The 54954-nt window shown below is 61.4% G+C and carries 57 protein-coding genes, 1 pseudogene and 1 riboswitch (2 of these 59 only partly in view); of the genes and pseudogenes, 21 read left to right on the top strand and 37 right to left on the bottom strand.

The features are described from left to right. Both WLQ66_RS16365 and WLQ66_RS16360 read right to left on the bottom strand, forming a co-directional pair. Positions 1–141 carry the beginning of a DUF1365 domain-containing protein gene (locus WLQ66_RS16365; protein WP_340547401.1) on the bottom strand. The gene continues 612 nt to the left of window position 1, outside the view, so the window shows 141 of its 753 coding nt (coding positions 1–141); it begins with the start codon at positions 139–141; its stop codon lies beyond the left edge, outside the window. Further along, positions 138–1427 carry an NAD(P)/FAD-dependent oxidoreductase gene (locus WLQ66_RS16360; protein ID WP_340547400.1) on the bottom strand — a complete coding sequence of 430 codons (1290 nt, stop codon included), beginning with the start codon at positions 1425–1427 and terminating at the stop codon, positions 138–140. Before WLQ66_RS16360 ends, WLQ66_RS16365 begins: the two co-directional genes overlap by 4 nt. A gap of 159 nt (positions 1428–1586) precedes the next feature. Here WLQ66_RS16360 and WLQ66_RS16355 point away from each other — a divergent pair, with 159 nt between their 5' ends. Together WLQ66_RS16355 and WLQ66_RS16350 are read left to right on the top strand one after the other, a co-directional pair. Next, on the top strand, positions 1587–2237 hold the full coding sequence (locus WLQ66_RS16355) for a sigma-70 family RNA polymerase sigma factor (protein WP_340547532.1): 651 nt from the start codon (positions 1587–1589) through the stop codon (positions 2235–2237). Further along, positions 2234–2869: a ChrR family anti-sigma-E factor gene (locus WLQ66_RS16350; RefSeq protein ID WP_340547399.1), complete on the top strand. Its 636-nt coding sequence runs from the start codon at positions 2234–2236 to the stop codon at positions 2867–2869. The genes WLQ66_RS16355 and WLQ66_RS16350 overlap by 4 nt, the downstream gene beginning before the upstream one ends. 107 nt (positions 2870–2976) lie before the next feature. Here WLQ66_RS16350 and gap read toward each other — a convergent pair whose 3' ends face one another. Continuing rightward, positions 2977–3984 carry a type I glyceraldehyde-3-phosphate dehydrogenase gene (gene gap, locus WLQ66_RS16345; protein ID WP_340547398.1) on the bottom strand — a complete coding sequence of 336 codons (1008 nt, stop codon included), beginning with the start codon at positions 3982–3984 and terminating at the stop codon, positions 2977–2979. A 331-nt stretch (positions 3985–4315) separates the two neighbouring features. Between gap and WLQ66_RS16340 the strand changes: the two genes are divergently transcribed. Then, positions 4316–5374: a nitrate- and nitrite sensing domain-containing protein gene (locus WLQ66_RS16340; RefSeq protein WP_340547397.1), complete on the top strand. Its 1059-nt coding sequence runs from the start codon at positions 4316–4318 to the stop codon at positions 5372–5374. Between the two features lie 1043 nt (positions 5375–6417). Here WLQ66_RS16340 and WLQ66_RS16335 read toward each other — a convergent pair. Continuing rightward, on the bottom strand, positions 6418–6855 hold the full coding sequence (locus tag WLQ66_RS16335) for a response regulator (RefSeq protein ID WP_340547396.1): 438 nt from the start codon (positions 6853–6855) through the stop codon (positions 6418–6420). Next, entirely contained in the window at positions 6852–8723 is a 1872-nt protein-coding gene (locus WLQ66_RS16330; protein ID WP_340547395.1) for a sensor histidine kinase, read from the bottom strand. The genes WLQ66_RS16335 and WLQ66_RS16330 overlap by 4 nt, the downstream gene beginning before the upstream one ends. 110 nt (positions 8724–8833) lie before the next feature. Between WLQ66_RS16330 and WLQ66_RS16325 the strand changes: the two genes are divergently transcribed. Next, a complete protein-coding gene (locus WLQ66_RS16325; RefSeq protein ID WP_340547394.1) occupies positions 8834–10231 on the top strand; it encodes a sugar ABC transporter substrate-binding protein in 1398 nt (465 codons plus the stop codon). Beyond that, on the top strand, positions 10221–10940 hold the full coding sequence (locus WLQ66_RS16320) for a sensor histidine kinase (RefSeq protein ID WP_340547393.1): 720 nt from the start codon (positions 10221–10223) through the stop codon (positions 10938–10940). The genes WLQ66_RS16325 and WLQ66_RS16320 overlap by 11 nt, the downstream gene beginning before the upstream one ends. 20 nt (positions 10941–10960) lie before the next feature. Here the strand turns inward: WLQ66_RS16320 and WLQ66_RS16315 are convergent, their stop codons facing one another. The 3 genes from WLQ66_RS16315 to WLQ66_RS16305 form a co-directional block, all read right to left on the bottom strand. Beyond that, positions 10961–11653 (bottom strand): response regulator, encoded by a 693-nt coding sequence (locus tag WLQ66_RS16315; protein WP_340547392.1) that lies wholly within the window; start codon positions 11651–11653, stop codon positions 10961–10963. A gap of 329 nt (positions 11654–11982) precedes the next feature. Next, positions 11983–12354 (bottom strand): hypothetical protein, encoded by a 372-nt coding sequence (locus tag WLQ66_RS16310; RefSeq protein ID WP_340547391.1) that lies wholly within the window; start codon positions 12352–12354, stop codon positions 11983–11985. A 122-nt stretch (positions 12355–12476) separates the two neighbouring features. Beyond that, the gene (locus WLQ66_RS16305; protein WP_340547390.1) at positions 12477–13331 is read right to left on the bottom strand and encodes a LysR family transcriptional regulator; all 855 of its coding nucleotides are present in this window, start codon (positions 13329–13331) and stop codon (positions 12477–12479) included. Between the two features lie 112 nt (positions 13332–13443). On the opposite strand from WLQ66_RS16305, the gene tmpA reads away from it, so the two are divergent. Beyond that, positions 13444–14589, top strand: a complete 1146-nt coding sequence (gene tmpA, locus WLQ66_RS16300; RefSeq protein ID WP_340547389.1) for a 2-trimethylaminoethylphosphonate dioxygenase — start codon at positions 13444–13446, stop codon at positions 14587–14589. After that, positions 14586–15206 carry a (R)-1-hydroxy-2-trimethylaminoethylphosphonate oxygenase gene (gene tmpB, locus WLQ66_RS16295; RefSeq protein ID WP_340547388.1) on the top strand — a complete coding sequence of 207 codons (621 nt, stop codon included), beginning with the start codon at positions 14586–14588 and terminating at the stop codon, positions 15204–15206. Before tmpA ends, tmpB begins: the two co-directional genes overlap by 4 nt. A 131-nt stretch (positions 15207–15337) precedes the next feature. Here tmpB and WLQ66_RS16290 read toward each other — a convergent pair whose 3' ends face one another. From WLQ66_RS16290 to WLQ66_RS16260, 7 genes are all read right to left on the bottom strand, one after another. Then, a complete protein-coding gene (locus WLQ66_RS16290; RefSeq protein WP_340547387.1) occupies positions 15338–16483 on the bottom strand; it encodes an iron-containing alcohol dehydrogenase in 1146 nt (381 codons plus the stop codon). 94 nt (positions 16484–16577) lie between these two features. Continuing rightward, complete coding sequence (locus WLQ66_RS16285; protein WP_340547386.1) at positions 16578–17960, bottom strand: aldehyde dehydrogenase family protein; 1383 nt, start codon at positions 17958–17960, stop codon at positions 16578–16580. Between the two features lie 80 nt (positions 17961–18040). Continuing rightward, positions 18041–19393: a glutamine synthetase family protein gene (locus tag WLQ66_RS16280; protein WP_340547385.1), complete on the bottom strand. Its 1353-nt coding sequence runs from the start codon at positions 19391–19393 to the stop codon at positions 18041–18043. A 117-nt stretch (positions 19394–19510) separates the two neighbouring features. Beyond that, positions 19511–20545, bottom strand: coding sequence for a TRAP transporter substrate-binding protein (locus WLQ66_RS16275; RefSeq protein WP_340547384.1), 1035 nt, complete (start codon positions 20543–20545; stop codon positions 19511–19513). Positions 20546–20596: 51 nt separating this feature from the next. Beyond that, on the bottom strand, positions 20597–22099 hold the full coding sequence (locus tag WLQ66_RS16270; protein WP_340547383.1) for a TRAP transporter large permease: 1503 nt from the start codon (positions 22097–22099) through the stop codon (positions 20597–20599). Then, entirely contained in the window at positions 22099–22695 is a 597-nt protein-coding gene (locus WLQ66_RS16265; protein ID WP_340547382.1) for a TRAP transporter small permease subunit, read from the bottom strand. Before WLQ66_RS16265 ends, WLQ66_RS16270 begins: the two co-directional genes overlap by 1 nt. Further along, positions 22688–23497, bottom strand: a complete 810-nt coding sequence (locus tag WLQ66_RS16260) for an N-formylglutamate amidohydrolase (RefSeq protein WP_340547381.1) — start codon at positions 23495–23497, stop codon at positions 22688–22690. The genes WLQ66_RS16265 and WLQ66_RS16260 overlap by 8 nt, the downstream gene beginning before the upstream one ends. Before the next feature lie 150 nt (positions 23498–23647). Between WLQ66_RS16260 and WLQ66_RS16255 the strand changes: the two genes are divergently transcribed. After that, positions 23648–24520, top strand: coding sequence for a MurR/RpiR family transcriptional regulator (locus tag WLQ66_RS16255; RefSeq protein ID WP_340547380.1), 873 nt, complete (start codon positions 23648–23650; stop codon positions 24518–24520). A gap of 105 nt (positions 24521–24625) precedes the next feature. Here the strand turns inward: WLQ66_RS16255 and WLQ66_RS16250 are convergent, their stop codons facing one another. Then, the gene (locus WLQ66_RS16250; protein ID WP_340547379.1) at positions 24626–24940 is read right to left on the bottom strand and encodes a hypothetical protein; all 315 of its coding nucleotides are present in this window, start codon (positions 24938–24940) and stop codon (positions 24626–24628) included. A gap of 119 nt (positions 24941–25059) precedes the next feature. Between WLQ66_RS16250 and WLQ66_RS16245 the strand changes: the two genes are divergently transcribed. Together WLQ66_RS16245 and WLQ66_RS16240 are read left to right on the top strand one after the other, a co-directional pair. Further along, complete coding sequence (locus WLQ66_RS16245) at positions 25060–25224, top strand: DUF1328 domain-containing protein (RefSeq protein WP_340547378.1); 165 nt, start codon at positions 25060–25062, stop codon at positions 25222–25224. Positions 25225–25416: 192 nt separating this feature from the next. Continuing rightward, complete coding sequence (locus WLQ66_RS16240; protein ID WP_340547377.1) at positions 25417–25914, top strand: Dps family protein; 498 nt, start codon at positions 25417–25419, stop codon at positions 25912–25914. 185 nt (positions 25915–26099) lie between these two features. On the opposite strand, the gene WLQ66_RS16235 is transcribed toward WLQ66_RS16240, so the two are convergent. Further along, positions 26100–26915 carry a response regulator gene (locus WLQ66_RS16235; protein ID WP_340547376.1) on the bottom strand — a complete coding sequence of 272 codons (816 nt, stop codon included), beginning with the start codon at positions 26913–26915 and terminating at the stop codon, positions 26100–26102. Positions 26916–27011: 96 nt separating this feature from the next. Here WLQ66_RS16235 and WLQ66_RS16230 point away from each other — a divergent pair, with 96 nt between their 5' ends. The 4 genes from WLQ66_RS16230 to WLQ66_RS16215 are packed head-to-tail and all read left to right on the top strand — an operon-like array spanning position 27012 to position 31053. Continuing rightward, complete coding sequence (locus tag WLQ66_RS16230; protein WP_340547375.1) at positions 27012–27203, top strand: NepR family anti-sigma factor; 192 nt, start codon at positions 27012–27014, stop codon at positions 27201–27203. Next, positions 27203–27748, top strand: a complete 546-nt coding sequence (locus WLQ66_RS16225) for an RNA polymerase sigma factor (protein ID WP_340547374.1) — start codon at positions 27203–27205, stop codon at positions 27746–27748. Before WLQ66_RS16230 ends, WLQ66_RS16225 begins: the two co-directional genes overlap by 1 nt. A 55-nt stretch (positions 27749–27803) precedes the next feature. Then, entirely contained in the window at positions 27804–29528 is a 1725-nt protein-coding gene (locus tag WLQ66_RS16220; RefSeq protein ID WP_340547373.1) for a sensor histidine kinase, read from the top strand. Then, complete coding sequence (locus tag WLQ66_RS16215; RefSeq protein ID WP_340547372.1) at positions 29503–31053, top strand: phospholipase D family protein; 1551 nt, start codon at positions 29503–29505, stop codon at positions 31051–31053. Before WLQ66_RS16220 ends, WLQ66_RS16215 begins: the two co-directional genes overlap by 26 nt. Before the next feature lie 73 nt (positions 31054–31126). Here WLQ66_RS16215 and WLQ66_RS16210 read toward each other — a convergent pair whose 3' ends face one another. The 4 genes from WLQ66_RS16210 to WLQ66_RS16195 all read right to left on the bottom strand — a co-directional run bounded on the left by WLQ66_RS16210 (position 31127) and on the right by WLQ66_RS16195 (position 33897). After that, positions 31127–32149, bottom strand: a complete 1023-nt coding sequence (locus WLQ66_RS16210; RefSeq protein WP_340547371.1) for an AI-2E family transporter — start codon at positions 32147–32149, stop codon at positions 31127–31129. A 62-nt stretch (positions 32150–32211) separates the two neighbouring features. Then, positions 32212–32964, bottom strand: coding sequence for a hypothetical protein (locus tag WLQ66_RS16205; RefSeq protein WP_340547370.1), 753 nt, complete (start codon positions 32962–32964; stop codon positions 32212–32214). Further along, positions 32957–33367, bottom strand: a complete 411-nt coding sequence (locus WLQ66_RS16200) for a phage holin family protein (RefSeq protein ID WP_340547369.1) — start codon at positions 33365–33367, stop codon at positions 32957–32959. The genes WLQ66_RS16205 and WLQ66_RS16200 overlap by 8 nt, the downstream gene beginning before the upstream one ends. Next, entirely contained in the window at positions 33367–33897 is a 531-nt protein-coding gene (locus WLQ66_RS16195) for a hypothetical protein (protein ID WP_340547368.1), read from the bottom strand. Before WLQ66_RS16195 ends, WLQ66_RS16200 begins: the two co-directional genes overlap by 1 nt. A 263-nt stretch (positions 33898–34160) precedes the next feature. Between WLQ66_RS16195 and WLQ66_RS16190 the strand changes: the two genes are divergently transcribed. Together WLQ66_RS16190 and WLQ66_RS16185 are read left to right on the top strand one after the other, a co-directional pair. After that, a complete protein-coding gene (locus WLQ66_RS16190) occupies positions 34161–34358 on the top strand; it encodes a CsbD family protein (protein ID WP_340547367.1) in 198 nt (65 codons plus the stop codon). Between the two features lie 107 nt (positions 34359–34465). Further along, positions 34466–34975, top strand: a complete 510-nt coding sequence (locus tag WLQ66_RS16185; protein ID WP_340547366.1) for a pyridoxamine 5'-phosphate oxidase family protein — start codon at positions 34466–34468, stop codon at positions 34973–34975. Positions 34976–35066: 91 nt separating this feature from the next. On the opposite strand, the gene WLQ66_RS16180 is transcribed toward WLQ66_RS16185, so the two are convergent. The 4 genes from WLQ66_RS16180 to WLQ66_RS16165 all read right to left on the bottom strand — a co-directional run bounded on the left by WLQ66_RS16180 (position 35067) and on the right by WLQ66_RS16165 (position 37440). After that, positions 35067–35252 carry a PLD nuclease N-terminal domain-containing protein gene (locus WLQ66_RS16180; RefSeq protein WP_340547365.1) on the bottom strand — a complete coding sequence of 62 codons (186 nt, stop codon included), beginning with the start codon at positions 35250–35252 and terminating at the stop codon, positions 35067–35069. Between the two features lie 33 nt (positions 35253–35285). Then, positions 35286–35549 carry a DUF7218 family protein gene (locus WLQ66_RS16175; protein ID WP_340547364.1) on the bottom strand — a complete coding sequence of 88 codons (264 nt, stop codon included), beginning with the start codon at positions 35547–35549 and terminating at the stop codon, positions 35286–35288. Positions 35550–35647: 98 nt separating this feature from the next. After that, entirely contained in the window at positions 35648–37102 is a 1455-nt protein-coding gene (locus tag WLQ66_RS16170; protein WP_340547363.1) for a mechanosensitive ion channel family protein, read from the bottom strand. 212 nt (positions 37103–37314) lie between these two features. Then, a complete protein-coding gene (locus WLQ66_RS16165; RefSeq protein WP_072505423.1) occupies positions 37315–37440 on the bottom strand; it encodes an entericidin A/B family lipoprotein in 126 nt (41 codons plus the stop codon). Between the two features lie 415 nt (positions 37441–37855). Here WLQ66_RS16165 and WLQ66_RS16160 point away from each other — a divergent pair, with 415 nt between their 5' ends. Continuing rightward, the gene (locus WLQ66_RS16160; RefSeq protein ID WP_340547362.1) at positions 37856–38437 is read left to right on the top strand and encodes an exopolysaccharide biosynthesis protein; all 582 of its coding nucleotides are present in this window, start codon (positions 37856–37858) and stop codon (positions 38435–38437) included. 6 nt (positions 38438–38443) lie between these two features. On the opposite strand, the gene WLQ66_RS16155 is transcribed toward WLQ66_RS16160, so the two are convergent. From WLQ66_RS16155 to WLQ66_RS16130, 6 genes and pseudogenes are all read right to left on the bottom strand, one after another. After that, entirely contained in the window at positions 38444–39724 is a 1281-nt protein-coding gene (locus tag WLQ66_RS16155) for an amidohydrolase family protein (protein ID WP_340547361.1), read from the bottom strand. After that, the gene (locus WLQ66_RS16150) at positions 39724–40668 is read right to left on the bottom strand and encodes an ABC transporter permease (protein WP_340547360.1); all 945 of its coding nucleotides are present in this window, start codon (positions 40666–40668) and stop codon (positions 39724–39726) included. Before WLQ66_RS16150 ends, WLQ66_RS16155 begins: the two co-directional genes overlap by 1 nt. 1 nt (position 40669) lies before the next feature. Continuing rightward, the gene (locus tag WLQ66_RS16145) at positions 40670–41719 is read right to left on the bottom strand and encodes an ABC transporter permease (RefSeq protein ID WP_340547359.1); all 1050 of its coding nucleotides are present in this window, start codon (positions 41717–41719) and stop codon (positions 40670–40672) included. Then, positions 41709–43289: an ABC transporter ATP-binding protein gene (locus tag WLQ66_RS16140; protein ID WP_340547358.1), complete on the bottom strand. Its 1581-nt coding sequence runs from the start codon at positions 43287–43289 to the stop codon at positions 41709–41711. The genes WLQ66_RS16145 and WLQ66_RS16140 overlap by 11 nt, the downstream gene beginning before the upstream one ends. A gap of 10 nt (positions 43290–43299) precedes the next feature. Next, positions 43300–44331 carry a BMP family protein gene (locus WLQ66_RS16135; RefSeq protein WP_340547357.1) on the bottom strand — a complete coding sequence of 344 codons (1032 nt, stop codon included), beginning with the start codon at positions 44329–44331 and terminating at the stop codon, positions 43300–43302. Positions 44332–44566: 235 nt separating this feature from the next. Next, positions 44567–45770, bottom strand: a pseudogene (locus WLQ66_RS16130) (IS3 family transposase). Positions 45771–45950: 180 nt separating this feature from the next. Here WLQ66_RS16130 and WLQ66_RS16125 point away from each other — a divergent pair. Continuing rightward, positions 45951–46298 (top strand): RidA family protein, encoded by a 348-nt coding sequence (locus WLQ66_RS16125; RefSeq protein ID WP_340547356.1) that lies wholly within the window; start codon positions 45951–45953, stop codon positions 46296–46298. 60 nt (positions 46299–46358) lie between these two features. Here WLQ66_RS16125 and WLQ66_RS16120 read toward each other — a convergent pair whose 3' ends face one another. The 6 genes from WLQ66_RS16120 to paaZ form a co-directional block, all read right to left on the bottom strand. Beyond that, positions 46359–47438 carry a FecCD family ABC transporter permease gene (locus WLQ66_RS16120; RefSeq protein WP_340547355.1) on the bottom strand — a complete coding sequence of 360 codons (1080 nt, stop codon included), beginning with the start codon at positions 47436–47438 and terminating at the stop codon, positions 46359–46361. Position 47439: 1 nt separating this feature from the next. Continuing rightward, complete coding sequence (locus WLQ66_RS16115) at positions 47440–48420, bottom strand: ABC transporter substrate-binding protein (protein ID WP_340547354.1); 981 nt, start codon at positions 48418–48420, stop codon at positions 47440–47442. A gap of 15 nt (positions 48421–48435) precedes the next feature. Continuing rightward, on the bottom strand, positions 48436–49221 hold the full coding sequence (locus tag WLQ66_RS16110) for an ABC transporter ATP-binding protein (protein WP_340547353.1): 786 nt from the start codon (positions 49219–49221) through the stop codon (positions 48436–48438). Then, positions 49218–49661 (bottom strand): DUF1636 family protein, encoded by a 444-nt coding sequence (locus WLQ66_RS16105; protein ID WP_340547352.1) that lies wholly within the window; start codon positions 49659–49661, stop codon positions 49218–49220. Before WLQ66_RS16105 ends, WLQ66_RS16110 begins: the two co-directional genes overlap by 4 nt. A gap of 104 nt (positions 49662–49765) precedes the next feature. Further along, positions 49766–49979: riboswitch (cobalamin riboswitch) on the bottom strand. Between the two features lie 80 nt (positions 49980–50059). Beyond that, complete coding sequence (locus WLQ66_RS16100; RefSeq protein ID WP_340547351.1) at positions 50060–50881, bottom strand: PaaX family transcriptional regulator C-terminal domain-containing protein; 822 nt, start codon at positions 50879–50881, stop codon at positions 50060–50062. Positions 50882–50947: 66 nt separating this feature from the next. Continuing rightward, complete coding sequence (paaZ, locus tag WLQ66_RS16095) at positions 50948–52978, bottom strand: phenylacetic acid degradation bifunctional protein PaaZ (RefSeq protein ID WP_340547350.1); 2031 nt, start codon at positions 52976–52978, stop codon at positions 50948–50950. 123 nt (positions 52979–53101) lie between these two features. On the opposite strand from paaZ, the gene paaG reads away from it, so the two are divergent. The 3 genes in view from paaG to paaK are tightly spaced (at most 33 nt apart) and all read left to right on the top strand, a layout consistent with a single transcriptional unit that may run on beyond the window. After that, the gene (gene paaG / locus WLQ66_RS16090) at positions 53102–53887 is read left to right on the top strand and encodes a 2-(1,2-epoxy-1,2-dihydrophenyl)acetyl-CoA isomerase PaaG (protein ID WP_340547349.1); all 786 of its coding nucleotides are present in this window, start codon (positions 53102–53104) and stop codon (positions 53885–53887) included. Positions 53888–53889: 2 nt separating this feature from the next. Next, on the top strand, positions 53890–54315 hold the full coding sequence (paaI, locus tag WLQ66_RS16085) for a hydroxyphenylacetyl-CoA thioesterase PaaI (RefSeq protein WP_340547348.1): 426 nt from the start codon (positions 53890–53892) through the stop codon (positions 54313–54315). 33 nt (positions 54316–54348) lie between these two features. After that, positions 54349–54954: the beginning of a phenylacetate--CoA ligase PaaK gene (gene paaK / locus WLQ66_RS16080; RefSeq protein WP_340547347.1), read on the top strand. 705 nt of this gene lie beyond the right edge of the window; 606 of the gene's 1311 nt are visible here — the first part of the coding sequence; its start codon is at positions 54349–54351; its stop codon lies off the right edge, out of view.

The following is a 54954-nucleotide window of genomic DNA, read 5'->3' as shown; positions in this document are numbered from 1 at the left end:
ATTGCGCGAAAACAGCAGCGGGCCGCTCTCGGAGCGCGGGTCAATCAGCACATAGTCCACGCCGTAGCGAAAGCTGTTGGAGATGGCGCCATGGCGGGCATGGGTGGTCTGTCCGGCGATATGCTCGGGCCACAGGGTCATCCGATCACCCGTTCCCGCGCGCTGATGCCACGTGTGACGCGCACCGCGCTGGCAAAGCCGTCTTCGTGAAACCCATGCCGCAGATAGGCACCGGCAAACCAGGTGTTGTTCTGCCCCTGGATATCGGCAATCCGGCTTTGTGCACGCAGCGCGGCGGTGTCAAACACCGGATGGCGGAAAGTTTTTTGATCGTAGATCAGATCCGACCGCACATCCTTTACCGGGTTCAGCGAAACGAACAGAGGATCGTTTTCGTCGATATTCTGGAGCCGGTTCATCCAGTAGGTGACGCCGATGGCGGCCCGGTTGTCGCGGGTGTCGGCCTTGTAGACCCAGGACGACCAGCAGGCACGGCGGCGCGGCATCTGGTCGGTGTCGCGGTGCAGGATCATCTCGTTATCCTGATAGCGCATGACCCCCAGCGTTGCCTGCTCTGCCGCTGTCGGCTGCGCCAGCAATCGCAGGCTGTCATCGGAATGGCAGGCCATCACCACCTGATCAAAGTTTTCGGAGGTGCCATCGGGGAGCTGGATGCGTACCCCCTCGGATGTCCGTTCGACGCTGCGCACCGGGGTGCCCGGACGCAATTGGCAGCCCATCTGGTCCAATCGGGCGGTCAGACGTCGGACATATTCGATGCTGCCGCCTTTGACCGTCCACCATTGATGCTGTCCAGAAGCGCTGAGCAATGCGTGATTGCGAAAGAAGCGGACCAGCGACTGCGCCGGAAAACCGCGAATTTCATCCGGCGGCGTCGACCAGATCGCGCCACAAATGGGCATCAGGTAATAGCGCTGGAACCAGTCGCCGAGCTTCAGATCATTGACCAGTTCGCCGATGGTGACGCTGTCACTCTTGGCGACCTCTTCGGCGTTGGCGTTGAAGCGCAGGATATCACGTACCATGCGGAAAAAGGCGGGCCGCGCGATGTTGCGACGCTGCCCGAGCAGCGCCCCAAGATCTCGCAGACCGTATTCGACGCGGCCATCCCCGATGCTGGCACCGAAACTCATGTCGCTTTTGACCACGGGCACATCCAGATCGCGGAACATCGACGTCAGATGCGGATAGTTCACGTAGTTGAAGACGATGAAGCCGGTATCCACGGGCTGGTCGCCATTACGACCGGCGACGACGGTCCGCGCGTGCCCACCCAGTCGCGGCGCGGCTTCATAAAGCGTGACGTTGTGGCTTTTTGCGAGCAGCCAGGCGGTGGCAAGCCCGGAGATGCCACCACCGACAACGGCGATACGCTGGCGAGCGGATGATAATGCGTCGAAGGACATGCTGTCTCCATCTGTGATTTCAACTTGTTACGGGCCGCTCGCCCGGGCGGATCAAAAAAGATGGTGATTAAGATGACGGGCCTCTCCGGACGAATGGAAAAAACTGAAATTAATTGCGCTCAGAGTGATCCAGCACCGTGAAAGATGCGTAATCAGTACATGTTGACCATGCTGAGCCATCCAACTCTTGCAGCGCCTGCGCCGCCCGTTACGGTAGACCGTGACACAAGTGTAATGCGCGAAAGGAAAAAAGTGGAACGGGAAAGCCTGTCGGATCAGACAGTCTGGATGCTGGCCGTGCGCGACAACCGCTGCAAGGTGGCGTTTGGTCGTCTGTTCGACTATTTCGCGCCGCGTCTGAAGGGGGTGATCTGCCGATCCGGTATGCCACCCAGCCAGGCCGAAGAGGTCGTTCAGGAGGTGATGCTGACCGTATGGCGCAAGGCGGCCATGTTCGATCCTGAACGTGCTCAGGTCTCGGCGTGGATCTACCAGATCGCCCGCAACAGGCAGATCGACGTGATCCGCAAGGAACGGCGGCCAATACCGGAGGAGCTGAAGCTTCCCGAGGAAACACAAGAGGATGCAGCCCAGATTCTGGCGCTGGATCAGGAAACAACAAAGCTGCGCGCAGCCCTGGCCCGGTTGAAACCGGCACAGCGAGAGATGGTTGAAAAGGCCTATCTGGGCGAGCTGACCCATGCGGACATCCGGGAACAGACCGGATTGCCCCTGGGGACAATCAAATCCCGCATCCGCCTCGGACTTGAGCGGTTGCGTCATGAGTTGAAGGAACAAGGACTATCATGACCGGCGTACGCCATCATATCCCTGACCCGTTGCTGGTGGCCTATGCCTCTGGCAATTTGCCCTATGCCTACTCTCTGGTTGTGGCGACCCATCTGTCGATGTGTGACGACTGCCGCGCCCGGTTGAATGCGCATCAGGCGGTCGGCGGGTCGGTACTGGAAACCTGTGGAACCCGGGATGTCTCGGATGATCTGCGGGAGCGCGTGTTTGCCGAGTTGGATTCACCCTTTGAGGACGCACCGAAGTTCAACCGCTCGGGCATCTTTCCGGCGCCGGTAATGCAGGCGCTGGGTGGGCTGCCGCCAAAGTGGAAGTCGCTCGGCATGGGGGTGCGTCAGTCAATCCTCAGCCATGACGAGGAGGGCAGCGTGCGGCTGCTCTATATTCCTGCGGGACAGGCGGTTCCCGACCATGGCCACAACGGGCTGGAGCTGACGCTGGTTTTGCAGGGCGCGTTTCGCGATGAAACCGGGCGCTTCGGTGTCGGGGATCTGGAAGTTGCGGACGATCACCTGGAACATACGCCGATTGCCGAGGACGGTGAGACCTGCATCTGCCTTGCCGCGACTGATGCTGCACTGCGGTTCCGGTCCTTTGTCCCGCGCCTGCTGCAACCGATTTTCCGCATCTAGCGGCATAAGGGCCTTCCCGCGAGGGGTGGGCAAGGCCTGAGAGTTCAACGCAAAAAGGGCTGCCAGTGGCAGCCCTTTCCTGTTCTGTCAGCGCATCTTCCGCGCGCTTAGCCGTTCATCACCTTGCCCATGTGGCGGCCGGTGTCGACCATCCGGTTGGAGAAGCCCCATTCGTTGTCATACCAGCTGACAACGCGGACCAGCCCCTCGGCGGTAACCGCGGTCTGTGGTGCCGCAAAACAGGAGGAATGCGGGTCGTGGTTGAAGTCGATGGAGACCAGCGGGTCCGTCTCATAGGACAGGATCCCTGCCAGATCGCCCGCCGCGGCAGCCTTCATCGCCTCGTTGATTGTCTCAACAGTGGCAGGTTTTTCAGGAATGAAGCTGAGATCAACCACCGAAACATTCGGGGTCGGCACGCGGATTGCTGAACCCTCCAGGCGGCCTTTCAGATGCGGCAGGACCTCCGAAATCGCGCGGGCTGCGCCTGTTGAGGTCGGGATCATCGACAGCGCCGCGGCACGGGCGCGGTAAAGATCCTTGTGGCTGGTGTCATGGGTCGGCTGATCACCGGTATAGGCATGGATCGTGGTCATATACCCGGTCTTAATGCCGAATGTATCGTCCAGAACCTTTGCCACCGGGGCCAGACAATTGGTGGTGCAGGAGGCGTTGGAGACAATGACGTCGTCCTTGGTCAGATCCTTGTGATTGACCCCGAACACCACGGTGCGATCGACCTCCTTGCCGGGGGCGGAGATCAGGACACGTTTGGAGCCGTTTTGCAGATGCTTGGCAGCAGTCTCGCGGCTGGTGAACAGGCCGGTGCATTCATAGGCGATATCAACGTCCTGCCAGGGCAGATCCTCGGGATTACGGATCGCCGTCAGGCGGATGCTGTGATTGCCGACAGTCATCGTATCGCCGTCGACGGTCACCTCGTTCCGCAGGCGGCCATGGACACTATCGTATTTCAACAGATGCGCCAGGGTTTCCGCAGGCGACAGATCGTTGATCGCCACAACCGAGATATCGTCGGCGTTGCTCTCCAGCAAGGCGCGCAAAACGCCACGGCCAATTCGTCCAAATCCATTGATCGCAATTTTCAAGGTCATCTGTGCAACTCCGATGGTGATAGGGGTTCAGCCTTCGACGGGCGCGCCCGGTGGCCTGACAATTGCCGCATCGTTATCGCTAACAGTTGCAAAAATCAAGCCCGTTCGCCGGTCAGCGGATTGGCGCGTAATGCCGCTGCCCGAAGCATCAGTGTAGCACATCACAGCAGGAGGGGATGCGTTTACACGGCAAGCCAGAAAGGGGGCCTGCGCAGGTGCCGCTGTGCGCGATCTGTCTGCGCCTCTCACGCCGCTGCTGCCGGTCCTGAACGACAGCCGATCCGGCGGGGCTGGAAGCCGCGGCTCTAGACCCTGCGCTGAGGAAACTGAAATGATACACGTTTTGGTAGTGTATGGTAAACGAATTATCCCTATAATTGTTCCAACGGTGTCTCATCGGATTGGGGAAATCATGCCGCTCAGGCTTGCCATATTGCTGGTTGTTGCGCCGCTTTTCCTGCTGGCAGGGTATCTCGCTGCGAGCGCGCTTGTGGCGCAGCGCGCTCGCCACCTCCTTGCGGAATACGCCGCGCAGACCGCGAAGGAGGAAAGCGCGATCAGCGATATGATCCACGAGCTGCAGCGCGAGCGCGGGTATTCCGTCGGATATGTCTCCTCAGATGGGCGGGTTTTTCCAGATGCGTTGATACGTCAGCGCGGCCAGACTGATGCGGTGGTCGCCTCGGCACTTTCGCGCATCACCCTGATGGCCGACGATCATAGCCTGGCCTTTGATCGCGTTGTTCACGGGGTGGAACGGCTGGCGGAACTGCGCCAGCATGTCGATGGCTTCGGCTTTGATAGGCCGGTCATGGTTTCGGATGTCGCTGGGCCCTACACGGAACTCATCAGCACCATCATGGCTCTTACTCGACAAAGCGTCGGGCTGGACAGTTCCACCGAATACCAAGCGCTGCGACAGGCGCGTTTCCTGATCGGCGAAGCCAAGGAAAAGGCCGGACTTGAGCGGGCAACTGGCGCGGCGGTCATCGAAACGGGAAATTCTTCTGCGCTGCGGGAGCATTTTGCCGCCCTCGGCGGCGCGCAGATCATCCTGTTGACCGAAGCAGCGGTCGTCAAGGGAAGTGGAAGCTGGCTGCCATCGCTGCAAAGGACGGACCAATATCTCACCTTAAGCGACCTGCGTGATACCATCAGGTCAGCAAAAGCGGCCTCCGGGCCGGCGGCTCTCAACAGCGAGCGCTGGGTCGCGGCGTCGACGGAATGGATCGACTTTCTGCGCAGGGAAGAGAGGAATGTCACCGCTGAAATCATCTCGCTGGCCAACCAGCTTGAAGCGGAAAGCACGACCGAGCTGGTGGGGCTCATTTGGCTCACCATCTTTGCAGGGATTGCGGGGACGCTGTTTGTTGTGCTGACGCTGAAATGATGCCCGCGTCTGGGCAGGCGTGGTTCTGGGGCGTCCCGGATGGCCGGTCATGCCCTTGGCGCCGTCCATGGCGCGCACGCGGGGTTTTGCTGGCCCATGGCGGGGAGGCAAATGTAGGGTTAGGCTGGGTCACGTCACCCCAGTTAAGAGGTTGATCCTGCTGGAAAAGAGGGCTGACCAGACTGGTTCTGCGCTGAACTTGCTGCGCGGGATCTGATGGTTGGTGCGAACTGGGGCAAACCGTCGAAGACTGATATCCCGCGCCAGCTGGCGCGGGTCGGTTTCACCGGTATGATTGCATTGGAATAGGTTGAGTGACTGGTTGAGTGGCTGACGGTGATGTAGGGGCTGCGGTCCGCAGACTTGTGCGACAACCGTGGGGCGGGCAACCGGCTGCACGCGCAGAGCAGCGCTGTTGACCGGCGCGCAGGTTGGTTCAGAGTTGACCGGAAGACCACGCATGCGTTGGGGCTGAGGGTGCAGCGGGCGATCCCGCTCTGCCATGCGGCCAATCTGTATGGTCGCAATCTAGAACGATTGCAGGTTTGAGCACAGGGCCCGACCCGTTTTCCAATCTTGCGCGTCTTTCGAATGCGCGCGTTCCAACATGGGATGTGTCGCGCAGATTTGAGCGTCTCTGGATCGGAAAATCTTCCCGATCACCGATGTCAGGCCGCAAGCTGTCGATCCGTGGTCAGAATTCGGACTGGAATGCGCGGCCTCCGAACGGATTGAGCCCGCATCCCGGAGACCATTCAGGTGCATCTGGTCCAGCGACAGCTTGGTATTGCCATATGCCTTGAGGGGCGGGGGCCACCACGGGGGCGTCGGGGCTAGATATCGCCATGAAGAAACAGCGCCGCCGCCAGAGTAGCTACGCCATTAGAGTTCAGTCGCGCCGGGGCATCGGCCATACGAATGCTGCCATCGATGGCGCCGGGAATATCAGTCTTCTCCCGCCGTTGCGTTCATGGACCGCACAGATTGTAAGGGCCCGCCTTTTCGGCAAGCTGGCGCCAACAGCATTGATCCGCTGACCGGTGTCATCTCAGCTTGTTTTCAAGCGACACAATCTCGACATAGGCGCCCAGCATTTCAACGGCCGATTTGACGGCGTCATAGGCGTTTTCTTTCACGATATAGCCTGCGATTTTGTGCTCATAAGCGACCGCGATATCGGAAGGCGCATCGGAGGTTGTCAGAACAAAGATCACGGAATTTGCCAGTTCCTTGTCTTCCCGGACCTCTGCCAGGAATTCCAGGCCACCCATGCGCGGCATATTCAGATCAAGCAGGATGATATAGGGGCGCTCCAGCGCGGCAGCGTTCACGCCGCGCAACAGGTCCAGTGCTTCCTGCCCGTCGCCCACGACCTCTACCGGGTTCACGAGACGCAGCTTTTTCAAGGCGCGTTTGATGGCCATGACAGCCACTTCATCGTCATCGACAATCAGGAATGTAACGGATTCTTTATTGGTCATGCGGCCAATCCTTGGATGTCATTCAGCGGTTTCTTTGATTTGGAGTTGAGCGGGATCCGGACCGTGAACACGGTGCCGCGCGCCACCTCCGGATTGGAAACTACAGAAACGCTGCCACCCAGTGATCTGGCAAGTTTTTGCACAAGAGCCAGACCCAGGCCGGACCCTTCGACTTCATCACGGGATTTCAGCGTTTGAAACAGCACGAAAATCTGCTCCTGGTATTGTTTCGGGATGCCCGGACCATCGTCGGCAACGGTGATTTCCACGTAGTTCGGGTAGAGTTCGCTGCTGATGCGGATGGTGCCCGATGATCTGTCGTGATGCTTGCTGGCATTGCTGACAAGATTGATCAGGATGGTTTTCAACGGTGTCAGATATGCACCGAAGGGACCGCAATCCTGCTCGACCTTGATTTCGAATTCTGGGTTGGAATTGAAATAGAGCCGCAGCTCATCTGCAAAATGCGTCAGGCTGAATGCGCCGTGTTCGCCCTCGATCTGTCCTGCACGTGCATAATCCAGCAGCGCCGACAGATGGCTGGATAGTCTGTCCGTGCGATTGCGGATCAATCCGATATTCTTTTGCGCATCGGCCGGCATCTCATCGGCAAAGTCTTCTTCGGTCCATTCGATCAGATTTGAAATCGCCCGCAATGGCGCACGCAGGTCATGTGCGGCCACATAGGCAAATCTCTCCAGCTCCTCGTTCGAGCGCTTCAGCGCAGCGGCGGTGAGGCGTGATTTCTCGACAGCCTTTGCGATCTCCGAGATTTCGTCCGAGCCGCTGGTGTTGATCGGGTCGTCGAGCTCGCCGCGGGACATGCGCTGGATATGGCGGGTCAGGCGATGGATGCGCGAGATCATGCGAACCTCGATCATGAACCACAAAAGCGCCAGAGAAATCAACAGCATACACATGTTGAAAGCGACATCGACAAAGCGAATGCGTTCCACGATGCGCGTGGTTTCTGCCGCGCTTTGTCGAAACTCCATCGCCGCACGCTGCGTGTTCGACCTGCTCCAGGTGCCGATGCGGTTCAGGACGGCTTCAGCCTCTTTGTAAAGACGATCCTGTTGCGCTTCGCTGATCTGTAACTGCGACAATCCTTCGACGACGCCATCCGGGCCAAGCATTATCTTGCGATAGTCGACCAGCACACCGGCAATCTCGTGACGCGCATCGATGTTTTTGAGCCGGGCAAGGCGGGAGGCAAGAGTATTGATCTGGGCGACGAGGCGCTGACTCTCCGCGCTGTGTTTTTCGCCGGTATCAATGGAGAAATCCTTGGTCAGGATGGCAAGCGATGCAACGCTGCCGGAGACCTCCCCAAGGGTTTTGGCGGTGTCGATTGCCCAGGAATACGACTGGCTCGAACTCTCGGTGCCACGCTGTTGATTGCCGAACTCGATCTGCGCGACAATGATGGATTTCTCCAGGGCCAGGATCTTGGAGGCCGCCTGTGAGATAAGCGCCTCCAGCCGGTCATACTGGGCGACGAGGTCTTGCCGACCTTTGACAACCTTTTGGAAGACATCGGCATCTGCAGGGGACGGACCGTTGGTGACTGTATCTGTCTGATCGCTGAAATTGTCGCGAAAGAGCTGTGCAAGCGTGTCGAGCCGCTGTCCGAGCGCCTTTAGCCCATCCGGTTCGTCGACGAGCCGGATCCTCGCCAATGTCACCTCCAGCCCATGTTGCAGGTCGCCAAGATCGGCGATCCTGTCCAGTAGGGGGATGGTGCGGTCCGACAGGTTTTCCGTCTTGCGCTCAATACGGCTAAGGTCGTTCCACTCCGTATACATCGCGACACAGATCGACGCGAGGCAGATGACGACACAGGATCTTAGGCGTGCGGTTAGCGACACTGCGGGTCCCTTTTGCTGTTTGCGAGACTCAACATAAGGTTGAGAGGTTTACCAGCCGTTAACTGGGCGACGATAGGTTTGACGACATATAGCCAACCGCGAGGATCCCCATGTTCACAAGACGCGCCTTTACCACGCATGCGCTGGCGTTGGGGGTGGGCGGTGGCCTGCCTGCAGCCGGACGTGCTGCGACTGATCCCCAGTCTCCCAACCTGTTGCGTATTCTGACCCCTCATGGGGCAGAGGCGAATCTGGCCCCGGTTGCCAAGAGTTTCGAAGCGTTATGTGGCTGCCGTACGGAATTGGTCGTTGTCGGTGTGGGAGAGATTAATGCGGTGTTGACGCTGGAGGCAATGCTCAATGACGTCGGTGTCGATGTGGCGCTGCCTGCAACGTTTGGAATCCCCGATCTTGTCGAGGCGGAGGCGATCCTGCCCCTGGACGGGCTGGCGCAGCAATATGCGCCGCAGGATCTGACCGACGCGATGATGTATACCAGCGGTGATGTTTTCGATGACCGGCTCTGGGGGTATCAAACCGACGGTGACGTGTTTTTAATGTTTTATAACAAAAGGTTTATGGAGAACCCTGAGTTAAGACAGAAATATGCGGATCAGACCGGGACAGACCTGACAACACCGGCGACTTGGGAAGAGCTGGACCGCCAGATGGCGTTCTTTCACGACCCGGATGCGGGACGCTATGGCGGCTGCCTGTTCCGCGCTGCCGACAAGGTGGCCTGGGAATGGTGGGCCCGGTTCCACGCCAAGGGGGCCTGGCCGTTTTCACCGACGATGGAGCCGCAGATTGCCGGTGCCCAGGGCGTCGCCGCATTGGAAGAGATGATCGCCTCGAGCGCCCATCTGGTTGGGGCCGACCTGGGCCTCTTTGCCAATTGGGCACGGTACCGGGAGGGTGACATCTACGCCAATATCGGTTGGGGCGGGACACAGAAAAGCCTCTATGCGCCGGACTCGGCGATGCGCGATAATCTGGTCAACGCCTCGCTGCCCGGTGGGCGCATCAATGGGGCGTTGGTGCCCATGTCGTATTTCAACTGGGGGTGGAGTTACGTCGTCGCCAAAAATTCAAGGCAGCCCGAGCTCGCATATCAGTTTTGCGTGAATGCCGTTTCGCAGAAAGTCGGTGCCGAGGCGATCGCGCAGACGGGCGGTTTTTTTGACCCTTTCCGGACCGATCAATATCAGGATCCCGCAATCGTCGATGCCTATGGCGCACAGTTCCTGAGTGTGCATGAACAGGCAATGCGCTCGTCGATGCCCGATCTCTATCTGGCGCGGCGGGGGGAGTATTTCGACGCTTTGTCCTATTGGCTTCAGCTTGCGCTGGCGGGTGACGCCACGCCGGAGGTCGCGCTCAACAATGTGGCCCAGTCCTGGCGTGCGACAACGGATCGTGCGGGTGCCACGTTGCAGGCGCGCCGCTGGATGGCCCTGCGTGACACCTATCCTGCCGAACTTCGAAAGGCGCTCCGCGATGAAACATGATACCCCCGACCAGGCGGCTGGCCAGACCACGCGCGATCAGGCGATGATGGAAGTAGTCTACAAAATCGTGCATGATCTGCGGGGGTCGGTGAGGGCGCTTGCCGAACTGCCGAACTGGATTGGGGAGGATTTGGAGGACGCAGGCCTGACCCTGCCGGAAGCCCCGGCGCAATCCCTTGATCTGATGCGGCAGCACGCCGAGAAGCTCAATATGATGCTTGACCAGCTGTCGCGATATTCCAAGACCGGATACCGGGAGACGGAGAACGTGTCGGTTCAAGCTTGCCTTGATCGTGCGATTGCGGCGCTGAATCTGCCAGATGGCCTGCGGGTGCGGGCGCGGTTCGATCCGCCTGAGATTGACATGAACCCCGATGCCCTGATGTCGATGTTCCTGATCCTGCTGGGAAATGCGGCCGGTCATAACCCGGGGCCGGTGCGCATTGCCGTGGTTGGCCGCTGCCACGACGGCATGTGGGAGATGCTGGTGCGAGACGATGGTGTCGGAATTCCAGCAGGCAAGCTGGAACGGATTTTTGATCCGATGAGCAAATTCTCGATCGCCGACACCGGAGGGGCAGGCATGGGGTTGGCGATCCTGCGGCGCCTTGCCGATAGCTATGGCGGTCTTGTAGACGCGTTGTCGCCCCGGACCAATCGGCACGGGGCGACTATTCGGGTGCGTCTGAAGCAACCTCACCGTGGCTGAGCCGCGGTGAGGTGATCCACCTAGTGGCGAACTTCGTTGAAGCTATTGCTGTAGTGTTCGATCTCGTCGAAGAACCGCCAGATGTTCAGGCAATGGGTTTCGATCTCATCCAGCGCCTCAGGGGAGGGGGTCAGGCCCTGATTGTGGCAGCCGCGAATAAAGGAGATCTGACGGTACATGCGCCGCAGTTTGGGTTGCAGCTCGCTGATGCAGCCTTCAGCCATGCCACGGATCACATTACGGGTTGCTTCCTGCACCTCGGCTTTCATGGCCGGGTTGGAGAAGGTTTCAGCGATGGAATTGTAGATCACACCATGAAGTTTTTCAGCCGTCAGATTGCCCTTTCCGATGTAGTCGACACAGCCGGCGCGGATCGAACTGACAACCGCTTCTGTATCTTCACGACCGGAGATCATGACCACCGGGACCTCCGCGGTCTCCAGTTGCTGTTTGACCACGGCGACGGCATCCAGCCCCGAGGCGTCGCGCAGCTGATGGTCAATCAGGCAGAGGTCGACGTTATTCTCGTCCAGTGCTCTTTCAAAGTCCTTGATATCCGAACAGGTGATCACATTCACAGATCTGTCCGCTTGGGCAATCAGCCTTCGCATCCGTGTTCTGTCAAATTCACTGTCATCCAGCACCAGGACACATAGGTTGCCGGAGGGCAGTGTCGCGTGGTTGGTTTGTGTCGTAACCTCAGTACCATTCATGATAACGCCCTTTCCAAAGACTGGCCTGAGACTGTCATTTTGCCGCTAACAAATGATTAATATGCCCGCCTAGTGTCGTTAAGACTTTAACCAGACAGCTATGAGTTGAGCGCGCGCCTGCCCTGAATGCGGCCGATTCATGAGCTGTTAAGGGTGTTTTTGGTGGTTTCCTATGAGGAACAGGCTCCATGCCCACAAGATGTCGGGCAATCAACAGAAGATATTTTATCTATGAAATACTATTGGCCAACTGTCTGACCTCGTCTCAGGTTGGGCCGCCATCTCGCGGCCCATACCGATACTTGCGTGGTTATCGTGCCTGACAGGTGTCAGATCATCAGGCCGACGAGACCGGACAGGGTGACGGGGACAAACAGGAACCCCTGGGGAATATCCTTGTAGCGCTGGCCGTTCAGAACCGGCAAGGCCAGCCCCCAGAGGGCATATGAGGCGGCCAGAGCGGTGGCGATGATCGCGGCGACGACTGGCCCGTTCAGCAGCGCAGGCCATAAAAAGAGCGCAGCCACCGCAGCGAGGTTAATGCTCACCAGGTGCCAACAGTAGTAGTTTACATATCGTACCTCGGCAGACAGCTCGCGCGCGTTCAGCAGGGGGCGTGCAACGCTCTTACCGCCGGCGAAGATGTGCAACAGCGTGTTCGCGACCATCAGGCCTCCTGCTGCCAGTAACCACATGTTCATGGGCGTCAATGCTCCTAATTGGGTTTGCATGAATGGATACAGCTATGCACCGGCCCCCATGAATGGCCCATAAGACAGATTGCCATCGCGACAATTCGCGTGGCCCAATCGTTTGCAGCGGCTCACTGCATGATGCGTGTCAGCTCGCTCCATTGCGTGTGGGTTACCGCATCTTTTCCGGCGATCATCCAATAGGTGGCATGGTGTTTCAGCCGGTTCCGATCAAGGCGAACCAGCCGCCCCTCGGCCAGGGGCACGCGGCACAGAGGAAGCGAACCTAGCAGAACGCCGGCCCCGGCCTGTGCCGCGCCAAGTGCCGACAGGAATGTGTCAAAACGCAGATGCGGTACTGGCGTTGTCCCGCCGCCGTGGCGGGCAACCCAATCGGGCCAGCCCGGGCGTGGACCGGAACAGGCAATGCGGGGCCAGTCGGTCCAGTCCTGCGCAGCCTTGATCAGAGCGGGCGCCGCCATCGGCGCGATTTCCTCGGAATAGAGCGGCAGCTTATAGGGGTGGGGCCAGTCCCCGGCGCCGTAGCGAATGCGCAGCACATCATCCTCGGGCGCGTCATGGGCGCCCAGCACCATGGTCTGGATCGCAAGCTGACCACCCGAAATCTCGCTCAGGGCTGCCAGCCTTGGCGTGAGCCACAGATCAATGACCGACTGGCTGGCGGAGATCGTCAGCTGGCGCCGCCCGGTGCCGAACAGCGCCTCTGAGCTGTCGCGCATCGTGTCCAGCGCCGACTGGATATGGGGCAACCAGGCCTCGCCCTCCACAGTCAGGGAAATGGCACGAGGGTGACGGTGGAACAGCGCCACCCCCAGCCGTTTCTCCAGCTGGGCGATGCGCTGCGAGATGGCGGATTGGGTGATCCCAGTTTCGTCTGCGGCTGCGGTAAAGCTGCCGCAGCGCGCCGCCGCTTCAAAGGCGCGGATCCATTCCAGCGGGGGCAGGGTTGAGCGCTGTTTTTGCATTAGCTGACCTTGGCCTAAGTGCAGAAATTCCTAATTTGAGGTTATCCAGGACCGGTGGCAACATACAGGCAAAAGTCATCTTCCGCATTGCGGACCCTTTCTTGAGGACATCATGCCGTCAGTTACCGTTGCCCCAGCGGGCGATTATCTCACCCTGTCTCTCGGGACGTCTGAACTGCGGTTCCACGCGATCTGGCTGCGCGACAATGCGGGCGATCCCGAGACCCGTGCGACGGCCAATGGCCAGCGTCTGATCGCCCTGCGCGATATCCCGGCCGACACGGCAATTGCGGAGGCGACGCTTGATGGCGGCCACCTCCGGGTGCGGTTCGTCCCGGAAGAGAAGACCGTGGATTACGATCTGTCCTGGCTTGGGGATCATGCCTATGACCGGGCGCGTCAGGACGCGCGCGGCTGGCTCGCGGAGGGGGTCGAGCCCTGGGACGCGGGGTTGATGGCGGCCGTGCCCACCGGGGATTTTGCCGCGCTGCAAGCCGGTGGTGCGGCGTTGGGCGACTGGCTTGGCGCGGTGACACGCTACGGGTTTGGCAAAATCGTCAACGGTCCGGTTGAGGACGGTGCACTGTTCCGGGTTGTGGATCTTTTTGGTCATGTCCGGGAGACCAACTATGGGCGTCACTTTGAGGTCCGTACCGAGGTGAATCCGACCAATCTGGCCTTTACCGGGCTTGGCTTGCAGGCCCATACCGACAACCCCTATCGCGATCCCGTGCCGACGATCCAGGTGCTCTACTGTCTCGAAAGCTCGGCTGCCGGCGGCGAGAACATGGTGGTTGACGGCTTTGCCGCGGCGCTGCGGCTCAAGGCGGAAAACGAAGCCTATTTCAACGTTCTGGCCGAGCATTGCGCGCGCTTTGAATATGCTGGCGAAGCCGCGGTCTGCCTGACCTCGCGCCGTCCGATGATCGAGCTGGCGCCGGGTGGCGAGCTGATTGCTGTGCGTTTCAACAATCGCTCCCTTGCGGCGGTTCAGGATGTCCCCTTCGACAAAATGGCGCTCTATTATGCGGCCTATCGCCGGTTCGGCGAGATTATCGACGACACGGCAATGGAGGTGACCTTTCGCCTGAACCCCGGTGAGGCATTTGTGGTCGACAACACCCGTGTCCTTCATGCGCGCAAGGGCTATTCCGGCGAAGGAACGCGGTGGTTACAGGGCTGCTATGCCGACAAGGACGGGCTACGCTCTGCCTATGAGGCCCGGCGGCGTCAGGCCCTGGGGGAGGCGGCGGAATGACCAGCCGCAAACCGCAGCCAGCGCCGCATCGCCCGCCTGAGACACTCGACCGCGACACAATCGTTGCGTTCCTCGGCTCCATCTTCGATCGCCGCGGCGGTGAGGAATATCTGGGCGAGCCGGTGACCATGGGAGAGCATATGCTGCAGGGTGCCACAATCGCCGAAGAGAATGGCCAGCCGGAGGAAATCATCGTCGGCGCCCTCCTGCATGATATCGGTCATTTCACATCGGAGTTTGGCACCTATCACCCCGATGATACCGAAGACCGCCACCATGAGGACGCCGGTGCCGAGGTGCTGGAGCGCTTCTTTCCCAGCGTGATCACCGATTGCTGTCGCTACCACGTTGCTGCGAAACGCTATCTCTGTGCGACCAAGCCCGAGTATTTTAAACGCCTTTCGCCTGCCTCGGTCCATACGCTGGAGCTGCAGGGGGGACCGATGACCGCGCAGGAAGTGGTGGAGTTCGAGGCCAATCCGAACCTCAAGGAGATCATCGCGGTGCGCTATCTGGACGAGGCGGGCAAGCGTGAGGGGATGAAGACGCCCGATTTCTGGCACTTTGCCCCGATGGTGCAGCGCATGGTCGATCAACACTGCGGCGCGGCGAAATAGGGACAGACCCGGATCATTGCGAATAGAAATGCGGCCCCTCTCAAGCCAGAGAGGGGCCGCAATCACGACACCTGAGCCAGACGTCAGACAGCTCGGTCCGGGCTCAGTATTCTGTGGCCCTCAACCGGAGATCACATCGCGTCCTTGAACAGCTGCGTAAGATTGGCTTCATCCAGAACGACAGGGTTGCCGCCGCAGGAGGGGTCGATCAGGGCGCCTCGGACCAGCTCGGGGATGGCGTCTTCGGTGACGCCGAGGTCCGCGAGGCCACGTGGGATACCGAGACTGTCGTTCAGCTCCTGCACATAGGCGCAGAAACCGTCAAAGCCGCAGTCGATGCCCAGATAGGCAGCTGCGGTGTTGAACCGCTCGCGGATTTCCGGCGCGTTGAAGGCCAGAACCGCAGGCATGCAGACCGCATTGGTGGTGCCGTGGTGGGTGTTGAACACTGCGCCGATCGGATGGCTCATGGCGTGGATCGCGCCGAGGCCTTTCTGGAAGGCGGTGGCACCCATGGCCGCAGCCGACATCATCTGCGCGCGCGCCTCGATATCGGTACCATCGGCATAGGCGCGCGGCAGGAAATCCTTTACCAGGCGCATGCCTTCCAGCGCGATGCCCTGCGACATCGGGTGGTAATGCGGGCTGGAGAACGCCTCGACGCAATGGGCAAAGGCATCCAGCCCGGTGCCTGCGGTGATGAACTTCGGCATGCCCACGGTCAGCTCGGGATCACAGATCACCACGGTCGGCAGCACCTTGGGGTGGAAGATGATCTTTTTCTGATGGGTCACACTGTCGGTGATCACAGAGGCGCGGCCGACCTCGGAGCCGGTGCCTGCGGTGGTCGGCACGGCGATGATTGGCGCGATTGCATCGGCATCGGCGCGGGTCCACCAGTCGCCGATGTCTTCAAAATCCCAAACCGGTCGGGTCTGGCCGCACATGAAGGCGACCATCTTGCCCAGATCGAGGCCAGAGCCGCCGCCAAAAGCGATAACCCCGTCATGGCCGCCCGCCTTGTAGGCGGCAACACCGGCTTCGAGGTTCTTCTCGTTCGGGTTCGGGTCAACCTCGCAGAACATCGCCCGGCCAAGGCCCGCAGCATCCAGGATGCCGAGGGTGGCTTGGGTGACGGGCAGTTCGGCCAGGCCTTTGTCGGTGACCAGCAGAGGTTTCTTCATGCCGACAGCAGCGCAGGCGTCCGCCAGTTCCTTGATCCGGCCTGCGCCGAATTTGATTGCGGTCGGGTAGGACCAGTTTCCAACAAGAGTCATAGGTGGGTTCCTGTGATGAAGCCGGGGAGGGGGCGCTGCCCCCGCTTGCCCTGCGGCAAGCCCCCCGGAGTATTTTTTGGAAAGATGACGGGGCTCAGCCCGTGACTTTTTTCAGGTGATAGGATTTCGGGCGGGTGAGGTTATGGAAGCCGATGATCGACAGACCCCCACCGCGGCCGGTGTTCTTGCAGCCGGTCCAGCACAGGCCCGGATCCAGATAATCGGCGCGGTTCATAAACACGGTGCCGGTTTCGATCTGATCGCCAACACGCGCGGCGCGCTCGACATCGCGGGTCCATAGCGACGCGGTGAGGCCAAATTCGCTGTCATTCATCAGCGCAATCGCCTCTTCGTCAGAGGTGACTTTCATGATGCCCACGACAGGGCCAAAGCTCTCGTCGCGCATCACCCGCATGTCATGAGTCACAATGGTCAGGATCTGCGGTGTGAGATAGGCACCGCCGTCATCCTCGGCGAAGGGCGCGATATGGGCGACAGCACCCGCCGCTACCGCCTCGGCGATCTGGTCGCGCACCTCCTGTGCAAAGCGCACATTGGCCATCGGGCCAATGGTGGTTTCGGCCTCCAGCGGATTGCCCAGCTTGTAGCCTTTCACGATGGCCACTGCCTTCTCGACAAAGGCGTCGTAAAGGCTCTCATGGACATAGATCCGCTCGATGCCGCAGCAGCACTGGCCTGCGTTGAACATGGCGCCGTCAATCAGCGTGTCCACCGCCGCATCAAGATCGGCGTCTTCCATCACATAACCCGGATCCTTGCCGCCCAGCTCGGAGCCGACGCCGGTAAAGGTGCCGGCCGCTGCGCGCTCCATCGCCTGGCCGCCACCGACGGAGCCTGTGAAGTTCACGAAGTCAAACGCGCGGTCTGCGATCAGCGCGGAGGTGGTGTCATGATCCAGAAAGACATTCTGGAACACATCTGCCGGAACGCCCGCCGACTGGAAGGCCTGCGCCATGCGCTCGCCCACCAGAAGCGTCTGGGTGGCATGTTTCAACACCACGGTATTGCCCGCAATCAGCGCAGGCGCCACGGTGTTGATTGCGGTCATATAGGGGTAGTTCCAGGGCGCGACCACCAACACAACCCCATGGGGCACGCGCTTGATGTAGCGTTTGAAGGTGGCGTCCTCTCCAACCTCGATATCCGCAAGCGACTCTGCCGCAATCGCGGCCATGTGGCTGGCACGTTCGTTGAAGCCGCCAAACTCGCCGCCATAGCGCACCGGGCGCCCCATCATCTGGGCCAGCTCCGGCACGATCTCGTCATTCATGGCCCCCACGGCGGCGACGCCGGCCATCACCAGGTCAATCCGCTCCTGCAGGGGGCGGGCGGCCCAGGCCGCCTGGGCCACACGTGCTGCCTTGGCACGCTCTGCTGCGGCCTCCGGTGACAGCGTCTCGCGCTCGGCATAGACCGATCCGTCGATCGGTGAGATACATTTCAGGGTCTGGCCCATGGTCTTCCTCATGTGGTTTGACGGGGGCCACGCCCCCATCGTCATCTTTCCAAAAATACTCTCGCCGAAGGCTGCGCGTCTCAGACGCGCTCAAACCCGCGGGCAATCTCGTAGTCGGTCACGATCCGCTCGAAATCCTCGATCTCAACTTCCGCCGCACGGACATAGTGGTCAACCACCGCATCGCCCATGGTGGCCCGCAACATGGCCGAGCTTTTGAGTGCCGCCGCCGCCTCACGCAGCGTGCCGGGGATCATGCCGGTGTCGCCCTGATAGACATCGCCCTTGGTGGGGGCCTGCAGCTCAAGCCCTTCCTCGATGCCTGCAATACCCGCCGCCAGCATACCGGCGATCGCGAGATAGGGGTTCATGTCCGAGCCGGGTATCCGGCATTCCACGCGGATTGCCTTGCTGCCGACACCGCAGAGGCGATAGCCTGCGGTGCGGTTGTCCACCGACCAGATGATACGGGTCGGGGCAAAGGTGCCCTTCATGAAGCGTTTGTAGCTGTTGATATAGGGCGCCATGAAGGCGGTGTAATCCGGCGCGTATTTCAGCAGACCCGCCATGTAGGCCTTCATCAGCGATGACATGCCCAGCGCGTCGCTCTCGTCATAGAAGGCAGGTTTGCCGTCCTGCCACAGCGACTGGTGGACATGGGAGGAGGAGCCGACCTTCTCGTGATGCCATTTCGGCAGGAAGGTGACGGCATGGCCCTGCTGCTGGGCGATCTCTTTCACCGCATGTTTGGCAATGGTGTGATATTCAGCCGTATCCATCGCGGCGGCATATTTGATGTTCAGCTCTTCCTGACCGGTCTCGGCCTCGCCCTTGGAATTCTCGATCGGCAGCCCTGCATCCCACAGGTGGTTGCGGATCGGGCGCAGGATATGTTCCTCACGCGAGGTCTGCAGGATGCTGTAGTCCTCATTGTAGCCCGAGATCGGCTGCAGATCGCGGAAACCGGATTTGCGGATTTCGTCAAAGCTCTTCTCGAACAGGAAGAATTCCAGCTCAGTGGCGCACATCGCGTCAAAACCCATCTCTTTGAGACGGTTCACCTGACGTTTCAGGATGGCGCGGGGAGAATGGGGGACTTCCTCATGGCTGTGGTGATCCAGCACATCACAGAGCACCATCACCGTGCCAGCCAGCCAGGGCACCGGGCGCAGCGTGGCCAGATCCGGCTTCATGACATAATCGCCATAGCCGTTTTCCCAGCTGGTCGAGGCATAGCCTTCCGGCGTCGCCATCGCCAGATCGGTGGCGAGGAGATAGTTGCAGCAATGGGTCTCTTCCCAGGCGCCGTTCACAAAATGCTTGGCGTGAAAGCGTTTGCCCATCAGCCGACCCTGCATGTCCACAAGGCACACAAGAACTGTATCAACGGTACCGTCGGCAACCTGGTCTTTGAGCGTATCGAAGGAGAGCATGAGCAGCCCTTTGTGTTCTGAGGCCACAACTTTCTGACTAAAAAAGTTGAGCAAATTCCTTGGGAAGGAATTTGGCCCACCGCACGCGGGCCAAATTCGGTTTTCTGTGGCAGCCTTTTAGCCGTAGCGATAGGGGCGGCCGGCCTTCTGCATGTCGGCGTTGTACTTCTTGATGATCTCGACAACGCGCGCTTTGGTCGGGCTTTCGGCGGCGATCTCGTCCCAGAATTTGACGGCGGCGTCTTCGACCTGCTGCCATTCATTGTCCGGAATCGTAGTCAGTTTCATCTTGTCGCCGTTCACGCGCAAGGAGGCTTCGCCACCCCAGTACCACCACTGGCGATAATAATGCGACTGATCACAGCAGACACGGAACAGGGTCTGCAGGTCCTCGGGCAGCTCGTTCCAGCGGCCCTGGTTGGCAAAGAAGGAGCCAGCCCAGGCGCCGGAGATGTTGTTGGTCAGGAAGTAGTTGGTCACATCCGCCCAGCCGACGGTGTAATCCTCGGTGATGCCGGACCAGGCGATGCCGTCCAGCTCGCCAGTCTGCATGGCAACTTCGATGTCTTCCCACGGCAGGGTGACCGGCACCACGCCGAACTGGCTCAGGAAACGGCCGGCGGTCGGGAAGGTGAAGACGCGTTTCCCATTGAGGTCGGCCAGCGAGTTGATCGGATCCTTGGTGGCGAAATGGCAGGGGTCCCAGGCGCCTGCCGAGATATGCTTGACGCCGACCTTGGAGTATTCCTCGTCCCAGATCTCGTTCAGACCATATTGGTTGAACAGCACAGGCACATCGAGCGAGTAGCGCGAGGCGAAGGGGAAATAGCCGCCAAAGACAGTGACTTCGGTGGGCGAGGCCATCGAGTCGTCATCCGACTGCACCGCGTCGATCGTGCCGCGCTGCATGGCGCGGAACAGCTCGCCGGTGGGGACCAGCTGGTCGGCATAGTAGAGCTCGATCTGCATGCGGTCGCCTGCGATCTTGTTGAACATGTCGATGGCGGGTTTCACCACATGCTCGGCCAGTGCCGCACCGGCATAGGTCTGCATACGCCAGGTGATTTTCGACTGAGCCAGCGCAGGTGTGGCCAGCGGTGCGGCCAGGGCGCCGACACCGGCGGTCTGTATAAACTTACGTCTTGTCGTCATGTCTCTTCTCCATGTTGAATGTCCGGCCCCCTTGCGGAGCTCTTCTGAGGGTTATTTTCCGTAAACATAGTCCGGCAGCCACAGGGCAATCTGCGGGAACATCATGACCAGGGCGAGTGCGACCACCATGACAGCGGCAAAGGGGATGATTGAGACGTAGATGTCTTTCAGCCCGATTTCCGGTGGCGCCATCGCCCGCATCAGGAACAGGTTGTAGCCAAAGGGCGGCGTCATATAGGCGATCTGGGTGGTGATGGTATAAAGCACACCGTACCAGATCAGATCGAACCCCAGCGCCCCCACAAGCGGCACATAAAGCGGCGCCACGATCACCAGCATCGCGGTGTCATCAAGGAACGTGCCCATCACGATAAAGCTCAGCTGCATCAGGATCAGGATCATCCAGGGGCTGAGACCCAGCTGCGTGGTGAACAGATCCTCGATCGCCTTCACCGCGCCCAGACCATCAAAAATTGCGCCAAAGCCAAGCGCGGCGAGGATGATCCACATGAACATGCAGGAAATCCCCAGGGTGGAGCGCACCGAAGTTTCAAACACCTCCTTGTTCATCCGACCTTTGAGAATGGCCGCGACAAAGGCGGTCATCGCACCAATGGCGGAGCTTTCCACCAGCGAGGTCCAGCCATTCACAAAGGGAACCATCATCGCGGCAAAGATCGCCAAGGGCAGCACGCCGGAGAACAGCAGGCGGTATTTTTCCTTCATGAAGACATCATGATAGAAGATCGGAACGCCTCTGGTGACAAAGGCCAGAACAGCACCGGCAAGAGCCACGCCCATTGCGGGTTTTGCCTCGATGATGCCCATCTTGACCACCAGCGGCACCAGCACCAGAAGGGCCAGAACGATGTAGTTCAGGCGCAGCGGATGATCGCTGATGCGCTCATATTCGGCGAGATCCTCGGGGCTCATGGCGGGGCCGAGTTCGGGCTGCATCCGGGCGCGCAGATAGATGTAGATGATGAACATGGCCGCCATCAACAGACCCGGAACAACACCGGCGAGCCAGAGCTGACCAACCGGCTGGCGCGCGATCATCGCATAGAGCACCAGCACGACGGAGGGCGGCACCAGAATGCCGAGGGAGGAACCGGCCTGAATGGTGCCGGTGACCAGCGTCTTGTCATAGCCACGGCGCAAAAGCTCGGGCAGGGCGATGGTGGCGCCGATGGCCATACCAGCCACTGACAGACCGTTCATCGCCGAGATCAGGACCATCAGACCAATGGTACCAATCGCCAGCCCGCCTTTGACCGGACCCATCCACACGTGAAACATCCGGTAGAGATCATCTGCGATCTTCGATTCCGACAGCACGTACCCCATGAAGATGAACATTGGCAGCGTGAGCAGAGGATACCATTTCATCAGCTTCATGGCCGCGGAGAAGGGGATTTCACTGCCGCCAGTGCCCCAGAGCAGCAGACCGGCCACAGCGCCGACGAAACCGATTGCGCCAAACACACGCTGACCGGTCATCAGCATCAGCATCATGCCGGCAAACATCATAATGGCGATGAGTTCATAGGACATTAGAAGTCGTCTCCGCGAAGGCGTCCGAGATCACGGAACAATTCAGCAAGGCATTGCAGCAGCATCAGAAAGACGCCGAAACAGAGGATGGTTTTGATCGGCCACATGAAGGGGCGCCAGGCGGTGGAGCTGCGTTCCAGATAGCCGAGTTTGGCGCTGGCGGCATCGACGCCTTCGCTCACAAGGATTGTCAGCAGCTCTCCGAAGAACTGAAACGGCTCCAGCCCGAAATACCCCAGCGAATAGGCGGTGGAGCTGACGGCGCCATAAAACAGGATCCCAAGGTAGAACATCAGGAACAGCACGGTGACGGCATCGACCATGGCCTTGGTCTTGAGCGACCATGCGCCATAGAACAGATCCATCCGTACATTGCTGCCCATCTGGATCGAGTAGGGACCGCCCAGAATATAGTAGGCGACCATGACAAACTGCGCGGTCTCCAGCGTCCAGAGTGACGGGTTGAAAAAGGTCTTTGACACCGAGGACCACAGAAGCACCCCAACCAGCACAAAGATCAGATACATGGCGAAACGGCCAATCACGCGGTTCATCGCGTCGATGGCGCGTACATAGCTCTTGATGGCACTAGGCATTGGCTGCCTCCTTACTGGTCAGCGCGCTCAGGGCCGGGCGCAGCAGACACAGCAATTCGTCTGTCATGGCGGCTTCCTGTTCCGGGGTCTGCAACAGATCGTTACGCACTTCGATCATCACATTGGCCAAACCATTGTTCTGACCATGCAGCACCAGCGAATGTGTGACACCGTCCTGCGGGCCATAGGGCGCGTTGCGCTCGATCTGGCGGTCGGGCAGGGCCGGGGCGGCCTCCAGCATCGCATCGGCCAAGCGGCTGTCCGCATCGTGCAGGATGCCGATTTCGACGCTGCGCGGGGTGCCGTAAAAGATCGGGGTAAAGCTGTGGACCGTCACCAGCATCGTCTCGCGACCTGCGGCCCTGCGATCAGCGATCACCTGCGCCACGGCCGCGCAGAAAGGGGTGTAGACGCTGTCGACCCGTTCGGCCCGCGCCGCCGCATCCAGATCACGGTTGCCGGGGACTTCGATCAGTTCCGATTTCGCGGGCATGGCACTGGCAGCTTCGGGCGGGCGGTTGCAGTCATAGACCAGCCGCGACACCCGGCTTGCGACCAGCGGCGCGTCCAGAGCCACCGATAGACCCTTGGCCACCGCCAATGCGCCGGGATCCCAGGCGGCATGGCTGGCGCGGTCATCCTCCGACAGGCCAAGCCCCTCATACCGCGCCGGAATGTGGTTGCTGGCATGTTCGCACAGCACCAGCACATCGCCGGTGCCCGCTGCATTCCAGATCTCTACTGCCTCGTTGGGCAGTTCCGGTGCGGCGGCAGATGGAGCGTTGGAATCGCTCAGTGACATTGGGCACTCCCTGATTTTGGAAAAATGTTTTCACGTACGACTTTTTGTGTCAATATATTTTCAGCATCAGTTTGATCCCCTCGTGTCGGGGATGGCCCTGTCTTTGGGGCGGTGCATAAATTGTAGGCAAACCAGAGGGATAGCCGGACAGTGACAAAACCGCCCGCCACCGTGCGCGAACTCATCCGGGAGCAATATGCAACCCTGACCCAGGCAGAGCGCAAATTCGCAAATGCCCTGCTGGCCAATTATCCGGCGGCTGGTCTGGCCTCTATCACCATTGTTGCCGCCAATGCCGATGTGTCGACACCCACCGTGGCGCGCATGGTGCAGAAGCTTGGTTTCAAAGGATATCCGCAGTTCCATCAGGCCCTGCTGAAAGAGCTGGAGGCAAAGGGATCCGGCCCGACCCAGCGCCGGGCCAACTGGGCGTCGGAGGCGCCGGAGGGGCATCTTCTGAACAGATTTGCACAGGCGGTGACCGACAACCTCAGTCAGACCTTTTCCAACGTCGATTCAGAGCAGTTCGATGCGGCGGTCCGGCAGCTGGCCGATACTGAGGGTCGGCTCTATGTGGTTGGCGGGCGCATCACCCGTGCGCTTGCGGATTATGCCTTCACGCATTTTCAGGCCATTCGCCAGCGGGTCACACATATGACCTCCTCCTCGGCGACCTGGCCGCATTACGTGCTGGATATGGTGGAAGGCGACACGCTGCTGATGTTCGACGTACGCCGCTATGAGACCAACCTGCAACGGCTGGCCGAACTGGCCTCGGAACGGGGGGTGCGGGTGATCCTGATCACCGACCAATGGTCCAGCCCCATCGGATCTGTGGCGGCGCATACCTTCAATTGCTGGGTGGAAATCCCCTCGGCCTGGGACTCGAACATCTCAACCATGATGCTGCTGGAGGCGATGATCTCGGCCGCACAGGAGGAGCGCTGGGACGAGACGCGCGCGCGCTACGAGAAACTCGATACAATCTTCGACACCACGCGGCTGTTTCGCAAATTCACCTGAATCCCCTCGCAGCCGTGGTTGTTCATAGTCAGAGAAACGTGTCCAACAGATACAAAAAAGGGAGGCCGCTGGCCTCCCTTTTTTGTATCTCGGAATTTAAGTGTTTCAGTAGCGGTTGCGGACCGCAAGGCCGATCAGAACGCCCAGCCCCAGCGCGCCAGCTACGGCAAGCGCCGGATTCTTCTTCACGAATTCCTCACTCTGGGAGGCAAGCTCATTAACGGTCTGGGACGCGGTTTTTGCACCCTCGGTCGCCATCTCACGGACCGCCTGAGCATTGCGTACCGCCATATCCTCCAGCTGTTCGCCAACTTCTTTGGCTTTTGCCGCAATCGGCTGGGACGCCTCTGTCAGGGTGTCCTGCTTGCGTCGCGCAGCGGTCGATTTCTTCGGTTCAGTCTGTGTCTGAGTTGCAGCCATGATGAAGTCTCCTTTCCACCACTCAACGTGCGCCGAGCCGCGAAAGTTCCATGGAACCATCGCCGCGCGGTCTGAGTTGGGACGGTATCACAGCACGACATGATATGAAGGAGAGGACCATGCTCTACTGGGCTTTGCTATTCTTTGTTGTCGCAGTCATCGCTGGCCTCTTCGGCTTTGGCGGTGTGGCGTCTGCCTCTGCCGGGATCGCGCAGATTTTGTTCTTCGTGTTCCTTGTACTCTTTGCCATCGCCATGGTGGTTCGGGTGGTAAAGGGCAGATAGCGTGGAGACGACAATGCGAAAGCGATGAGGGGCGGATGCTGTGGCGTCCGCCCATTTTCGTTGCTCATCTGTCCCCGGCGCCTGCGCGTCTGACATCGGTGAGAAGGTCTGACACCGGCGAGAAATATGGGAACCTCTGTCAGGAGCACACGTTGGGGTGGTGAGACCGACATAGACAAAGGAGATGATAAGATGAGCGAAGCGCTTTCAGTTGTGCCCAGCCGTGATGACGTTAGCACCGGTGTCCGTGACACCTCGGTGATCGCCAGCGGGCTGGCCGATGTGCTGGCCGATACCTATCGCCTCGTGTTCAAGACCCATGCCTATCACTGGAACGTCGAAGGGCCGGCCTTCTACTCGGTCCATAAGCTGACCGAAGAGCAGTATGAGAATATGTTTGCAGCGACCGACGAGCTGGCGGAACGGATCCGCGCGCTGGGGCATCTGGCGCCGTCGAGCCTTGCCGATATCGTCAGCCGTTCGAAGCTTGAAGACAAAACCGGCTCGCTGACGGCTGCGGATATGGTTGAGGATCTCGCTCATTGTCATGAACGCGTCGCGCACCGCCTTCATGCGCTGGCCGAGTTGGCGGGCGATCGCAAGGATATCGTTACCGAGGATCTGGCGACGGCGCGCTCCGCCTTTCACGAGCAGGCCGCCTGGATGCTGCGCGCCATCGCCAAGGGCTGAGGCCTGACGAAAGCTTGGGCACCGCCTGACAGGGTGATCCGGCACGAGAGACGCGCGCGGCGGTGATCCCGGCGCGGCGGCGATCTCAAGCGAAAGAGCGGAAAACATCCGCAACTGCCGTCCAGACACAAAAATAGCCGCCTGATCACAGGCGGCTATTTGATCAAAACAGGTTTGCGCCTGGTTTAGGCCTTCAACGTCTCGGTCGAGGAGAAGAACATCGCCTGGCTGACCGCCGAGCGAACCTGATCCTCGGTATAGGGCTTCGAGATCAGGAAGGCAGGTTCCGGCCCTTCGCCGGTCAGCAGCCTTTCGGGGAAGGCAGTGATAAAGATCACGGGGCAGTCAAAATGATTTTCAAGGATCTTGTTCACCGCATCAATGCCGCTGGAGTTATCCGCAAGCTGGATATCCGACAGGATCAGATCCGGTGTCTCTTCCCTCGCGAGTTTCAGCGCGGCATCTTCAGTCCGGGCAATGCCGGTCACCCGATGTCCCATTTCGCTGACGATCCCTTCAAGATCCATCGAAATGATCGCCTCATCCTCGATGATCATGATGCGACCCGATGTGGATTTCGACATCTCCTGATAGGCGATCTTCACCAGTTCACTTGCTTCATCGGCGCCGATTTCCATTATCTGCGCCACCTCTGCGGTGCTGAAATCCTCAATCGTGTGAAGCAGAAGCGCCTCGCGGGTATTTGGGGTAAGCGCACGCAGATGCTTCTGCGCCTGGGTCTCCAGCCCGCTGTCGGGCATATCCAGCTCAACCGGGGCACCGCTGGAACTCCAGATAACATGGAAAGCGCGGAACAAAGCCACCTTTGCTTTCAGCTCAGCCTCATAGCGGTCCGGCTCGGCCAGGATCGCCTCCAGAGTTGCAAGGGCATAGGTGTCACCGCTGGTCTGGCTACCTGTCAGCGCCCGCGCATAACGGCGCAGGAACGGCAGGTTAGACCCGATCTGATTAGCAAGAATTTCTCCTGTCGGGGCGGTCATTTGATATGTCCCTTTTTTTCTGAATACATATGGAACCATACGTCTGGTCACTGCGTTTGGTTCCAGAGTGTGCGTAAAAAAATATAGTTGGATCGTATGGAAAAGCACAAGGCAACAGAAAAACGCGGTGACGCGATCGAGCGAGAGATCGACAGCAACCTGAAAAAGGCGTTTGATACGCTTGCGTCGGAGCCTATCCCCGACCGGTTCGCAAATCTTCTCGACCAGTTGAAAGCCAAGGGCGCGGCGCCGATCGAAAGCGCCAATCGTGATGAGGATGACTCCTGATGGGCGATCCCAGAGACGAGCTGGTGGACCACCTTGGTGCCATGCGTGCGTTTGCCATCAGTCTGACCCGGAATACGGCCATGGCCGATGATCTGGTGCAGGATACCTTGGTTAAAGCCTGGACCAATATCGACAAATTCGAGGAAGGCTCCAATATGCGGGCCTGGCTCTTTACGATCCTGCGCAACACGTATTACTCTCTACGCCGTAAACGCCGCCGCGAGGTGGAGGACGGCGATGGCGTCCTGTCCGAGCAGCTTTCGCAGAAACCTGATCATGACGGGCGCCTGAACATGCGCGATTTCAACAAAGCTTTCGAACAGCTGAACGATGAACAGCGCGAGGCGCTGATCCTGGTTGGCGCCGGCGGGTTCTCTTATGAGGAGGCCGCAGAAACCTGCGGCGTCAAGGTCGGCACGATCAAGAGCCGGGTGAACAGAGGCCGGGCGCGGTTGGCCGAGCTGATGAATCTGAGCGAAAACGAGCCGCTGGAGCTGACCGACACCGTAACTGCAGGCATCGTGTCGCAGCAAAGCGTGGCCTGATATGAAACTGGGGCGGGCACTGGCTGGCGGGCTGTTTTTTCGGCTCGCCGCTCTCATGACCTTGGCATTGCTGCCATTGGGCATGATTGCCATCTATCAGACCTACACGGTGATAGATGAGGCCGCGCGCCTGTCCCGGATGGCCATTCTTGCCCGCACCGAACGGGCCGCTATGGGAGAGCGGGAGCTGTTGCAACGCACCGGCGGCGCCGCTGACGCCCTGGCGGCGGCCACCCTGCCGCTGCGCAATCAGCCAGCGGCCTGCAATCTCGCCCTGGCCACCTTTGTCAAAGCGCAGCCGACCTATTCCTTTGCGGGCCTTGTCACGCCCGAGGGGCAGCCGGTCTGCAGTTCCAAGGATGTGGGCGCCGCGATCGCCGAAACAGCATTTTTTGCAAAAGCGGTCGCGCGCGGCGCGCTGACCTATGGGGTGGGGCGCAGCCTTGATGGAAATGGGGATTTCGAACTCTCATTGACAACGCCGGTTCGCGAAGGTGGCGAAATCGTCGGCTATCTGACCCTCGCCATTCCGAAAAGATTGACCAGCGCGTTTTTCACCGAGAGCTGGCAGCTGGAAGGCATCCGTTTTGCCACAATTGATCGGGACGGCGATATCCTGTCCTCTTCGGAGCCGCTGCCTCAGGCCGGGTTGATGCTGCCCCAGACACCCGCGCAGTCGGATCTGATCAGGCGGTCTGGCGACACGTTCTTTGCAATGTCAAAATCCCAGGAAGAACGGTTCTTCGCGGTGAGCGACATCGTTCCGGGCGAGGTCGCCGTTGTGGGAAGCTGGCCAGCTGCACAGGCGCAGATGGCAACAGGCATGGGCGGCTGGGCCTTCACCCTGGCCTTTCCGGTGTTGATGTGGCTCGCAGGCATGGTCGTCGGCGTATTTGGCCTGCATCGTCTTGTTATCCGCCATCTCAGTGACCTGCGCGCAGCCATGAGGCGCTATGCACTAGGCGAGCGGAAACAGGCCCAGCTGGATCTGCTGAACCCGCCGCGCGAATTTGCCGAGGCCCAGCAGTCCTTCAACCGCATGGTGATGATCCTCAGCAAGGCCGAAGAACGCCGGGAGATCGACCTGCGCGAGAAAACCGTGCTCCTGCGCGAGGTGCATCACCGGGTAAAGAACAACCTCCAGCTCATCGCCTCGATCATGAACATGCAGGCAAGATCGGCGCGCTCGGACGAGGCGCGCAACGTGCTTGCCCAGCTTCAGCGCCGGGTGCGTGGGCTGGCGGCGATTCACCGGTCCCTGAACACCAATCCAGATGTCACCACCGTGGATGCGGCCGAGCTTATTACGGCTCTGGCCAAGGAGATTGCCTCCCTGTCGCATGGGCGCGATGGCGCTGTCGCCATCGAAACAGATCTGGCCTCGGTCCAGCTTAATCAGGACGATGCGGTGAATCTGTCGATGCTGGTGGCCGAAACGCTCACCAATGCTGTCAGATTTGCGGGTGTAGACGGCGACGGGCGACGCGTTGTTGGTGTCTCCTTTGCCGAACAGGAAGGCGGCTACTGTCGTCTTACCATCCGCAACGCGCTGGGCCCGCAGAACGGGGCCGAAAGCGAAGAGCGCCAGTTCACCAGCGGGCTCGGCGCACGGCTTATCAAGGCCTTCGTCGCACAGCTCGAGGGTGAGGCCAAGACGACGGAAACAGAAACAGAATTTACCTATGAGGTCGTCTTTCCGCATAGCGACGACACGGCGGCACAGGGGCTTGCGGAAAAAAGGGGTGCGAACGACAATGCCGACCTGCGAAACACAGGATGACGCGGCGACGGATCCAGAGGTCTTTGAGGTTCTGGTGACCGCTGCCGAGGCATGGCCTGCGTTTGAGCGGGCGGTGCTCAGCGCCAAAACAGAGGTGCGTGCCAGTTTCCGTATCTTCGACTTCTCTACCGCATTGCTGAGCGACGAGGCGCGCGCCATCGGCGACACATGGGCGGATCTGGTCGAACATGTGGTTGCCCGAGGTGTCCATTTTCATCTGGTTGTCAGCGATTTCGACCCGGTGATGGGCCAGGAGCTGCATCAGAAAACCAAAAGCACCGTGGCGCAGGCGCAGGAAATCGCCGTGCGCCTTGCGCGCCGCGCGACCGATGATCCGGTCGGTGACCTTCATGTCGAGGGCGCGCTGCATCCGGCGCGGGCAGGTTTGTTGCCACGGTTGGCCTTTGGCCCGTTCATCAAGATGAAGAAGAACAAGATCTCGGACCGCAGGCCAACCGGACCAGCAGGCGCCACCGGGTTCCCCAGTCGTGGCCTGTCCGATACCCCCGACGATGGTCTTCTTCCCGAAGTGCGCCCGGTCACCCACCATCAGAAGCTGGCGGTGATTGACGAAACCCTACTCTATGTCGGCGGGCTGGATCTCAACGAGCGCCGCCGCGATACGCTGGAGCATGATGAGCCGTCACAGCAGACCTGGGCAGATGTCCAGGTGCTGGTCAGCGGCCCCGAGGCCCGCGAGGCCGCGCAGCATTTGCGGCATTTTCAACGCTATGTCGCGGGCAAGGAACACCCGCCTGAAGGCAAATTGATCCGCCGGACGATTTCCGCGCCGCGTCGTTTCGGATTCTGGGCGCTGTCCCCCCGCACGGTATTGCGCGAGATCGAAGAGGATTATCTCGCCGCCTTCGAACGCGCCGAACATCTGATCTATCTCGAAACCCAGTTTCTGCGCTCCAGCGTACTGGCCGACGGGCTTGCCGCTGCCGCCAGACGTAACCCGGACCTCTCTCTTATTCTGGTGCTGCCCGCGCTGCCCGATGATGTGGCTTTTGAGGGCAACCGGGATCTGGATGCGCGCTATGGTATGGCCTTGCAGGGGCAGGCGCTGGACACATTGCAAGCAGCTTTTGGCAGCCGCGCGACCATCGCCAGCCCGGTACAGCCGATCCTGGCCGATCGCGAGGCGCCCTCAGTGCTGGCAGGCTCACCTGTGATCTATGTCCACAGCAAGGTGCTGATTGTTGACGATAGTTTTGCGATGGTCGGGTCTGCGAACATGAACGGGCGGTCGATGCGCTGGGACACTGAGGTGGCGCTGCGCATCACCCGCAAGGACCGCGTGGCCGAAACCTGGCGCGCGATGTGCAACCACTGGTGGGATCAGGGCCAGATGCCGGATGAGGCGCGCAGGCTGGAGACAGCGTCGGACTGGTGGCGCGCAGAAGTCGCACGCAATGGCCTGCGCCTGCCGGAGTCGCGCAACGGCTTTCTGGTGCCCCATGATCCGGACAAAATGGCCGATCTTCAGCAGCCCCTTCCGGGCGCGACCGAGGATGTGGTCTGACCCGACGGGATGACAGGGCCTGATGGCGCGACTGGGGCGCGCAGGCGGCGGCCCGGTGGCCCGGTGGTCTGGCTCAACTTGGCTGGGTATCGGGGCCTTGTGACCGGCGTGCCTCTGAGGAGGCGCGAAGCAACTGACCGGCCCACAGCAACGTCGGCAGCGCCACGATCGCGCCCACCGGACCCCAGATCCACAGGCCAAAGACAATTGCGAGAAACACCACCAGCGGGCTCAGATGTAGCTGATGACCGACAAAAGCCGGGGTGACAAACTGCGCCTCGATAAGGTTCAGCCCAAGGAACAATGCCGGCGGCAGCAGCGCCGCCGCACCGCCAAGCTGGGTCATCCCGACGAATGTCAGGCCGGTGATCATCATCAACGGGCCGAGATACAGGATGAAGTTCAGCAGCATGGCCGCCAGCCCCCAGATCAGCGCGCTGTCGATGCCGATCACGGCAAGGCCGATTGCGGTGGCGACACCAAGCCCTGCGTTGACGATCGTCACAGCAGCGAAGTAGCGCGCCACCTCATGTTCCGCGCGGTAGAGCCGTTTGCCCAATGCCCCCGCAGCAGCATAGATATCCGTACGTGTCAGCACGAAGAAGAACAGCGTGCCGATGAAGATAAACACCTGCGCACCAAAGTTGGGCGCCACCCAGAGCGCATCCATCAGCGTCGGAAACCCGCTGGCCACATCCGCCTCGGCGCCGCGTGTCCCGACGGTTTGTTCAATCTCCTGGCTGATGGCTTCGATGCCGCGCAGGAGGCCGGACATCATGTAGACCCAGCTTTTGATTTCACGTTTGATTTTGGGGAGATCTTCAACAACGCCCGAGATCAGAGGCTCCAGCGACAGGAATAGCAGCACGATGATGGCGCAGGAGAATAGCAGAAGGCTGCTCGCGACGATCACGCGGGCCACGCCAATGCCCTGTAGCCGGTCGGCAATCGGTGAGACGACAATTCCCACCACCACGGCAAATATGATGGGCGCAAGGATCGGTTTGGATACATAGAGTGCAAGGCCGAGGGCAAGCGCCGTCAGAATGAGCAGCATCATGCGCGCCGCACGGTCGGACAGCATCGAATTGAGCATGGCGAATGGCCTTGTCTGAGAGAAAACCCTCCGGCCCGGTCGGGCCAGAGGGGAGGTTAGCGTCAGTTCAGCGAGGCTTCCAGCGCCTCGCGGCCTTGGCTGAGCTGGTCGTGCAGCGCGGTCTCGCCTTTGTTGGCCAGCTTGCGTAACTCCTGTTGCAGGGTGTCGCGCGCCTCAGCCATCAGGGCGTCGCGTTTGGCGCCCAGCAGTTCATCTTCCTGCCGGGTTTGCGGCAGCAGGGCCGCGACAATCGCACCAAGGCCAAAGGCGAGACCGCCGGCAACCAGTGGCTGCGCTGCGATGCCATCCTGTGACGCGCGGCTGAGCTTTGCGGCTCTGCGTTCCAGTTCTTCCTGGATCTGGATCGCTGAAAGACGTGCCTTTCGCACCTGCTTGCGCGCTTTGGGAGGCAGTTTGTCCAGCCCGTGGTCCAGCGCCGCACGCAGACGCCTGGCGCTGGGGCTTTTGCGCTGGCCCGCATCGGGGCTGGGCACGTGAGCCATCTCAGCGCTGGTCGCCGCGGCCACCGGTCCCGCCGGTTGCGCTTGTCCTTCCGGATCACGTCGCTTGCCGGCTCCCGACATCAGCAGCGCGATGCCGGTGCCGACGAGCGCCAGCGCGGCCGGGTTGGCACGCGCGGTCGACCACAGCTGCTGCGAAATCTCACCGCCATATTGCGATGCGGTTGCAGAAACTTCCGTCGCGATGCGCTCCGGCGACAGGCTCGCCGCCAATGTGTCGAGGGATTTGGACAGCGCCACGCGGTCACGGGCGATTTCGGTCTCAAGCTCGGTCAGATCGGTATCATTAGACATGGCGTGTGGTCTCCTTCAAGGTCTTGAGGTCGCGTTGCACGTTCCGCAGGCTGCGATCCGGCATAAGGGCTGAGGGTGACAGGCGGTTGACGCCCAGCATCACCAGCCCCACGGCAAGGGCGATCAACGGCCCGCCGACGATCAGCGCGGCGGTCCCGACGCTAAGGCCCATAGCGGTGATCGCGGCGACAAGCGCGGCTGCAAGGACATGCAGCCCCACAATGGCCAGCACGGCACCCACCGCGATCATCGCGATGGCAACACCGGCGCGCGACAGGTTGCGCGACAGTTCTGCCCGCGCCAGTCGCAACTCGTCCTGTACCAGCTGCGACATCTGTTTGAGCACGGTCACCAGCAGTCCCGGCGCCTGTGACGGGCTGGCAGAGGTGTTCTGATCTTCCATCACGAAACCCTCCGCGTCGGGCTCTGCGTCATGCCGCCACGGCTGTAGTCACTGTCGCTGGCCGGGGAGCCGTCACCGGTCTCATAGGCGGCCCATGGGTCGCCTGTTGCGTCATCGGCGACGGCGCGGCCCGTCGTGGCGTCCGGGGCTGTCGACTTCAGGAACCGGGTTGCGGCAAAGCCGAGAAGCGCAGCCCCCCCAAGAAACAGCATCGGGTTCTTGCGGGCAAAAGCGCCGGTATCGCGTAGTACTTTTTCCAGATCGGCTGTCCGGATGGTATCCGCAACCTGCTCCAGCCCCTGAGCCAGCTGCTGGGCGGCCTGAGCTTGAAGCGAGCCTTGCGGCAGCTCGGAGGCAGCGGCATCAGCAGCACGCGCAACGGCGGCGGCCTCACCTGCGGCTTTGCTCTGGGCTTGCTCCGCGCGTGCTCTGGCCTCGCTGCGCAGCGTCTCCTGCGCCTGTTCCGCGAGTTCCGTCGCATGTGTCTTGGCGCGCTCGATGTGGCGTGAAGTCGTGTGTTGTTCGGTCATGTGCCTCTCCCGTTCTGTTTGGATGGCTTGTGATCCCAACGCGGCCTGCGACGGTTGGTTCCCGATCTCTCTGGACTTCTGTCTGTTCCAACTAGCGGTGCCCAACGCGCGATCATGAACGCCGATATGGCAGCGTCCTCTGGGACGCGGACTCCAGAGCAGTCTTCGCGATCGGCGACAGCGCACCGGCGGAGTTTTCCGGGAACCAAGCCGATACCGGCACGTTGACTAGGCGACGATACCCAAATGACAGGAGCCAAGACATGAACGAGCAACAGATCAAAGGGAACTGGGCAACCCTGAAGGGCAAATTCCATGAGGCCTATGGCGATTTGACAGATGATGATGTCGAGAAGGCCAAGGGCGACCGCGAACAGCTGCTTGGCCTGTTGCAAACAAAATATGGCAAGGCCCGCGAAGAAGCTGAGCGCGAGTTGGATAAGTTCTTCGCCTCAGTCTGACCCCTCCATCTGATGTCCTGTGGTTTGGCTGCCGGACAGGCGGCCGCAAACTGCGCGGGGTGACACTCCGACCCCGCCTATCGAATTGAGACGAAAGGAATTTTGACATGGCACGACAGACCGAAACCCAGCAGGAGGCGATCTCTCAACTGTGGCACCAGCTGGAGAAACGCCGCACTTCGATGCTGGCTGTGCGTGACAGCGACCAGCATCCGCAGCCGATGACGCATTTCGCGGATGCAGAGAATGGCGCGATCTGGTTCATCAGCTCCTCCGACAGCGATCTGGTCCGGGCAATCGGCCTTGGTGCCGACGCCCAGTTGACCCTTGTCTCTGACGGTCAGGATTATCACGCAAGCGTGCGCGGACCGCTGGAGGTCACCAATGACACCGATAAGCTCGATGAGTTGTGGAGCTTTGCCGTCGGCGCCTGGTTTGAAAAGGGCCGTGACGACCCCAAGGTGACATTGCTCAAGATGACCCCGCGTGAAGCAGCGGTCTGGGCCTCGCAGGGCAACGCCGTTCTGGTCGGCCTGAAGCTGCTGCGCGCCAGCCTGAGCGAGACCGAGGGCCATCCGGATGTCGGCGTGCACCACGTGCTTCAGCTCAATGCCTGATCGTCAGCACGTCGCGCGATCACGAAAAATGGCGCTGTTCCGTGTTGGGGCAGCGCCATTTTTTAACGTTTCAGCCTTCGGTCAGATGTGTTTATGCCTTTCGCGCGCGGGGGCCGAAGAGCAGCCAGCAGATGAAGCCAAGGATCGGCAGGATCAGCACGAAAACAACCCAGATGACTTTCTTGCCGGTGCCTGCGTTGGACCCGACAATCGACACGATTGCCCAGATGGATAGCAGCAGGACGATCAGCCCGCCGATGCCAGCATATTCTACCATATATAATCTCTCCTTGTTGGCGTATGGGCGCGGTCAGGCGCTGCGCAGCGCCTCGATCAGCGCGTCCTTGTTCATAGTCGAGCGCCCGTCGATATCCAGCTCGCGGGCGCGGTCCATCAGCTCGTCTTTGGTCCAATCCTCATATGGGGGCGCCTTACCGCCCTTTTCAGATGGGGACATGTCATCATTTGCCTGCGCGTTGGCTATGGCGGCAGCCTTCGACTTACCATAGCCCTTGTCGCGCAGAGCCTCATAGGTGTCTTCCTTCTTGATGGATGCGCTGTGATCGTCGGCCATGGGGTGCTCCTCTTTTCCAAGCGCAACGCAGAACCTGAATAAATTGTTCCGCCATCTCATATTGCCGCATTGCCATCTGGCCGTGGCGACTGGCGTCATCACTCCGCGTTCTGCCCGTCGCTCAGCAGGTCGCCGCCACCATCGGGGGCGTTGCGTTCGCGGGCGGCAGCCTCCTCATTGGCGTCCTCGACACGGGCTGGATCCGACGCTGCCGGCAGGGGGGTCTCGGCCGGGGCGGCGGCAGGTTTAGGTGCCGGGGCCTTCTGCGATTGCTGCTGGGCCACGGGCAGCAGGCTCGCGGCGTCCCGAGCATCAACACGCAGGCGGTAGATCGGCTCCGGCAGGCCAAACCCATTGCTTTCCAGCGCGGTCTTGGCAATCCGAATGGCCTCGCCACGGGCTTTTTGAAAACTGCTCTGGGTCTGATCGACCCAGCCGGTGAAGGTCAGGATCACATTTGAATCGCCAACCTCCTTGACCCAGGCACCAACCGATGGATCCCGCAGGACAAAGGGCAGCGATTGCAGGGCATCAACCGCTGTCGACAGGGCCGCGGCCAGATCGGCGTCGGCATCAACACCCAGTTCAAACTCGAACCGCCGGTTGGCATCTCGGGTGTAGTTGACGATCCGGCCCTTGAAGACGGTCGCATTGGGGATGCGGATATGGTTGCCTTCGGGTGAGATCAGGATGGTCGCGCGTGAGGTCAGCCGGGCAACGGTCCCCATATCGCCTGCAATCTCGACAAAATCATTCGGCCGAAACGGTTGCCGCAGGCTGAGCAGGATAGAGGCGATGAAATTCTCCACCGTGTCGCGCACCGCAAAACCAACCGCCAGACCAGCAACACCAGCGGCCCCCAATACGGCCCCCAGCAGCGCTGTTGCGTTGAGGATATCCAGCGCCACCACCAGCCCAAGGACGATAAAGGCAATGCGCGCCACACCGCTATAGACCTCCGCGATAAAGGAGTTTGGCGCCAGACGCTTCCAGATCCGCAGCCGCGTCGTCAGCAGCCAGCCAAAGGCGGAAATCATCACGAAAACCAGCATCGCGACAAAGAAAATCGGTGCATTGGCAATGATATTTCGGGTCCGCTCCTTCAGCCGGGAAAAGGCCGAGTCGAGCCGCTCATCAAGCCGCCCATTGATCGCGGTCCGGTTTTCGATCGCCACGACACCGTCAATGCGTTCGACCATCGTGGTCAGCTGGGTCTGGCGCGGATTGTCCAGAACCTCGCCCGACAGGGTCACAACGCCACTTGACACAGAGACCCTCACCTTGTCGAAGCCGTCGATTTCTCCCAGCAGCTGGACAATCCTGCGGCGGATCTGGGCGTCCGGGGCAGCTTTGCTATCGAGCTGGATTGCGCTGTCGGTCTGCACCGGATCGCTGGTCGCCTGAGCGGCGCCGGGATGCGGCAGCAACAGGCAGAATGTCAGCGCCATGACACTCAGAAGCAGCGCAAGCCGGGATTGACGGAATGCCGGGGCCAGGGGCCGGGCGGCGGCGCCGACGGGATGGGGGGAGCGGCGGGCAGGGCGGTGGGGCATTGGCATCCTCGGTCTGGAACGCATCGAAAAGGGGCGCGTGGCCCGCTGGTTGTAATACCCGTCAGGCCATTGATCGCGCTGCAATGGTTCTTCGAGTTGCGGGGAACGTCAACCGCCGACCGCCATCAGCACCGCAATATCCGGATGCGCGCGGGATCGGACAGAAAAACCCCGCCAGAACTGGTCTGACGGGGCATGGATCGGGCGGCGCTTTACTGTGCTTCCTGAGATTCCTCGGTGATCGCGTCGCCAAGGTCGGAGACGTCACGGCCAAAGCCCTCGGTTGTTTCGCAGGCAGCCAGACCGGCCAGGGCAAGAGCGGCAATAATCAGTCGCATGTCAAATTCCTTTTGTTTCGCGGCGCGAACGCCGGTGTCAGATCCAAGTATCAGTCCCGAAAAATCGGGGCCGGTGTCGCACCGGCGGAGTATGGGGCGCGGGCAAAGCCCAGTCGCGGCCCCGGGTGGCCCCGATCTGGCGGGGCCTGCCCCGTCTCGTCACGGGGTTGCGCTGGGCTAACGCCTCTGCTGCCGGATCGGTTCCCGCCGAAGCTGCTGGCAGTCAAAGAAAAACACCTGACCTGCCTCGGGGGCGAGCGGTGTTGTCGTGCGCATTGTCCCGCGCTCGCCGGAACCGCAGGCGCGTCGAAACGTTTGCTCTCCAGAGACACAGAACAGACACGGAACCCGACGCGTGACAGGTCGGACAGAGCGCCGAAGCGCGCACCGCAGGCCAGACAGGAGGCAGATCACAATGACAGCGCAGGACCATCCCGTCGGCGAGATAATCGAGGCGACGACCGAATTGCTGGAAGAGGACAGCATCAGCGTTGCCGAGGTTGTCGAGGATCTTGGCCATTCCTCGATGGCGGCGACCCTGTTGCTGCCCGCGATGGCGGTGGTGTCGCCGCTCAGTGGCGTGCCGCTGTTCTCGACTGTCTGCGGGCTGCTGATCTTTCTCATCGCCGGGCAAATGGCGCTTGGCCGGGATCACCTGTGGCTGCCGGATTGGCTCCGCCGACAGCGGATCTCCTCGGAGCGGGCGCGCAGGGTGCTGGGGCCTATGCGCCGGATGGCCCGATTTCTCGATCGCCATACCGAGGCGCGGGTGAAGATCCTGCTGCGCCAGCCCTTTGTCACAGTGCCGCGTATCCTGTGCGCCCTCTCTGGGCTGGCGATGCCGTTTCTTGAACTGGTGCCCTTCAGCTCTTCCACTCTGGGGGCGGTGGTCAGCAGCCTTGCCGTCGCGATGCTGACCCGCGACGGGCTGGTAATGCTGGTGGCGCTGGCGCTGCTGGCGGTGGCCGGCGCCGGCCTGCCTTACCTGCTGCTATGACGGGGATCAGCCCGGCAGGGTGTGGCGGCGCCGGACCTGTGCAGGGCGACCGGGCAGCGACAGCGCAGCATCGCCGCGTGCGCTGCGGCTGATCACCTTGCCCTTTGCCACCACTGCCAGGCGGGCAGGTCGCAGGCGCAGTGCCTCGGTCGGGGTGGCCGCATCCAGCACAACCAGCGAGGCGCGATCGCCTTTCTTCAGCCCATAGCCGTCCAGTCCCATGATCGCGGCATTGTTCTCGGTCACCATGGTGAAACACTGCGCCATCTCGTCCGGGTGGATCATCTGCGCCACATGCATCCCCATGAAAGCCACGTCCAGCATGTCGCCGGTGCCAAGGCTATACCAGGGATCCAGTACGCAATCCTGCCCCCAGCCCACCGTTACGCCATGGGCCAGCAATTCCTTCACGCGGGTCAGGCCGCGCCGCTTGGGAAAGCTGTCGTGGCGACCTTGCAAGACGATGTTGATCAGTGGATTGGGGATGGCGGCAATCCCGGCTTCGGCAATCAGCGGCAACAGCTTGGAGACGTAGTAGTTGTCCATCGAGTGCATGGAGGTGAGATGGCTGCCGGCCACGCGCCCCTGCAAGCCGTGGCGCAGCGTCTCCTGCGCCAGTGTCTCGATGTGTCGCGACAGCGGATCATCGGTTTCGTCACAATGGATGTCGACCTGCAACCCACGATCCGCAGCGATCTTGCATAGATCGCCCAGAGACTCCGCACCATCCTGCATACTGCGTTCGAAATGCGGAATGCCGCCCACCACATCGACGCCCATATCCAGCGCGCGGATCAGGTTATCGCGACCATTTGGCGCCCGGTACAACCCATCCTGCGGAAAGGCGACCAATTGCAGGTCGATGTACTCCTTGACCGCCTCGCGGACCTCCAGCATCGCGGTCACGCCCCGCAGGTGGTCGGGCGTGGTATCGACATGGGTGCGGATCGCCAGCAGCCCCATGCTGGCCGCCCAGTCGCAATAGGTCAGGGCGCGGCTGACCATATCCTCGACACTGGCCTCCTCGCGCAGCTCTCCCCAAAGGCTGATCCCCTCCAGGAGTGTGCCAGAGGAATTGACCCGCGGCAGCCCGTAGGAGAGCGTCGCATCCATGTGGAAATGCGGATCGACAAAGGGGGGCGTGACCAGATCGCCGCTGGCCTCGATGGTTTCTCTGGCCGCCGCGTCAATGGACGGCGCCACCTCGGTGATGATGTCACCGGTGATGCCGATATCCGCGACCGAGCCATCGGGCAGCGTGCCGCCCTTGATCAACAGATCCAACATCATCTTTCTCCCTTGTTGAATGGCACCATCAATGCGGCAGGCACCTCGGCGCGGCGCGACATCACGATCAACGCCAGTATCGACAGAATATAGGGCATCATCAGGAACAGCTGGTAGGGCACCACCGCGCCGATCCCGGTCTGTTGCAGGCGGATCTGCAAGGCATCAAAGGCGGCAAAGAGGATGGCGCCCAACACCGCCTTGCCCGGTCGCCACGCGCCAAAGACCACCAGCGCAATGCAGATCCAGCCGCGCCCGTTCACCATATCGAAAAAGAAACTGTCAAAGGCCGAAAGCGTCAGGAACGCGCCTCCCACGGCCATCAGGCCGCTGCCCACCACCACCGCCCCCATGCGGATCGCGGTCACTGACAGCCCCTGTGCGGCCACTGCCGATGGGTTCTCACCCGCCGCGCGCACCGCCAGCCCCAGCGGCGTTCGGTAGAGCACATAGGCACAGAGCGCCGCCAGCACAAAGGCGGCATAGGTCAGTGGTGTCTGTGAAAACAGGGCCGGGCCGACCAGCGGCAGATCCGACAGCAGCGGGATTTCATAGGGCTGAAACGCCTCGATCTTGGGCGGCGAGGACACCTCTGGCAGCACCACGCGGTAGGTGTAGAAGGTCAGCGAAGTCGCCAACAGTGTCAGCCCGATGCCCACCACATGCTGCGACAGCCCGAAAGGCACGCTGAGCGTCGCATGCAGCAGGCCAAAGGCCATGCCGGTCAGCAGCGCCACACCAACCCCGCCCCATAGGGGCAGCCCGGCCCAGACCGCGATCCAGCCGGAGAAGGCACCCGCGACCATGATCCCCTCGATCCCGAGATTGAGCACGCCGGCCCGTTCGCAGATCAGCTCCCCCAGCGTGGCAAAGATCAGCGGCGAGGCGATGCGGATCGCAGCGGCCCAGAAGCTGGCGGAAAGCAGGATTTCGAGAATGTCCATCTCAGTCCCTCCGCAGCCGGAATTTGCTGAGCAGGATCGCCAGCACCATCAGCAGCAGAGCCGAGGCCAGCATGATATCGGCCAGATAGCTGGGAACACCTGCGGCGCGGCTCATACTGTCCGCTCCGACAAAGATCGCGGCGACAAACAGCGCTGCAAAAACCACGCCAATCGGATGCAGCAGCGCCAGCATGGCCACAACGATGCCCGTGTAGCCAAAACCGGGGCTGAGATCGAGCGTCAGCGCCCCCTTGAGGCCGGCCACCTCTGAATAGCCCGCCAGCCCGGCCAGCCCGCCGGACAACAGCGCGGTTTTCAGGATCACCTTTGTGACTGGAATGCCTGCAAATCGCGCGGCTTCGGCGTTCTGGCCAACTGCGCGCATCTCATAGCCCAGCGTGGTGCGGGTGTTGATCACCCAGATCACCAGCGCTGAAATCAGCGCCAGCGCAAACCCCCAGTGCAGCCGCAGCCCGTCCACCACCCGGGGCAGCCGCGCGTCGGCGCTTAGCCGGGGTGATTTTGGCCAGCCCATGCCCATCGGATCCTTCAGCGGCCCTTCCAGCAGGTAGGAGACGAACAACAGGAATATGAAGTTGAACAGCAGCGTGGTGACCACCTCATCCACCCCCAGCCGCGTTTTAAGCAGTGCAGGCCCCAGCAGCAGCACCGCCCCCGCGATCAGAGCCGCCGCACCAAGCAGGGGCAGCAACAGCGGTGCAGGCAGGTTCAGCGCGCCGGTGCCCAGAACAACGGTGATCACAGCCCCAGCATAGAGCTGCGCCTCGGCTCCGATATTCCAGAGCTTGGCACGAAAGGCGACCGCAACCGCCAGACCGGTGAAAATCAGCGGGGTTGCGCGGTTCAAGGTCTCAAGCAGCGCAAATTTCGACCCGAATGCCCCGCTCAGGATCAGGCCAAAGATCGACAGCGGTTCCCCCCCGGCGACCTGTGCAAGCGCGGCAGCAATGACAAATGTCGCCAGCAGTGCAAGGGCAGGCGGCAGCAGCCGCCGCTGCCAGCTTGGCGCGGCAATCGGTTCAAGCCGCATGGCCATCCTCCGTCTGTGGGGCATCCGACCGATCGTCAAACCCATGGCCGGCCATCCAGGCGCCCAGTTCCTCGGGCTGTTTGCTGCCACGGGCAAAACCGGGGCTCAGACGCCCTTCGCTGATCACATGGATCACATCGGAAAGCTGCATGATTTCGTCCAGATCCTCGGAAATCAGCAGAACCGCCGCCCCGCGCGCGCAGGCTTTGGCCAATTGTTCATGCACATAGGTGACCGCGCCGATATCCAGCCCGCGCACCGGCTGGTTGGCCAGAATGATCTGCGGGGCCTGTTCCAGCACACGGCCAAGGATCAGCTTTTGCATATTGCCGCCCGACAGCAGCCGGATGCGCGTGTCGGGGCCGGGACAGCGCACGTCATAGCCCGCAATCACCGTCCTGGCAAAGTCACGCGCGGCCCGCCAGTCGAGCCAGCCACGGCGGCTGAAGCGGGTCGCATAGGTTTCAAGGATCGCGTTTTCGGTCAGGTCAAAATCGGCAATCGTGCCGGTCTTGTGCCGGTCTTCGGGGATGCGGGCGATCCCGCTGTTGATCGCCTCACGCGGGGACCAGCCTGCCGGGGCGGCGCCGTTCAGGGTCAGGCTGCCGGACTGCGGCGTGATCAGCCCCGAGACCAGATCAGAAAGCGCGGCCTGACCATTGCCGGACACCCCGGCCAATCCGGTAATCTGACCCGCCGCCAGTTCCAGTGACACGCGCTGCAATCCGGGTGTTGCCCCGATGCTGGGGGTGGAGACCTCATGCAGCTGCAACAAGGCAGGGCCGGGGGCGTTGGCGGTGAAATCCGCCGGCGTCACTTCTGCCCCCACCATCAGCGCCGCCAGTTCGTCACGGCTGGTCTCGGCGGTACGCCGCTCGGCCACCAGTCGGCCATGGCGCAGCACCAGCACGCGGTCGGAGATTGCCATCACCTCATGCAGCTTATGCGAGATGAAGATCACCGACAGACCACGGGCGATGGCTTCGTGCAGCGTGGCAAACAGCGCATCGGTCTCCTGCGGTGTCAGAACCGCTGTGGGCTCGTCCAGAATTAGGATCCGGGCATCGCGGTACAGCGCCTTCAGTATTTCCACCCGCTGGCGTTCGCCGACGGTGAGCCGCGAGACCTTGGCGTTGGGATCGACTTTCAGATGAAACTGCTCCGCCAGCGCGCGGATACGGGCCTTTGCCGGTCCTGCCCGCAGGCCCAGACCCAGCAGCGGCTCCACGCCAAGGGTGATATTCTCCCAGACCGTCAGATTATCCGCCAGCGTGAAATGCTGATGCACCATGCCGACGCCGCCATCCAGCGCGGCGCGCGGTGCACCGGGGGGCAGGGCCGTGCCGAACAGTTCCACGGCGCCAGCGTCCGCCGTGTATTGTCCGAACAGAATATTCATCAGTGTGGTCTTGCCCGCGCCATTCTCTCCCAGCAGAGCGATCACCTCGCCTGCAAACAGGTCAAAGCTCACGTCATCATTTGCGGTGACGCTGCCAAAATACTTGGTGATGTGTTGCAGGCGCAGCACCGGGCCACTGCCCGATGCCTGCGCCGTCTGGTCCGGCGTCATGCGCAGCTGCTCAGGAGGAGCCGGGCTCGGTGTCGTTGATCTCCACCACAAAAGAGCCATCCTTGATCGCTGCGCTGCGGCTGGCGATCAGATCCAGTGCCTCCTGCGGGATCTTGCCCTCAAAGGTGCCAAAAGGCGCCAGCGAGGCTCCGCCCTCCTTCATGAAGGAATAGATGCCATAGTCGGCAGCGGTGAAACTGCCGTCCCGCACCTTGGCGATGGCCGCATCCAGCGTCGGCTCAAAATGCCACAGCGCCGAGGCCGCCACCGTGTCAGGATAGTCGCTCTGGGTGTCGATCACATTGCCGATGGCCAGCACGCCCTTCTCCTTGGCCGCGTCGGAGACGCCAAAGCGTTCCGCATAGAGCATATCGGCACCGTTCTCGATCATGGCGAATGCGGTTTCCTTGGCCTTGGGCGGATCAAACCAGCTGCCGATGAACGAGACCTGGAATTTGATATCGGGGTTCATCTCCCGCGCGCCCGCCATAAAGGCGTGCATCAGGCGGTTCACCTCAGGAATGGGAAAACCGCCGACCATGCCGATATTGCCGCTCTCCGACATGGCCCCGGCCACGATCCCCGACAGGTAGGAGGCATCCTGAATGTAGTTGTCGAAGACCGCCAGATTGGGCAGCGCCGGATCCTCCTTGAAGGAAGAGCCCATCAGGAAGGCCACATCGGGATAATCTGCCGCCACCTCGCGGGCCTCGGCCTCAACGCCGAAGATCTCACCGATGATCAGCTTGTGCCCCTGTTCGGCATATTCGCGCATCACGCGCGGATAATCGGTGTTCGAGGTGTTTTCGGAAAACGTATAGGTGATGTCGCCACGGTTCTCTGCGGCGAGGGCGGCAACATGGATCCGGCTAACCCATTGCTGTTCGACGGGCACGGTGTAGATGCCTGCAACCTTGATCGGCTCGGCCGCTGTGGCCCGAAGCGGCAGCGAGGCGGCAAGCCCGACGGTCAGCGCCCCGGCGGCACAGCTGAGCAGAAAGTGGCGGCGCGACATCCGCGCGCTGGTCTTGGTCTGTGTCATGTCATTTCCCCCTGTCGATGGCCCTGCGTTGGTGCAGGCTCTTTGGAACGTCGCCGGTCATGCCCGCGTGGTGTCGACGCTAGGGGGCTGGTCGTGACCCCGGCAATACGCGCCCTGTGTTCCGCAGGGGAAACTATAGGGGCGCGCTTCTCTTTTGGGCAAGGATGAATTCAGATATCGAAATTTGTGCGGTATTTGAGCTACTCCCCAATCGTTGGACAGCTTTCGGCGTAACTTAAGCTACTCTCTGCTCCTGCTGACCTGTTTGGGTTTCGTCTTTTCTCAGCCAATAAACCACGGCCGGAGGTTTGCCACCAAGGGCGGAATGGGGGCGTTTGCGGTTGTAGAATTCGACCCACTTGCCGACGCCCACCTTTGCTTCTGATCCTGTTTCCCATGCGTGCAAGTAGACGCACTCGTATTTCAGGCTGCGCCAGAGCCGTTCGACAAAGATATTGTCGAGGAACCGACCCTTGCCATCCATCGAGATGCGCACGCCGGAGCGGCGCAGACGATCTGTCCAGGCAAAGGACGTGAATTGGCTCCCCTGGTCGGTGTTCATGATCTCTGGCGGGCCGAAGCGGTGGATCGCCTCATTCAGAGCCTCGACACAGAAGTCGGCTTCCAGCGTGTTCGAGATGCGCCAGGCCAGAACCTTGCGGGTATGCCAGTCCATGATCGCTACCAGATACAAGAAGCCCCGTCGCATTGGCTGGCAGGTGATGTCTGCGGCCCAGACCTGGTTGGGCCGGTCGACGCGCAACCCTCGCAACAAGTAGGGATACGTCTTGTGGCCCTTCGCCGCCTTGCCCCCTCTCGCACATGCTTTGCATGTACTGTCAGGCAGCGGGTGTTGGGCTTTTGGCAGATCGGCATCAAGCCCATGAGCCGCATCAACCGTCTGATCCGTTTCGCGTTCACCAGAAGGCCTTCGTTGCGAAGATGCCAAGTCATCTGCCGAACACCGAAGAACGGCGTTTCCAGAAACTGCTCGCCGATCAGGCGCATTAGCGCCAGGTTCAGCACCGTCTCGCCCTTGGGCTGATAATAAAACGAAGACCGCGGGATCGACAGCAGCTTGCATTGCTTGCCAATGGGCAGATTGGCATTGGCATTGGCATTGGCAGGTCCGATCATTTTCCGCCTCACTTGCCGATCCAGGGTTTGAGCTTTCGTGACAAAAAATCGTTGGCAACGGCCAGCTCCCCGATCTTGGCGTGCAATTCTTTGACCTGCTCTTCATCAATCTCCGGGGTTCTCTTGCCGCCACGCTCGAATACGCCGGACGCGCCCTTCAGGAGCGCCCGCTTCCAGCTGTGGATCATCGTCGGATGAACGCCAAATTGGCTTGCCAGCTCAGCGACAGTCCGCTCGCCCTTCAAAGCCTCAAGCGCGACCTTGGCCTTGAACTTAGGCGAATGGTTCTTCCGTTTCGACATCTCTGATCTCCTCTGCGTCGAAGATCAACAGACAGCAAATTGTAGCTTACGTCAGTGTCCGATTTTCGGGGAGTAGCTCAATTTGAACCGCTTGCCCTGCGCATTGCCTTGCTTTCGATGGGGCGGTATCCATGGTGCGGACCCGCCCTGTCGGCGCGGCCGACACCGAACGAGGATCACATGACACAGATTGAACGCAGCCACACCGGCCCCCGCATGAGCCAGATCGTCAAACATGGCGATACCATCTATCTGGCCGGTCAGGTCGGCACCGCCGGGGCCAGCGTCGCGCAGCAGACGCAGGATTGCCTCGACAATATCGACCGGCTGCTGGCAGAGGCGGGCAGCGACAAAACACGTATCCTGCAATGCACCATCTGGCTGTCTGACATGGCTGATTTTGCTGCGATGAACGAGGTGTGGGACGCCTGGGTGCCCGAGGGGCATACCCCGGCCCGGGCCTGCGGCGAGGCAAAGCTGGCGCGCCCCGAGTTTCTGGTGGAGATGATCGTCGTTGCCGCGGCCTGAGGCTGATAATTGCAAAAGGCCCCCGTCAGCGATGGGGGCCTTCTTTGGGATCGGGCGACCTTAGCGCCGCCGCAGCAGCCAGATAAAGAAGACGCCGCCGACCAGCCCGGTGACCAGCCCGATCGGCATGTCCTCTGGCGCCATCAGGGTGCGGGCGGCGATATCGGCAGAGACCAGAAACAGCCCGCCGAATAGTGCCGAGACCGGCAGCACCCGGCGGTGATCACCGCCAACGATCAGCCGCGCCACATGCGGGACGATCAGCCCGACAAAGCCGATCATTCCGGAAAAGGCCACCATCACCCCGGTGACCAGCGCGCCGACGCAAAAGGTCATCAGCCGGAACCGCGCCACCGGTATGCCCAGGGTTGTTGCCGTTTCGTCACCGACGGTCATCGCATTGAGATCGCCAGAGCGGGACCAGAGCCACCCCCCGCAGAGCAGCAGCACCACCAGCGGATAGGCCAGGTGGTTCCACTGCGCGAGGCCAAGCCCGCCCAGCATCCAGAACACCACGGTATGGGTGGCGCGCGGATCTCCAAGGAAAATCAGAATATTGGCGCCTGCCATGATCACAAAGGAGACCGCCACGCCAACCAGAACCAGCCGGTCAGCGGTTGTCGCCTCGGCAAAGCGGGAGACCGCAAGGACCAGCGCGGTTGCGCCCAATGCGCCGACAAAGGCCAGCAAGGGCACTGTGAGAAGCCCGAGAAACAACCCGGTGTGCAGCAGCGCCAGAATGGCACCAAAGGCACCGCCGGCCGAAATGCCCAGCAGATGCGGATCTGCCAGCGGGTTGCGGGTCACCGCCTGAAGGCTGGCACCCACCATGGCCAGACCGGCCCCGACCATCATCGCAAGCAGCGCGCGGGGAAACCGGATATCCCAGACGATGGCCGCCTGCCCCTTGGTCCAGCCTGCGGCGAAATCGGCGCCCGATCCGCCGCCCAGCTTGTCGGCGATGATCCCCCAGACGGAGGTCAGCGGGATGCCGACCGCGCCCACGGAGACCGCAATCGACAGGGTCAGGGCCGTCAGCACGGCCCCGCCCAGGATCCAGGCCAGCCGCCCGCGCAGGCGCCGCCGGGCACGCGCGCTCAGGCGCGGCTCAGATGCGTGATGTGCGTCGGCTGTGGACATATCAGTTGCTTACCGCATCCGCGCGGGCGGCGTCAAAACCGGTGGCCAGTGTCTTGATCGCGCGGATATTGCGCGGACCCGGTGTGGCTTCGACATATTCCAGCGTCACGAAACGGTCGTTCTTCACCGCGTCGATCTCGGCAAAGGCCGGGTTGCCCCGCATGAAGGCGCGTTTTTCCTCGGCGGTGACCGAGCCGTAGTTGACGATGACAATCACTTCGGGGTTGCGCTCGACCACGGCTTCCCAGGTGACGGTGGCCCAGCTTTTCTCCAGATCATCCATCACATTGCTGCCGCCCGCGGCCTCGATCAGCGCGGTGGGCATGGCGTATTTCCCGGCGGTAAAGGGCGAATCCTCGCCGCTGTCATAGACAAAGACCCGCAGCGGCTCACCCGCCTCGGGGCGGTCCTTGGCAAAGGCGGCAAGCTCGTCCTTATAGCCGGCCACCAGCGCCTCGGCGGTGTCCTCGACCGCAAAGATCCGGCCCAGATTCAGCAGGTCATTATACATGTCATCCATGCTGACCTTGGCTTTCTCGCCGATGTGAATGCAGCTCTCGGTCAGCTCATAGACCTTGATGTCAAACGGCGCGAGTGTCTCGGGTGTAACCTCTCCGCCCACTTTCATGCCGTAGTTCCACCCGGCAAAGTAGAAATCCGCACCGGCGCCGATCAGCACTTCCTTGGAGGGGTATTTGGCCGATAGTTCCGGCAGCTCCGCCACGCCTGCGCGCATGACCGGATCCAGCGTTTTCCAGCCGGAAATACCGGTGTAGCCGACCATGCGGTCAGCCAGACCCAGTGCCAGCATCATTTCGGTGAGATTGACGTCGTTGGAGACCGCGCGTTTTGGCGGTGTCGCAAAACTGACACTGCGGTTGCAGCTCTGCACGGTGGTCTCGGCCTGCGCCGCCGGGGCCAGGGAGGCACCAAGTAGGGTGGCGGCAAGCAGCGGCATCACAGTGGAAAGGCGGGCAAACATGATCAGGTGGTGTCCTTATGAAACAGGGAGATGAAAGGTAAGGTGATCCTGCCCGGAGGGGGCAAGTGTCTCGCGCCTCGCAGCGACGTTGAAGACCTCGCTAACGGTATCTTCGCTCAGAACGTCGCGCGGTGCGCCAAAGGCCAGCGTGCGGCCCTGCGCCATCAGCAGGATGTCGTCGCAGACCCCGGCTGCTATGTTCAGATCATGCAGGCTGGTGATGATGGTCACGTCGAGATCCCGGATCAGCTCCAGCACATCAAGCTGATGGCGAATGTCCAGATGGTTGGTGGGTTCGTCCAGCACCAGCAGGGCCGGCTCCTGCGCCAGCGCACGCGCCACCATGACCCGCTGACGTTCGCCGCCCGACAGGGTGCCAAAGGCACGATCAGCCATCTCGCCCAGTTCCAGACGATGGAGCATCCGGTCGACAATCGCCGCATCGCGGGCGCCCGGCGTGGCAAAACCGGACCGGTAGGGCGCGCGCCCCAGCGCGACAATCTCGGCCACGGTCAGGGCAAAATCTGTGGGTTGCTCCTGCAAGACAGCGGCAACGCGCTGCGCGGCGGCCTTGGGTGGAAGGGCCCAGATGTCGCTGTCGCCGACCTCAACCCTGCCGCTGCGCGGCTGATTGAACCGGTAGATCACCCGCAGCAGGCTGGATTTGCCGGCCCCATTCGGCCCCACCACGCCCAGCACCCGGCCCGCATCCAGATGAAAACTCGTCGGATGCAGGATCAGCGGAGCCATGCGGCCCGGCCCCCAGCTGACATCGGTCACGGTTACGGCAGCTGCGGTCATTCGGCAGGCTCCACCTGTTGCAGCGCCGCAGGGGCGTCGATGGCGGGCGCCGGGATCGCAGCGGCCGGGGCGGCCGGAACCAGGGCCGGGATGCGCGACAATGTGCAACGGCGCAGTTTTCCGGGGCGGTCAACCGAACTGCACCAGCCGTCAGCCAGCATCTGGTAGAGATCGGTGAAACTCAGGATATCGGCGAGATCCTCCTCGGGGCTGAGATCGCCAAAGACATAGCTTGCCTTGCCATCCGCCTGAAATCCGACGGTACAGGGATGGCTGCATCCGGCCATACAGGCCACGCCGGCAACCTCGATCGCGGCACTGCCACGCCGGTCGAGTTCACGGCGCAGGGCCGCAATCAGCTCCGGCCCCGGACGGCTGCCCGGGGTCGCGCCCTTGCAGGATGTGCACACCAGAATACGGTGCCGTGCTGTCCCGTCCATAGCGCCCTCCGCGCAATCCGGTCAGGTGAAGAGGGGGAAGGGGATCAGCAATGCCTCAGCGCCACGCAAAATCGTCCTGCCCGCCGGAACACCCCGCCCGGTCAATAGGTTTCCAGTCGATGGCAGGTCTCCTGACTTGCGGGTTGCTGCGGGCCTCGGCCTTCCCGGCGCCAGCGCCAGTGGTCAATCGAGGTCGCTCACCGCTCACAGTTGCGGGGGCAGTCGCGGATTCGGCGCCTGATGGCTACACCACACCGCGTTCCCTTTTCATCCCGTGACCGCTTTTGGGTCTTGGGAACCATCTCCGGTTTTGGGTAGATTTCTCGCCGGGGTTTGTAAAGGGGAAACCGTCTGCCAATGCGTGTGCCGCCAGGGCGGCGGTGGCGCAAATGCGCGCCTCAGGGCTCTTCGGGCTGAAGCAGTTCACCACCGGCGCCAAGCCGGGGGCGCGGCAGGTGCTGCAACAGGGTTGCCACGCGCTGGCGGCAATGCTCCCCGGTCCAGTCTGCGGGGTGAAACCGGGGCGGCAGGTCGGGGTGGCGCAGCACCACTCGCCGCCAGCGGTGCACGATCAGGGTCCGAAGCGTGGCAATCTGCGCCGGATCAAGCGCGCCTGCCTCGGTCATCTTTGGCGGTGTCAGACCGCTCAACGTGGTGTCGAGCCGGGCGCAGGCCTGTCTCAGGTCATCGGGAAACAGCCGGTCCCGCAGCCAATCGGGCACCGTCAATTCCGGCTGTTCCACCACAAGGAAATTGTCCCGACCCTGCGGCAGCGGACCGTGACCCAGCAGGGTCGAACGGTTGATCGCGACATAATTGGGCTGCTGCACCAGCGCATCCAGCGCGCTGTTCTGCCCATCCGCAGCCACCAGCAGGTGCCAGTCGGCGGGGGGCACGGTGGTTGGCGCATAGATGCGCGGGGTGACGGCGGCGGACTGGCTGCGCCCCATCGGCGTCAGGAAATGGACCGACGCCCGGCCCGAGCGTGTGCTGTCGATCCAGCCATCCTTGCGCAGCCGGTGCAGCGCCACGCGGATCGCCTCGGGCTTGATGCCCATCGGCGTGATGATCCGGGTGAGGGCGCTGCCGCCGATCTGATCCCCCTCGCGCTGCGCCAGATCGCCAAACAGCGAGACAATAATCGACCACACCCGCTGGTTCTGCGGATCGCTGAGGGCGGTTACGGCGGTGTCAAACCAGAGGGTCTGCGTGTCGGTCATATAGAATAGATAAATCGCCCGGGCCGGTTAGGCCAGACCGGGCGAGTGTTTCACTGCAAACACCTGTCAGAAGGCATTCATCGTCAGCAGCTCATATTCGGCGGCAATCTCGTCGTCCTGATTGGTCAGGGTGACATGCCAGCGCACTTCGCCGTAGTCCTCGTTGCGGGGAGTTTTTTTCTTCACCGTCAGGCGCACCCTGATGCTGTCACCTGCCGAAACCGGCTTCATGAAGCGCAGGGAGTCGAGGCCGGTGTTGGCCAGAACCGGGCCTTCGTCAGGCTGCACGAACATGCCCGCCGCAAACGACAGCAGCAGGTAGCCATGCGCTACGCGGCCCGGAAAAAACGGGTTCCGCTTGGCGGCGGCGTCGTCCATGTGCGCATAGAAGGTGTCGCCGGTGAAATGGGCGAAGGTCTCGATATCCTCCAGCGTCACGGTGCGCGGTGCGGTGTGCAGGGTCTCGCCAATCGCCAGCTCGCCGAATTTACGGGTGAACGGATGTGCCGGGCCTTTGATCTCGGTGCCGCCGGGGACCCATGTCTTGCCAATCGCAGACAGGATATCGGGCGAGCCCTGAATGGCGGTGCGCTGCATGTAATGCTTGACGCCGCGCACGCCGCCCAGCTCCTCGCCACCGCCGGCACGGCCCGGGCCGCCATGCACCATGTGGGGCAGGGGGGAACCATGGCCGGTCGATTCCTTCATCGAGTCGCGGTTGTTGAAATAAAGCCGCCCGTGGTAGGCGCCAGCCCCCAGCGCGACCTCGCGGGCCACCTCAGTATCATGGGTGATGACCGAGGCGACCAGCGAGCCTTCACCGCGATTGGCGAGAGCAATCGCATGGCTCAGATCGCGGTAGCCTATGATGGTGGAGACGGGGCCGAAGGCCTCGGTGTCATGGATCCGCTGGGCATGGTCCGGGTCGGCGCAGTGGAACAGCATCGGCGGCACAAAGGCGCCGTTGTCGGAGTCTGCACCATCGACGGTGAAGTTCTCGGGATCACCAAAGACGCGCTCAGCTTCCTGGCCGATGATCTCCGCCTTTTCCAGCACGTCACGCTTCTGGCTGTTGGAGACCAGCGCGCCCATGCGGGTGGTTTCCAGACGCGGGTCGCCGATCTGGGTTTTGGCCAGGCGGGCAGAGAGCGCCTCGATCACCGCGTCCACCTGCGCCTGCGGCGCGATGATGCGGCGGATGGCGGTGCATTTCTGACCTGCCTTGGTGGTCATCTCACGGCTGACCTCCTTGACGAACAGGTCAAACTCCGGCGTGCCGGGCTGCGCGTCCGGTCCCAGGATCGACGCGTTGAGGCTGTCCTGTTCGGCCACGAAACGGACCGAGTTTTCCAGGATCACCGGGTTCGCCCGCAGCTTCAGCGCGGTCTGCGCCGAGCCGGTGAAACTGACCACATCCTGCATGGTCAGATGGTCCAGCATGTCACCGAGGCCGCCGGACACCAGCTGTAGTGCCCCGTCGGGCAGGAGGCCCGAGTCCAGCATCAGCCGCACCGCCAGCTCGGTGACATAGCAGGTGGCGGTCGCCGGTTTCACGATGGCTGGAACCCCCGCGAGCAGGGTCGGCGCCAGCTTCTCCAGCATCCCCCAGACCGGGAAGTTGAAGGCGTTGATATGCACTGCAACCCCTTGCAAAGGCGTGCAGATATGCTGACCGAGGAAGGTGCCGTTGCGGGAGAGCTGCTCCACATCGCCGTCCAGATAAACATGCCCGTCCGGCATTTCGCGGCGCCCCTTGGAGGCGAAGACGAACATGGTGCCGATGCCGCCGTCGATGTCGATCATGTGGTCGGACTGGGTGGCACCGGTGTCAAAGCTGAGATCATAGAGCGCCTGCTTGTGCTGGTTCAGGTGGCCTGCCAGCGCCTTCAGCATCCGGGCGCGGTCGTGGAATGTCAGCTTGCGTAAAGAGGGACCGCCCACCGTGCGGGCATGGTCGAGCATCGCCTGCACATCCAGCGCATCATTGCCGGCCTGGGCGAGAGGTGCGCCGGTAATGGCGCTGGCGATGTTGCGCGCGCCAGCCCCCGGTGCAACCCATTGGCCCGCAACAAAGCTGGAAACATCAAGAAGGCTCATGAGCGCGATCCTTTGCATCTGAACCAATGTGGTTCGGTCTGAGGTGAGAAGCTTCAAATATATTGACCAACCGGTCGGTTTATGCAAGGTCTTTGTTAACACATGTACGAGGGAGGCGCTGTGATGTCTGAGACGCTGCTGGTGAAGGACCACGAAAACTGGGTGGAAATCACCCTGAACCGCCCGGACCGGCTGAACTCTTTCAACGAAGAGATGCACCACGCCTTGCGCGCCGCCCTTGAAGCCGCGCGCGACAGCGGCGCCCGTGCAGTGTTGCTGACCGGCGCTGGCCGTGGCTTTTGTGCAGGTCAGGATCTCGGCGACCGCGACCCGCGCAAGATGGATGGTCCCCCCGATCTTGGGCATACGGTGCGGACCTTTTACGCGCCACTTGTGAACCTCATCCGCTCGCTGGACCTCCCGGTGATCTGTGCCGTCAATGGCGTGGCGGCCGGGGCAGGGGCCAATCTGGCGCTGGCCTGCGACGTGGTGCTGGCGGCGGAAAGCGCCAAGTTCATCCAGTCGTTTTCCAAGGTCGGGCTGATCCCCGATACCGGCGGTAGCTGGCATCTGCCGCGGCTGCTGGGCGAGGCGCGCGCCAAGGGGCTGGCACTGACCGCCGAGCCGCTGCCGGCCAAGAAGGCCGAAGACTGGGGCCTGATCTGGAAGGCGCTGCCGGACGGCGACCTGATGACCGAGGCCCGCGCGATGGCAGAGAAATTCGCAAATGGCCCGACGCTGGGCCTGGGGCTGACCAAACAGTGCATTCAGGCGGCGGCGGTCAACACGCTGTCTGACCACCTGGAGATCGAGGCGGACGCGATGAAGACCTGCGGCGAAAGCGCCGATTATGCGGAAGGCGTCGCCAGCTTCCTGGAAAAACGCGCACCTGTGTTCAAGGGCAAATGACCATGACCCCGAAAGAACGTGCCGAGAAATCCGCCGCTGCCATGTGGGCCGAAGACCATGCGTCCAAATGGGCGGGGATGGAGATCACCCATGTGGATGAGGGCGAGGCCACGCTGGAGCTGACCATCGCCCAGCATCACTGCAACGGCCATGGCATCTGCCACGGCGGTGTTACCTTCATGCTGGCCGACAGCGCCTTTGCCTTTGCCTGCAACAGCCGCAACCAGTCGACCGTGGCGCAGCACAATGTGATCAGCTTCACCGCGCCCGGACGGCTGGGCGATACGCTGATCGCCAAGGCGCGCGAGATTTCCCTGACCGGGCGCAGCGGTATTTATGACGTGACAGTGACCAATCAGGACGGCCAGCAGATCGCCGAATTCCGGGGCTTTTCCCGGGCGATAAAGGGCCAGCTGTTTGATGACTAAGCCCTATTGCAAAGACAAGCTGTGGAGAACGCCATGGAAGACCTGAGCCCGAAGAAGGCTGATCTGGACCCGATCGAGATCGCCTCGATCGACAAAATCCGCGACCTTCAGCTCACGCGGCTGAAATGGTCGCTGCGTCACGCCTATGACAACGTGCCGATGTATAAGGCGCGCTTTGACGAGGCAGGGGTGCATCCCGACGATCTACAACAGCTCTCGGATCTGGCGAAGTTCCCCTTCACCTATAAGAACGACCTGCGGGACAACTACCCGTTCGGCCTGTTTGCGGTGCCGCGCAGTGAAATCATCCGCCTGCACGCGTCCTCCGGCACCACCGGCAAACCGACCGTTGTGGGCTATACGGCGAATGATATCAGCAACTGGGCCGATCTGGTGGCGCGCAGCTTGCGTGCCTCGGGCCTGCGCAAGGGTGACATGGTGCATAACGCCTACGGCTATGGCCTGTTCACCGGCGGCCTTGGCGCGCATTACGGGATCGAACGGCTGGGCGCCACTGTCGTTCCGATGTCGGGCGGGCAGACCGAAAAGCAGGTCGGGCTGATCACCGATTTCAAACCTGACGGCATCATGGTGACGCCCTCCTATATGCTCAACATTCTGGAGCAGTACCACAAGGTC

The sequence above is a fragment of the Phaeobacter sp. A36a-5a genome (assembly GCF_037911135.1).
GTDB lineage: Bacteria > Pseudomonadota > Alphaproteobacteria > Rhodobacterales > Rhodobacteraceae > Phaeobacter > Phaeobacter bryozoorum.
The sequence above is the reverse complement of the archived record's forward strand: the minus strand, read 5'-3'. Positions and strand labels throughout refer to the sequence as shown.

What these genes read in the sequence shown, in the direction of transcription:
- WLQ66_RS16325 (WP_340547394.1), top strand. Translation starts at nt 8,834, where the DNA reads ATGTTCACAAGACGCGCCTTTACCACGCATGCGCTGGCGTTGGGGGTG.
- tmpA (WP_340547389.1), top strand. Translation starts at nt 13,444, where the DNA reads ATGCCGTCAGTTACCGTTGCCCCAGCGGGCGATTATCTCACCCTGTCT.
- WLQ66_RS16105 (WP_340547352.1), bottom strand. Translation starts at nt 49,661, where the DNA reads ATGGACGGGACAGCACGGCACCGTATTCTGGTGTGCACATCCTGCAAG.
- gap (WP_340547398.1), bottom strand. Translation starts at nt 3,984, where the DNA reads ATGACCTTGAAAATTGCGATCAATGGATTTGGACGAATTGGCCGTGGC.
- WLQ66_RS16235 (WP_340547376.1), bottom strand. Translation starts at nt 26,915, where the DNA reads ATGACCGCCCCGACAGGAGAAATTCTTGCTAATCAGATCGGGTCTAAC.
- WLQ66_RS16310 (WP_340547391.1), bottom strand. Translation starts at nt 12,354, where the DNA reads ATGAACATGTGGTTACTGGCAGCAGGAGGCCTGATGGTCGCGAACACG.
- WLQ66_RS16290 (WP_340547387.1), bottom strand. Translation starts at nt 16,483, where the DNA reads ATGACTCTTGTTGGAAACTGGTCCTACCCGACCGCAATCAAATTCGGC.
- paaG (WP_340547349.1), top strand. Translation starts at nt 53,102, where the DNA reads ATGTCTGAGACGCTGCTGGTGAAGGACCACGAAAACTGGGTGGAAATC.
- WLQ66_RS16240 (WP_340547377.1), top strand. Translation starts at nt 25,417, where the DNA reads ATGAGCGAAGCGCTTTCAGTTGTGCCCAGCCGTGATGACGTTAGCACC.
- WLQ66_RS16335 (WP_340547396.1), bottom strand. Translation starts at nt 6,855, where the DNA reads ATGACCAATAAAGAATCCGTTACATTCCTGATTGTCGATGACGATGAA.
- WLQ66_RS16220 (WP_340547373.1), top strand. Translation starts at nt 27,804, where the DNA reads ATGACCTTGGCATTGCTGCCATTGGGCATGATTGCCATCTATCAGACC.
- WLQ66_RS16140 (WP_340547358.1), bottom strand. Translation starts at nt 43,289, where the DNA reads ATGACGCCGGACCAGACGGCGCAGGCATCGGGCAGTGGCCCGGTGCTG.
- WLQ66_RS16250 (WP_340547379.1), bottom strand. Translation starts at nt 24,940, where the DNA reads ATGGCTGCAACTCAGACACAGACTGAACCGAAGAAATCGACCGCTGCG.
- WLQ66_RS16180 (WP_340547365.1), bottom strand. Translation starts at nt 35,252, where the DNA reads ATGGTAGAATATGCTGGCATCGGCGGGCTGATCGTCCTGCTGCTATCC.
- WLQ66_RS16120 (WP_340547355.1), bottom strand. Translation starts at nt 47,438, where the DNA reads ATGTCCACAGCCGACGCACATCACGCATCTGAGCCGCGCCTGAGCGCG.
- WLQ66_RS16275 (WP_340547384.1), bottom strand. Translation starts at nt 20,545, where the DNA reads ATGACGACAAGACGTAAGTTTATACAGACCGCCGGTGTCGGCGCCCTG.
- WLQ66_RS16150 (WP_340547360.1), bottom strand. Translation starts at nt 40,668, where the DNA reads ATGGACATTCTCGAAATCCTGCTTTCCGCCAGCTTCTGGGCCGCTGCG.
- tmpB (WP_340547388.1), top strand. Translation starts at nt 14,586, where the DNA reads ATGACCAGCCGCAAACCGCAGCCAGCGCCGCATCGCCCGCCTGAGACA.
- WLQ66_RS16245 (WP_340547378.1), top strand. Translation starts at nt 25,060, where the DNA reads ATGCTCTACTGGGCTTTGCTATTCTTTGTTGTCGCAGTCATCGCTGGC.
- WLQ66_RS16160 (WP_340547362.1), top strand. Translation starts at nt 37,856, where the DNA reads ATGACAGCGCAGGACCATCCCGTCGGCGAGATAATCGAGGCGACGACC.
- WLQ66_RS16170 (WP_340547363.1), bottom strand. Translation starts at nt 37,102, where the DNA reads ATGCCCCACCGCCCTGCCCGCCGCTCCCCCCATCCCGTCGGCGCCGCC.
- WLQ66_RS16315 (WP_340547392.1), bottom strand. Translation starts at nt 11,653, where the DNA reads ATGAATGGTACTGAGGTTACGACACAAACCAACCACGCGACACTGCCC.
- paaI (WP_340547348.1), top strand. Translation starts at nt 53,890, where the DNA reads ATGACCCCGAAAGAACGTGCCGAGAAATCCGCCGCTGCCATGTGGGCC.
- WLQ66_RS16145 (WP_340547359.1), bottom strand. Translation starts at nt 41,719, where the DNA reads ATGCGGCTTGAACCGATTGCCGCGCCAAGCTGGCAGCGGCGGCTGCTG.
- WLQ66_RS16350 (WP_340547399.1), top strand. Translation starts at nt 2,234, where the DNA reads ATGACCGGCGTACGCCATCATATCCCTGACCCGTTGCTGGTGGCCTAT.
- WLQ66_RS16360 (WP_340547400.1), bottom strand. Translation starts at nt 1,427, where the DNA reads ATGTCCTTCGACGCATTATCATCCGCTCGCCAGCGTATCGCCGTTGTC.
- WLQ66_RS16200 (WP_340547369.1), bottom strand. Translation starts at nt 33,367, where the DNA reads ATGGAAGATCAGAACACCTCTGCCAGCCCGTCACAGGCGCCGGGACTG.
- WLQ66_RS16305 (WP_340547390.1), bottom strand. Translation starts at nt 13,331, where the DNA reads ATGCAAAAACAGCGCTCAACCCTGCCCCCGCTGGAATGGATCCGCGCC.
- WLQ66_RS16135 (WP_340547357.1), bottom strand. Translation starts at nt 44,331, where the DNA reads ATGACACAGACCAAGACCAGCGCGCGGATGTCGCGCCGCCACTTTCTG.
- WLQ66_RS16230 (WP_340547375.1), top strand. Translation starts at nt 27,012, where the DNA reads ATGGAAAAGCACAAGGCAACAGAAAAACGCGGTGACGCGATCGAGCGA.
- WLQ66_RS16320 (WP_340547393.1), top strand. Translation starts at nt 10,221, where the DNA reads ATGAAACATGATACCCCCGACCAGGCGGCTGGCCAGACCACGCGCGAT.
- WLQ66_RS16270 (WP_340547383.1), bottom strand. Translation starts at nt 22,099, where the DNA reads ATGTCCTATGAACTCATCGCCATTATGATGTTTGCCGGCATGATGCTG.
- WLQ66_RS16115 (WP_340547354.1), bottom strand. Translation starts at nt 48,420, where the DNA reads ATGTTTGCCCGCCTTTCCACTGTGATGCCGCTGCTTGCCGCCACCCTA.
- WLQ66_RS16185 (WP_340547366.1), top strand. Translation starts at nt 34,466, where the DNA reads ATGGCACGACAGACCGAAACCCAGCAGGAGGCGATCTCTCAACTGTGG.
- WLQ66_RS16165 (WP_072505423.1), bottom strand. Translation starts at nt 37,440, where the DNA reads ATGCGACTGATTATTGCCGCTCTTGCCCTGGCCGGTCTGGCTGCCTGC.
- WLQ66_RS16110 (WP_340547353.1), bottom strand. Translation starts at nt 49,221, where the DNA reads ATGACCGCAGCTGCCGTAACCGTGACCGATGTCAGCTGGGGGCCGGGC.
- WLQ66_RS16210 (WP_340547371.1), bottom strand. Translation starts at nt 32,149, where the DNA reads ATGCTCAATTCGATGCTGTCCGACCGTGCGGCGCGCATGATGCTGCTC.
- WLQ66_RS16260 (WP_340547381.1), bottom strand. Translation starts at nt 23,497, where the DNA reads ATGTCACTGAGCGATTCCAACGCTCCATCTGCCGCCGCACCGGAACTG.
- WLQ66_RS16340 (WP_340547397.1), top strand. Translation starts at nt 4,316, where the DNA reads ATGATACACGTTTTGGTAGTGTATGGTAAACGAATTATCCCTATAATT.
- WLQ66_RS16175 (WP_340547364.1), bottom strand. Translation starts at nt 35,549, where the DNA reads ATGGCCGACGATCACAGCGCATCCATCAAGAAGGAAGACACCTATGAG.
- WLQ66_RS16285 (WP_340547386.1), bottom strand. Translation starts at nt 17,960, where the DNA reads ATGGGCCAGACCCTGAAATGTATCTCACCGATCGACGGATCGGTCTAT.
- WLQ66_RS16225 (WP_340547374.1), top strand. Translation starts at nt 27,203, where the DNA reads ATGGGCGATCCCAGAGACGAGCTGGTGGACCACCTTGGTGCCATGCGT.
- WLQ66_RS16125 (WP_340547356.1), top strand. Translation starts at nt 45,951, where the DNA reads ATGACACAGATTGAACGCAGCCACACCGGCCCCCGCATGAGCCAGATC.
- WLQ66_RS16190 (WP_340547367.1), top strand. Translation starts at nt 34,161, where the DNA reads ATGAACGAGCAACAGATCAAAGGGAACTGGGCAACCCTGAAGGGCAAA.
- WLQ66_RS16280 (WP_340547385.1), bottom strand. Translation starts at nt 19,393, where the DNA reads ATGCTCTCCTTCGATACGCTCAAAGACCAGGTTGCCGACGGTACCGTT.
- WLQ66_RS16265 (WP_340547382.1), bottom strand. Translation starts at nt 22,695, where the DNA reads ATGCCTAGTGCCATCAAGAGCTATGTACGCGCCATCGACGCGATGAAC.
- WLQ66_RS16215 (WP_340547372.1), top strand. Translation starts at nt 29,503, where the DNA reads ATGCCGACCTGCGAAACACAGGATGACGCGGCGACGGATCCAGAGGTC.
- WLQ66_RS16195 (WP_340547368.1), bottom strand. Translation starts at nt 33,897, where the DNA reads ATGACCGAACAACACACGACTTCACGCCACATCGAGCGCGCCAAGACA.
- WLQ66_RS16100 (WP_340547351.1), bottom strand. Translation starts at nt 50,881, where the DNA reads ATGACCGACACGCAGACCCTCTGGTTTGACACCGCCGTAACCGCCCTC.
- WLQ66_RS16355 (WP_340547532.1), top strand. Translation starts at nt 1,587, where the DNA reads ATGTTGACCATGCTGAGCCATCCAACTCTTGCAGCGCCTGCGCCGCCC.
- WLQ66_RS16155 (WP_340547361.1), bottom strand. Translation starts at nt 39,724, where the DNA reads ATGTTGGATCTGTTGATCAAGGGCGGCACGCTGCCCGATGGCTCGGTC.
- WLQ66_RS16205 (WP_340547370.1), bottom strand. Translation starts at nt 32,964, where the DNA reads ATGTCTAATGATACCGATCTGACCGAGCTTGAGACCGAAATCGCCCGT.
- paaZ (WP_340547350.1), bottom strand. Translation starts at nt 52,978, where the DNA reads ATGAGCCTTCTTGATGTTTCCAGCTTTGTTGCGGGCCAATGGGTTGCA.